The sequence below is a fragment of the Chromohalobacter canadensis genome (genome assembly GCF_029544075.1).
GTDB classification, from domain to species: domain Bacteria; phylum Pseudomonadota; class Gammaproteobacteria; order Pseudomonadales; family Halomonadaceae; genus Chromohalobacter; species Chromohalobacter canadensis_A.
The window spans coordinates 1-56,977 of the sequence record NZ_JAJQJH010000011.1; the positions used below are offsets into that span (position 1 = coordinate 1).

The following is a 56,977-nucleotide window of genomic DNA, read 5'->3' on the forward strand; positions in this document are numbered from 1 at the left end:
CTGGCCGTCATGGCCTCATGAGCCGCTGAAAAGTACTGAACAAAAACTGCACGAAGGTCACGACGCCCCGCCATCATGCGGGGCGTCGTCGTGTGGGGGGGCAACTTGTGTGAAGAGATCAACACTTGCGCGCAGCGTCGACGAGGCCTCGAATCAGGCGCTGCTGGGGGCGATTGAAAACGAGAAATTCGGGGTGCCACTGCACGCCGACCAGATACGGACATTCGGGCGCCTCGATAGCCTGAATCAGGCCGTTGCGGTCGCGCGCCACCACGTGAAGGGTATCGCCGAGTCGATCCACCGCTTGGTGATGCAAGCTATTGACACGACAGCGTGAGACGCCGAGCAGGGTATGCAAGCGGCTTCCGGTAGCGATGTCGACCTGCTTGCGGGGCAGTACGGTGCGCTGGCGGCGCACATGATCGTAGGTGGTATAGATATCGCCGATCAGGGTGCCGCCGCAGTGCACGTTGATGATCTGCGCGCCTCGGCAGATGCCCAGCACGGGCAACTGCTGGGGCAGAAAGCGCTCGAGTAGAGCGAGTTCAAGGCGGTCCCGCGCGGGGTCGACGCGCACGTCCAGCCGTACTTCCCCGCCATACAACTGGGCGCCGATGTCATCGCCACCGCCGATCATCAATCCCGCCAGTCCTTCGGGAATCTCGCGCGAGGGTGATAGCCGCACCGGTTGTCCGCCGGCACGCCAAACGGCGAGCCGGTCGCATGCCCACGCCAGAAAGCTCTTGTGGTCCGACGTGGTGATGCCGATCAGCGGTCGTGAGTTCATTTCTCGACCCAGCGTTTCAGTTTGTCTCGCCATTGCCCCATCGTCGATTGCGTATGATGGGCGCGATAGGCCTGCATCTGCGTGCGCAGACTTTGCGGGTCGGCGGCCAGGCGTTCGACCGTGACCCAGCGGTTCCATTCAGTGACGCTGCCCCAGTCGAGCGTGTCGAGCTGGGCGTTGGGTAGGCGAAAGTGAAAGGTAGGGCGCGGTTTGACCAGGCTTTCCTGGAGCAAGGGATGTGCGGCCTCGGGCGCGAGGTAGGCGAACAAGGGGCACATATCGAGTTCACGGTTGCGAGTCGGATTGTCGCGCAGGTAATCGCTGATCAACTGCGCTTGCGTCGGCTGGTAATCGGGGTCGAGAACCTTCAAGGCATAGGCCTTGGGGAAGGGGTTGGTATGCGGGAGTATCTCGCGCGTAATGTCGACCCGGATCTGATCGCGCAACCAGGCGGCGAGGATGATATAGGCCTGCAGATGCGCTAGGACGCTCGACGTATCGGTCGCAGGGACTTCGGGGTTGAGATGCAACCCGAAACCATAGAAGACGCTGGCATCGGTGCCTTCGGCGCCATGTCGGCGCAAGGCTTCGAAGAGCCGGTCGAACTCGCCGAGTTCCGACCATGGGATCGGCGGCGAGACGATTTCGGTAGGCACCAGGCCGGCGACCATTTCGCCGAGCCACTCGCGCGAACGTTGATGAAACTCCACGCGCCATTCGCGTCCCGCCGATGGTGCCTGGCCGGGCGCCATCCCGTTAGCTTTCATGACCGCATCGTCGGGATGGACGTACTTGCTGTCCAGCTCGATGGTGAACTTGCCCCAGGGCGTGCCCTCGACACTCAGGCGGTGGGGGCTCTTGCGCACAATGTCGCCACCGAAGCAGTCGGCGACCAGCCGTGCGGCGGTGTCGGGCATGAGGCCAGCGAATTCGATTTCCACGCCGACTCGCCGTGGGCGTCCCACAGCGGTATTCGGGTAGGGAGGCGGCAATGGCTGCACGGATGACTCCTCGCGGAATTCGCGGTGCCGGTGAATGAAAGGGCACATGAGCCCGATAGGTTAACATCGCCGCCGGGCGAAAACGTAACCCGGCGTCTCGCCGGGGCATGCGGATATTGGGACGGACAACGGCCTCATGCGCTTATGAGGCAGTTTTGCGCTCGAAAAACCAACGTTTCATGGCACCGGTGATGCGTCGTAACTCGTCCCCTGAGGTGATGTAGGCCGGCATGGTGTACAGCCAGCGACCGAAGGGACGCAGCCACACCCCCCGGGATCGGGCGAAATCGGCCACGCCCTCGAGGGCGGCGGCATCGTGGACCTCGATCACCGCGGTGGCGCCTAGCACCCGCACGTCGGACACGTCCGGATGGGCGCGCAGCGCCGCGTCGTCCATAAGTTCCTCGCGCAGCACGGTGTTGAGCGCCTGAATGCGGCCCAGGTAGTCGTCCTCCTCGAACACTGCCAGGCTCTCCAGCGCGACGCGGCAGGCCAGCGGATTGCCCATGAAGGTCGGGCCATGCATGAAGGCGTGAAGCTCGCTATCGCCGATGAAGGCATCGTGCACCCGGTCGGTGGCCAGCGTCGCGGCGTGGCCCAGGTAGCCGCCGGTGAGGCCCTTGGAGAGCACCATGATGTCCGGCGTCACGTCGGCGTGGTCGGCGGCGAACATCCGGCCGGTGCGGCCGAAGCCGGTAGCCACCTCGTCGAAAACCAGCAGCACGTCGAACTCGTCGCACAGCTTGCGTGCGCCACGCAGGTAGTGGGGCGAGGTCATGTTGAGCCCGCCGGCCGCCTGCAGCAGCGGTTCCATCAGCAGCGCGCCGATCTCGTCATGATGGGCCTTGAGCACGGCGCGCAGGGCATCGAGGTCGGCCTGGACCTCATCCTTGCCGGCCTCGAAACCGGCGGTGGGCGCCGGAGCGAAGTGATGCTGCGGCAGGAAGCCCGCGAACAGCGAGTGCATGCCTTCTTCAGGGTCGCACACCGCCATGCAGCCGGCAGTGTCGCCGTGGTAGGCCTTCATCAGCGTCAGCATGCGGTGCTTGGCCGGCTTGCCGCGCAGGTAGTGGTACTGCACGGCCATCTTCATGGCCACTTCCATGCCCACCGAGCCGCTGTCCGAGAAGAACACATGGTTCAGGTCGGTGGGCGTGACGCGCACCAGTTCGCGGGCCAGGCAGTCAGCCGGCTCGTGGGTCAGTCCGCCGAGCATCACATGGCAGAGTTCATCGGCCTGTTGCTGTATGGCGCGTACCAGGCGGGGATGGCGATAGCCGTGAATCATGCACCACCAGGAACAGGTGGCGTCGAGCAGCGACTCGCCGGTGTCCAGGGTGAAACGCGGACCGTCGCCGCCGACCACCTTGGGGGCGGGGGCTTGGGTCTTGAGATGCGCGTAAGGATGCCAGACGTGAGTCATCGAAGTTCCTCGCATGTGGGCAGCGTCAGGTAGTCGGCGGCGGCAAGTGCGCGTGCGTCCGGCGTGTCGACGGCCAGACGCGGCACGATGCCAAGGCAGGGCGCTTCCATAGTGCGCTCGAGGGCCGCCAGGTTGTCGCGATAGCAGGCTTCGTCGGCGACCTCGTCGAAGGACAGGCCCGGGTTGATCAGGTTACCCACCCAGCCGGCCAAGCGCAGTCCGTCGGCGCGGATCGCCTCGGCGCTGAGCCGGGCATGGTTCAGGCAGCCGAGCTCAAGCCCGACGACCAGGATCACCGGCAGTTCGAGGCGAACCGCCAGGCCGGCGAGGTCCTCGTCGTCGTTGAGGGGCACGCGCCAGCCGCCGGCACCTTCGATCAGCGTCAGGTCTCGTTTCTCGGACAGCGGTCCGGCGACGTGCGCGGCCAGGGCGTCGAGAGTCGGTTGCTCGCCGGCCCGACGGGCGGCCAGATGAGGCGCGATGGCCGGTTCATAGGTATAGGGATTGAGGGTGGCGTAGGCCGTGGTCGGCATGCTCTGGGCCTGGAGGGTCAGGGCGTCGATGTTGCGTAGCCCCTCGGCGGTGGGCTCACAGCCGGAAGCCACGGGCTTGAGCCCCAGGGTGGTCAGGCCGTGGCGGCGGGCCAGCGCCAGCAGGCCGCTGGCCACGAGAGTCTTGCCGGCGTCGGTGTCGGTGCCGGTCACGAAATAGGCGGTCATGTCAGCGTTCCAGATCGAGCGTCAGGAGGTGATAGGAGACGGGCAGGCCGTCCTCGGTGCGAAGCGTCTCGAAGCGTCGGGTGGCGCAGGCCACGTCGGCGCGCGAGAGCCGCGCCCCGTTGCGGGCTACCTGGGCGCCAACACCCTTGATGGAGGCCATCACCGCGGCGAGGTCGGGATAATGGAAGCGCTCGAGACGCGCCGTGATCTCGACCCGGCGGAAGCCGGCTGCGTGGGCGGCACGGCGGTGGCGGGCCGCGTCGCGAAACTCGAGCAGCGCGGCGGGGCGTGCCCAGGCCTGGCCGACCTCGGAAAGCGTGCCCGGCGCCAGGGTGTTGATCAGCACGCGGCCGCCCGGCCTCGACACGCGGCGGATCTCGGCGAGCACGGCGTCCAGATCCGGGCACCACTGGATGGCCAGGTTGGAGACCACCAGGTCGAGGCTGCCGCTGGGCAGCGGCAGGTCGGCGGCGTCGGCGCACAGCCAGTGGATGGCCTCGCCGTGATGGCGGCGGGCTTCGGTGAGCATGCCCGGGGCCAGGTCGAGGCCGTGGATCGTGGCGCCATCGTCATTGCCAGCACCGAAGCGTCCGGCCAGCTCGGCGGTCAGGTCGCCGGGGCCGCAACCCAGGTCCAGCACGGCGCCGGCGCGTTCGGGCAGCCGCTCGAGCAGGCGCTCGGCCATGACCTGCTGGGCCCGGGCACGCTGCCGGTAGTGCGGCGCGGCACGGGAAAAGGCATGTGCGACCCGGGCGCGCCAGTCGGCTGCCCTGTCATTACTGGGCAGTGTGGGGACAGAAGTGGCGGCATTCATGGCGTTTTACCCGAATGGGCGTCGCAGCCATAGCCGGCGAGCAGTCCCAGACGGTTGTCGTACGCGGCAGTCATGCACGGTCCTCCCGCTGGCAGGCGGCCAACCCGTCGAGCAGGGCGTCCAGGGCATCATCGTCGTGGGCGGCGGAGAGGGTGATGCGCAGCCGCGCCTCGCCCTTGGGGACCGTGGGCGCGCGAATGGCGCCGACACGCAATCCCGCCCGGGCCAAGCGCTCGGCCCAGCGCATGACGCGGGCGTTGTCACCCAGCACGATGGGTTGAATGGGTGTCCGAGAGTCGGCCAGCGGCAAGCCGAGCCTTGCGGCTTCGCGACGGAAATCGGCGATGCGCTCATGGAGCCGGGCGCGGCGCTCGGGTTCGGCCTCGAGGATATCCAGGGCGGCCAGGGTGGCCGCCGCTACGCCGGGCGGCTGGGCGGTGGTGTAGACGTAGGGACGGGCGAACTGGATCAAGTGGTCGATCAGCGCCTCGTCGCCGGCCACGAAGGCCCCGGCACTGCCCAGTGCCTTGCCGAGCGTGCCGACCAGAATGGGCACCTGATGGTGGTCATGGGCGCGACCCACGCAACCGTCGCCATGATCGCCGAGCACGCCGAGGCCATGGGCGTCGTCGAGCATCAGCCAGGCGCCGTGGCGACGGGCGGTCGCGGCGAGCCCACCCACGTCGGCCACGTCGCCGTCCATGCTGAACACGCCGTCGCTGACCACCAGCGTCGGCGTATCGCCCGGGGCGCGGGCCAGCAGCCGCTCGAGATCCTCGAGGTCGCGATGGTGGAAGCGCCGCGAGGGCGCGCCGGCAAGCCTTGCGCCATCGATCAACGAGGCATGGTTCAAACGATCCTGGAAGATCGGGGTGTGACGGTCGCACAGCGCCTGCAGGACACCGAGATTGGCCATGTAGCCGGTGGAGAACAGCAGCGCCCGGGGGCGTCCGGTCAGCTCGGCCAGGCGTCGCTCAAGGCGTTCGTGGATCTCAAGGTGTCCGGATACCAGGTGCGATGCTTTGGCGCCGGCACCCAGGCGTCTCGCGGCCGCTGCCTGGGCCTCTGCCAGGCGCGGGTCGTCGGCCAGGCCCAAGTAATCGTTGCCGGCGAAATCGATGAAAGGCGCGACATCGCTCAGGGTGGGGCGTTGCCGCCAACCATCGTCGGCGCGGCGCTGTTCCGCGACCCTCGCCAGCCGCGTCGACCAGAGGTCCGTACGCGAGTGCATGGCTCAGCCCCGGGCGGCGTCGTAGAAAAGGGAGTCGTCGCGCTGGCGCTGAATCGCATGGGTCAGCGCGATTTCGGCTTGTTCGTCGTCGCTGCGGGCGTCGCGCGTATTCGGATCGATAGGCTCAGGATGCAGGCCGAGCTTGTCGAACAGTGCCCGGTCGCGTTCCACCTGGGGGTTGCCGGTGGTCAGCAGGGTGTCGCCGTAGAAGATCGAGTTGGCGCCGGCCAGGAAGGCCAGGGCTTGGGTTGATTCGTCCATCTGCTCGCGGCCGGCAGACAGACGCACATGGCTTTTAGGCATCAGGATGCGGGCCACGGCGATGGCGCGGATGAATTCGAGTGGGTCCATGTCCTCGACGTTTTCCATCGGGGTGCCCGGCACTTTGACCAGCATGTTGATCGGCACCGACTCGGGATGCGGATCCAGGCGCACCAGTTGCTGGAGCAGGGCGGCGCGATCGCGGGGCGCTTCACCCATGCCCAGGATGCCGCCCGAACAGACCTTCATGCCTGCCTCGCGCACGTTGGCCAGGGTATCCAGGCGGTCGGCATAGGAGCGGGTCGTGATGATCTCGCCGTAGTATTCCGGCGAGGTATCCAGGTTGTGGTTGTAATAGTCGAGCCCGGCCTCGGCGAGTCGCTTGGCCTGGTCGACATCGACCATGCCCAGAGTCATGCAGGTCTCCAGCCCCAGTGCCTTGACCCGGCCGACCATCTCCATTACCACCCGCAGGTCCTTCTCCTGCGGGCTGCGCCAGGCGGCGCCCATGCAGAAGCGGCTGGCGCCGGCTTCCTTGGCGGCCTTGGCCTGCTCTACCACCTTCTCGATCTCGAGCAGCTTTTCCTTGCCGAGCCCGGTGTTGTAGTGCCCGGATTGCGGGCAATACTTGCAGTCTTCGGGGCAGGCGCCGGTCTTGATCGACAGCAGGGTTGAGACTTGCACGGCGTTGGGATCGAAATGTGCTCTGTGCACCTGCTGGGCACGGAACAGCAGGTCGTTGAAGGGTAGCGCGAATAGCGCTTCTATCTCCTCCAGGGACCAGTCGTGGCGCGTTGGTCGAGAGGCCGGCGACGAATCGGCCCAAGCATGGTCGCGGGACGGGGCAGACATGATGTTCTCGCTGTTAGTTAACTTATGGGATTTAAAAAGTTGACAAAGAGGGTACGAGGCTGCGCCGACATGTCAACCTTCAACTTATTTTAAGTTGACTGACTGAGGGCTCGTGGTGTCTAAAGTGCTGACCACCAGGCGCGTCGTTTGTCTGCCGTCTACCCCGGGCTCGGGGCTGCTCTCGCGATGGTGTAAGATGCCGCTGGATGCCACCTCGACCGCCGGGAGCCTGCATGTTCAGCGTCATACACGCCAATCACCTCGAGGACCTGGGGACGCTCGCGCTCGATGTCATTCGGCGCCACCGTCAACCGCCGCTGGTGCCGGAAACCTTTCTCGTCCAATCCAACGGCATGGCGCAGTGGTTGCGCTTGACCTTAGCCGAGGCCGATGGCATCGCCGCCTCGGTGGATTTTCCGCTGCCTTCAAGCTTCGTGTGGCGCGCCTATCGCGCGGTGCTGGGTGACGACATCCCCGAGCAGTCCCCGTTCGACAAGACACCCCTGGCCTGGCGGCTGATGGAATTACTGGAGCGTTGTCTCGATCCCGAGGCGTCTCCCTACGACCCGGCGTGTTACGCGCCGCTGCGTGACTATCTCCAAGGCGAGGCGCTCGAGGCGAGCCCGTTGCCGGGCGCTGCACATGAGGCGCGCGAGCGTCGCCGTTGGCATCTGGCGGTGCGACTCGCCGATCTCTTCGATCAGTACCTGATCTATCGTCCCGAATGGATCGAAGCCTGGGAGCGGGGAGAAAATGCGCCCACGGACCTGCCCGACGACCAGCGCTGGCAGCCGGCGCTGTGGCGGGCGCTGATAGAAGATGCCCCGGCGCAGGCGCGTGAGCACCATCGCGCGCGTCTACACCGGCGTTTTCTCGACGCCGCCCGGCAGCTTCGCGAGCGCCCCCGCGATATACCGCCGCGACTGTTCGTGTTCGGGATCTCGGCATTGCCGGCGCAGACCCTCGAGGCCCTGCACGCGCTTTCCGGCGTGGTCGACGTGTTCCTGATGATCGCCAATCCCTGTCGCCATTACTGGGGCGATATCGTCTCCGACCGTGATGCCATCAAGCGTGCCGGGCGGTTATCGGCCCGGGCACGCCACGAGCAGGAGTCGCGTCACCCTGAAGCGCCGTGGTTGGCCGAACTCGACGAGGAAGCGCTGCATCTGCACGCCAATCCGCTGCTGGCGGGGTGGGGCACTCAGGGGCGAGATTTCATCGTCGGCCTTTATGAGTTCGAGAGCGCGCGCGGCTTCGACCTGGAAACCGATGTCTTTCGTGATATGGCCCCCATGCAGTCACCGACGCTGCTTCAGCAGTTGCAGCAGGACGTACTCGAGCTGGCGCACCCTGGCGAGCGTGCCCGACAGGAAGGTGGCCCCAGAACGATCGCCGAGGACGACGACTCTCTGGCCCTTGTCAGCGCTCACTCACCGCTGCGTGAGGTGGAGATTCTCCACGACCGCTTGCTGGCGGCCTTCGAGGACGCCGAGGCGGCGGGCGAACCACTGCGGCCTCGCGACATCGTGGTCATGGTGCCGGAGATCGATCGCTACGCGCCCTGCATCGAGGCGGTCTTCGGCCAGTTGCCACCGTCGCATCCCCGGCACATCCCCTTCACCATCGCCGACCAGGTAGCCAGCGAGGCGGACCCGCTCATGGTGCTGGCCTTGCTGTTGCTCGACTTGCCCGAGCGTCGGCTGACGGTCAGCGAGGTGCTCGATGCCCTGGAAGTGCCCGCCTTTCGTGCGCGCTTTGCCATCGACGAGGCCGAGCTCGAGCGGCTACGCCAATGGCTGGCAGGCAGCGGCGTGCGCTGGGGGCTGAGTGCCGAGCACCGTCAGTCACTCGGGTTTCCGGCGCTGGGCGAGAACAGCTGGCGCTTCGGGCTGTCGCGCATGCTGCTCGGTTACGCCGTGGGTGAGCCGCCATCAGCCGCGTCTCGTGACGAAAGTGATGACTCACTGGGGCGCCCGCCGAGTTGGGACTTTCAGGGCATCGTGCCCTATGCCGAGGTGGGCGGCCTGGAGGCCGACCTCGCCGGACGTGTGGCGGCGCTGCTCGACACCCTGGAAACACAGTGTGCGGCCTTGAGCGAGCGGTTGCCCCCCGAGGCGTGGCTGGGACGTCTGCAAGCCTTGTTTTCCGCCTGTTTGAGCCCTACCACGGCGGAAGAGCATGATGTCGTAGCGCGCCTCGATGCGGCGCTGGGACGCTGGTCGCAGCAATGTCGACAGGCCGGTTTCGAGGCTGAGGTGGGGCTCGGCGTGGTGCGCGATGCGTTGCGTGCCGAACTGGACGAAGGTGGTCTCGCGCAGCGCTTTCTGGCCGGCAAGGTCAACTTCGCGACTTTGATGCCGATGCGCGCGATTCCCTTCCGTCATGTCTATCTGCTGGGCATGAATGACGGCGATTACCCCCGCGTGCGACAGCCCCAGGATTTTGATCTGATGGCGACGCGCCCGCGTCCCGGTGATCGTTCGCGGCGGGACGACGACCGTTACCTGATGCTCGAAGCCATGCTGTCGGCGCGCGAATGCTTGACGCTTTCTTGGGTGGGGCGTGACGTGCGCGACAATACCCCGCGCCCGCCGTCGGTGTTGCTCGGCGAGTTGCTCGATACTATCGAACAGGGCTGGGATGTGCCCGAGAGGGATGTCGCCGACCGCGCCACCCGCCTGGCGCAGCGCCTGATCGAGACACATCCGTTGCAGCCGTTCTCGCGACGCTACTTCGAACGCGACGACCCGCACTTTACCTATGAGTCGAGCTGGGAGGCGCTGTATATGCCCCCCGAGCGTGACGAAGCTGCACCGTGCAATGCCGCCACGGCGGTCGAGTTGCCCAGTGAACCGCTTGGGGTGGGTGATCTACAACGCGTGCTGCGACGCCCATGGACGGTTTATCTGGGGCGCCTGGGCGTGCATTTCGCCGACGCCCATGTGCCCGACGAGGACAACGAACCATTCGCTCCGGACGGCCTGGAAGATCACGGTCTCAAGCGCGAGCTGCTCGAGGGTGCCCGCGAGGGTGTGCCGTTGACCGCCGTCGCCGAGCGGCTGCGCATGGCCGGGCGCTTGCCGACGGCCGGTTTCGGCGAGGCCCTGATCGAACCGCGCCTGGCGCGCCTGTCGCGTCAGGTGGAAAGCTGGCGCCGTGAGGTGGCCGAATGCGTCACGTCGTCGCCACCGCTGGTGCGTTATGTCGATGGCCATGACAAGGCACTGACGCTCGAAGCGCGTCTCGACGGGCTTTTCGCCGCGCCTGAAGAAGCCACGGCGCCCTGGCGGCTGGTGACGCTGGAGCCGGGACACTACGGGCATCTCAAGGTCGAAGGCGAGGGTCCTTATCGCCATGTCGGCAAGTTGCATCGACTTTATACCGGCTATCTGCGCTGGTTGCTCGCCAATGCCACGCTGGAGGCGCCGTGTGCCTGGACGGCGATCTTCGAGGATCGCTGTCTGCTCCTCCCGGGCCTGGACAAGGCCAGCGCCGCAGGCGAGCTCGATGGCCTGCTGGTGGCTTGGGCGTGTGCCTATCGAGCGCCGAGGCCGGCCATCGATGAGGTCGCCAAGGAGGTCTGGAAACGTTTGCCGCGTGCCGAATGGGTGCCGTTGGCGGCAGGCGAGGCGCCAGATGCTGGCCTGCGCGAGGCGCTCATCGCGCGCTATGAGACCGATGCCTTCTCCGGGCCGGCGGCGCTGCGTGCCAGTGACGGCGCCCTGGGTCAGCTGTGGCCCGATTTCGCTACCTTCGAGGCAGCGGGCGGCATTGCCGCCTCGCTTACCCAGTATGCGCCGCTACTGGACATGCTGGCGCGAATTACCCAGCGGGTACACGGAGGTCGTTCATGACGTCGCCCAGCCATGCAACGGCGCCGACCGTTCAGCCCTTGGTGCTCAAGACCCTGCCGCTGACCGGCCATCACCTGATCGAGGCGAGTGCGGGTACCGGCAAGACCTTTACCTTGGCGGCACTCTATGTGCGTTTGGTGCTCGGCCCGTTACCCGGGCGCGAAGATCACGATTTCCCGCGCCCGCTGTTGCCGCCGGAAATTCTCGTGGTGACCTTTACCGAAGCCGCTACCGCCGAGCTGCGCGGACGCATTCGAGCGCGTCTCAAGGAGGCCCGCGATTGGTTGCTGGCGACGAACGAAGCGCGTGACGACAAGGTCCTCGCGGCGCTGCTGGCGCCCTTGGTCGAGGCCGGTGACGAGGCCTTGGCCGGTGCCGCCAAGCGCCTGGATCAGGCCGCGCGGCTGATGGACGAGGCGGCGATTTTCACCATCCATGGCTTTTGCCAGCGCATGCTGACCCGCCATGCCTTCGATGCCGGCGCCCGCTTCGGTGCCGAGCTACTGCAGGATGGCTCGGCCTTGCTGACGCGCGTCGTGGAGGATTACTGGCGCTGCCATTTCTATCCACTCGCCGCGCACTGGCAGCGCGAGATTCGTCGACGTTGGGAGGGGCCGGAGGCGCTGAGCCGTGCCTTGACGCCGCTACTCAAGGAAGGCCGGGCACAGCCACTGTGGTGGGATGGCGAGCATATCCAGGCGCCCGCGTCGCTGCACGCGTTGTTGGAGAGCGCGGAGCGCTCGTTGGCCGCCCGCAGTGAACTGGAAGCCCGGCTGCGACAGGCGTGGGATCGTGACGCCATCGCGACCTGCCTGCAAGAAGCCTTCGAGCGCGGCTCCCTCAACAAGCGCAGTTACAAGCCGGAAGAGCTCGGGACACGCCTGGCGGCATTCGAGCAGTGGCTGACGACGCTCGAAGCGGGCGGCGATGACGACACGACCGACAGTCAGGGCCGCTTCTGGCTGAGCCAGGCCAAGCTCGAGGGGGCCACCAAGAAGGGCCATGACATCCCCGCGCATCCCTTCTTCGCGGTGCTTGACGAACTGGTCGAAACCGCCACGCCCTTCGACCAGTTGGCGCCGCAAGTGCTGGCTCACGCCCGCGATACGGTGACGGCGATGTTCGCCGCCGAGAAGCATCGCCAAGGATTATGGGAATTCGGCGACCTGCTCTGTGACCTGGACGCCGCGCTCGACCCCGACGCGGCCCCCGAAGCTGCCTTGCGCCTCGCCGGGCGCATTCGCCGGGCGCTGCCAGTGGCGCTGATCGACGAGTTTCAGGACACCGACCCGCTGCAGTACCGCATCTTCTCGCGGATTTACCGGGCACCTGAGTCGGAGACCGCGACCACCTTGTTGATGATCGGCGATCCCAAGCAGGCGATCTATGCCTTTCGCGGCGCCGATATCGATACCTATCTGGCGGCGCGGCGCGAAACCCCGAGTCGCTTCACCCTGGCGCGCAATTTTCGCTCCAGCCAGGCCATGGTCAAGGCGGTCAATACGCTGTTCACGCGCCATCCCGAACCCTTCGGCAGCGACGAGATCCCCTTTGTCGAGGTCGAGGCCCAAGGCAAGTCGACGCGTCTGGTGAATGCCGATGGCCACGATATGGCAGCGCTCGGCGCCTGGTGGCCGAACGAGGAGCGTCACACCAAGGCGGATTACCAGACGCGCATGGCAAGCGCTGCGCGTGCCGAGACGCAGCGCCTGCTCGAGGGGGGCGCGTACTTTGTCGATGGCAGCGGTGCGCGTTGTGCGGTACGCCCCGCTGACATCGCGATTCTGGTGCGCAAGGGCGCCGAGGCGCTGGCGGTGCGTCGCGCGCTGGCCGAGGGCGGCATTCGCAGCGTCTATCTCAGCGAGCGCTCCAGCGTCTTCGATACCCCGCTGGCCTTCGAGCTGCTGCAGTTGTTCGAGGCGGTGGCGCAGCCGCGCCAGGACGCTCGCCTCAAGGCGGCGCTGGCGACGCGCCTTCTGTGCGATACACCGGCGACGTTGGAAGCGCTGCTCGCCGATGAGCTGGCGTGGGAGCGCGAAGTCGAGCGTTTCGCCGACTATCATCGCCAGTGGCAGCGGCGTGGCGTGCTGCCCATGCTGCGCGCGGTAATGCGCGACTTCCGGGTCGCCGAACGCCTGGGGCAGCGCGACGATGGCGAGCGTGCGCTGACCGACCTTCTGCACCTGGGAGAGCTGGCGCAGACGGTGTCGGCCCGGCTCGACGGCGAGCATGCGCTGTTGCGCTGGTGGCATCGTGCGCTTCTCGAAGGCGCGGCCGAACTCGATGCCGAGGCCGTCAGTCAGCGCCTGGAAAGTGATGAGGATCTGGTCAAGGTCATCACCATCCACAAGGCCAAGGGCCTCGAATATCCCATCGTGCTGTTGCCGTTCGTCTGCGATTACCGACCGGCGGCACCGGATCGCAGTACCGGCCTGCTCGAATGGCGCGATCCGCAACAAGGGCGTGTCTGGGTGCACGGTGCCGACGACACGCAACTGGCGGCCGCCGAGCAGGCGCGGCTAGACGAGGACGTTCGGCTGCTCTATGTCGCACTCACGCGGGCCGCACATGCCTGTCGCCTGGGCGTCGCGCCACTGGGGCGCGGGCGCGGCGCGTCGACCTGCCTACACGAAACGGCGTTGGGCCGACTGCTGGGCTGCCAGGCCGACGACGACGGGCATGCGCTGCGCGAACGCTTGGCGGCGGCGCTGAACATCGAGGCGTGCCCCGCGCCGCCCGCGCATCGCCTGCGGCTTGGCGACACTGCTCCGGAAATGGCCCCGGCGCGACGTTTTACGGGGGGCATCGACGACGATTGGTGGATCGCCTCGTATTCGGCGTTGATCGTCGACGCACGTCTCGAGGCCGGCACGGGTGCACAGGCGCTGCCCTGGGATGCCCCGGCGACGCTGGATGTCGAGGTCAGCCGCGAGCGCGACCCGGTGCCGCGTCCCGCCGCACGCACGCTGCGCGATTTTCCGCGCGGCCCGCGCCCGGGGACTTTCCTGCATAGCCTGCTGGAAGCGGTGGACTTCGACCGCCTGAGTGAACCGGCGTATCGCGACGAATTGCAGCGTCTGGTCAGCACGCGCTTGCACCTCGGCGGCTTCGACGCCGAGTGGGCGCCGGTGTTGCTCGATTGGTTATGTCAGGCACTGCCGACGCCGTTTGTCGGCCATCAGGACGCTGCGATTCGTCTCGATGGCTTGGCCGCCTGGCGCGCCGAGCTGGAGTTCTGGTTGCCCGCCGAGGATGCCTGGAGTACGCCGCTCGATGCGCTGGTCTGCGCGCTGGAACCCTTGCCGACACCGCGCCCTCGGCTGGCGCCGCGCAAACTCAACGGCATGCTCAAGGGCTTCGTCGACCTGGTGTTCGAGGCCGAGGATGGCCGCTGGTACGTCCTCGACTGGAAGTCGAATCATCTGGGCGACGCGCTGGCTGACTATCACCACGAGGCGCTGGCCGAGGCCATGGTCGCGCATCGCTACGACCTGCAGTACGTGTTGTACGTGCTGGCGCTGCATCGCCTGCTGAAGGCGCGTCTCGAGGATTACGATTACGATATCCACATGGGCGGGGCCTGTTACATGTTTCTGCGCGGCTTCGATGGCACACCGGGCCATGGTGTCTTTCAGCGGCGTCCCGAGCGGCGCTTGATAGAGGCCTTGGATGCCTGGCTCGCCGGCGACGTGGCGCCCGTCGAGGCGCTGCGTCGTGAATACGGCGTCGCCGTGCCTGAGACTGCCCCGGGAGAGAATGCATGAGCGATGCACAATATTCCTTGATCCTGGAGGCGACGCCGCCTTCACGCACGAGATTGTTCGAGAGCCTGGCGTGGTGGGAGGCGCTGGGCTGGCTGCGTGCCTTGGATGCTCACTTCGTGCGCTTTCTCGCCGAACTCGACTCCGAGGCGCCGGCCGAAGTGCTGCTGGCGGCGGCGTTGACCAGCCATCAATTGGGTCGTGGCCATGTCTGTCTGGCGCTTTCGCGTGCCTTGGCGGCGCCGCGCGACGTACTCTCGTTGCCGCCGTTGGAAGAAGGCGCGCCACAGGCCGAGGTGCCGCTTCCCGAAGACTTCCTGCAGGGGCTGGATAGTGCCACCTGGGCCGCGCGATTGGCCGTTTCGCCGCTGGTGGCGCCGCCTGGGCCGGGCACTACGCCGCTGGTGCTGGAGGGCGAGCGGTTGTATCTACGCCGCTACTGGTCTGCCGAGCGAGCGGTGGCGGCGCATCTCGGCGAGCGTCTGGGGCGCCCCTTACCGGTCGAAGCGTCACTGGCCGAGCCTCTGGCGCGGCTGTTTGCCGCGAACGCCACGCACGACGATATGCCGGATTGGCAAAAGGTGGCGTGCACGCTGGCGCTGCGTAACCGGATGACGATCATCTCTGGCGGCCCCGGTACCGGCAAGACCACGACCGTGACGCGGCTGTTGGCATTGCTTCAGACACAGGCGTTGTCGTCGGTGGCATCGAGCCACGGCTTGCGTATCCAACTGGCCGCGCCCACCGGCAAGGCGGCGGCACGATTGTCCGAGTCTATCGCTGGCGCGGTGAAGGATCTCGACGTCGACGATGACGTCAAGGCGGCCTTGCCACGTGAGGCGTTGACGCTTCATCGCCTGCTTGGCGCGCGTCCGGATACGCGTCGCTTTCGCCATCACGCCGGGCATCCGCTGAGTCTCGACCTGCTGGTGGTGGACGAAGCCTCTATGGTGGATCTGGAGTTGATGGCCGCGCTGCTCGAGGCCATGCCGGCCGAGGCGCGCCTGATCCTGCTCGGCGACAAGGATCAGCTCGCCTCGGTGGAGGCTGGCTCGGTGCTTGGCGATCTTTGCGCCAATGCCCTGGACCAGGGCTATTCGCCGCATGCCTGTGAGGTGCTCGAGCGGCTGGCGGGGATCTCGATGACACCCGATGCGGCGTGCTCGCCGCTGGCCGATCACGTGGTCATGCTGCGCAAGAGCTACCGCTTCGATGTGCATAGCGGCATCGGCGCCCTGGCGGCGGCGACCAATGCTGGCGATGTCGCGGCGTTTCGCCGTGCATGGGACGCGGGGTACGCGGATATCAATTGGCTAACGGCGGCGCGCGACCAGATGGCCGTCGAGCGGGCCGCGCTGGCCGGCTATCGCGCTCTCTATCGGCGTATCGCGGCAGGCGCCACGGCGACGGAGGCGCTGGAACGGCTAGGGGACTTCCAGGTGCTGTGTGCGCTCAAACGTGGCCCCAGGGGCGTCGAGGGGCTCAACGCGCGTATCGCCACACGCCTATGGCGGGAAGGCTTCATCGACGATCATCAGGGCTGGTACGCCGGGCGTCCGGTGATGGTGACGCGCAATGACCCGCAACTGGCGCTCTATAACGGCGACATCGGTATCGTCTTGCCCGACCCCGAGGCGCAGCAGCGTCTGCGGGTGTTCTTCGCGACCGCCGATGGCGCACGGGCGGTGTTGCCGTCGCGACTCGAGGCCTGCGAGACGGTATTCGCGATGACTGTGCATAAATCGCAGGGCTCCGAGTTCGCCCATGTGCTGTTCGTCTTACCCGAGCACGCTAACCCTATTCTGACCCGCGAGCTGGTGTATACCGGCATTACCCGCGCCAAGCGCCAGTTGACGCTGGCCGGCGGCGATGCGCGGGTCATGGACAGCGCTCTGCACCGACGCGTAGTGCGTGACAGCGGCTTCGCCGACTGGGTGGCGGTGCTGGATGAGGAGGAGACATCATGAATGCTTCATCGCCTGAAAATGCCGCGATCGGTGGCAGCGACTGGGCGTCGTTGAGCAGTCCCGAGCTGGCTCGGCGCGTAGGCCCAGAGAGCGTGGCGTTGTTGCCGTTAGGGGCCATCGAACAGCATGGCGCACATCTGCCGCTTTCCACCGACGTGGATATCGCCGACGGCCTGGTCGCGGCGATGCGTGAACGTGTCGCAGCATCGCGGGATTTGCTGATACTGCCTACGTTGGCGGTGGGGTCGAGCCTCGAGCATGGTAACTTCGCGGGCACTTTGAGCCTGACGCCGGAGACGGCCATCGCGCATCTGGTGGATATCGGTGACAGCGTGGCGCGTGCGGGGATCCGTCGCCTGGTGCTGTTCAATAGCCATGGCGGCAATAAGGCGGTGGTCGATCTGGCGGCACTCAAGTTACGCGAGCGCTATGGCTTGCTGGTAGTCAAGGCGAATTACTTTCGCTTCGCGCCGCCCGAAGATGCGCTGCCCGCCGAGGAGTTGCGCCACGGGCTGCATGGCGGTGCGCTGGAAACCGCAATGATGATGCACCTGGTGCCGCACAAGGTACGCCAGACCGAACTCAGCGAGGCCGTCTCGCTAGGGGCTCACCAGGAACGCGCCGGACGCACGCTACTCCCTGAGGGCGATGCCGGCTTCGCCTGGATGGCGCAGGATCTGCATCCCAGCGGTGTGGTGGGCAACGCAACCCTGGCCACGCCGGCCCTGGGGGAGCGGCTGGTCGCTCATTTCGCCGCGCGCTTGGCGAGCGTGGTCGAGGAAGCCCACTGCTTCGATCTGGCCCAACTGCGCGAACGCTCGCCGCAGTGAGCGGTACGTCACGTCATTCGAGCGAGCCCGACGTATCACGGTGCGGGGCGCGCCTGTCGGTGACGTCCGGGGGCTCCAGCACGTCGTCCAACCAGTGCCCCGCGCGTTCTGCCTTGGCGCTCAGGTAACGTCGGTTGTGTTCGTTGAGCTTGCCATAGCAAGCTTGGCGGCCGACTACCTCGACGCCACCTCGGCTCATGGCGTCGATCTTGCCGGGGTTGTTGGTCAGTAGTGCGATGCGCGTGATGGAGAGTGCTTCGAGCATTTGCAGCGCCACATGATAACGGCGCTCATCGTCGCCGAAACCCAGCACTTGGTCGGCGTCGACGGTATCCAGGCCGTCATCCTGCAGGTGGTAGGCCCGCAGTTTGTTGGCCAGCCCGATGCCGCGTCCCTCCTGGGCGAGGTACAGGAGGATGCCGCCGCCGCGCTCGGCGATGGCGGCCACGCTGCCACGTAATTGCTCACCGCAGTCGCAGCGCAGGCTACCGAACAAATCGCCCGTCAGGCAGGCCGAGTGCAGGCGCGTCGGTACGGCGTCTGCCCACCGGGTAGGATCGCCGACCAGTACTGCGAGGTGCTCACGCAGGCCGTCGCTCTCACGGAACAGCACAAATCGCGTGCGCTCGGCCTCGGCCAGTGGGATCTCCGCTTCGCTGATGCGCTTGAGCGAGGTCATGTCGCCTTCGTCGTAGCGTTGTACGTCTTCGAGTGACACGGCCAATAAGGTGCCGTCGGCGATGAGGGCATCTACCGCCTCGCGGCGCGCCGGGGCCACCGTGGCACTCAAAGCGGCGGGCACCAAAAGTCCACGTCGCATCAAGCCCAGCGCCGCGGTCTCCGCCGGCGTGGCGGGTTGCGACGCCTTTGGTGTGTCGGCCTCGGCCGCCATGGCCCAAGCGATGACATCGCCAGCACGATGGTCCACGCTTAGCGGCAGATGTACGGCGTGGGATGCGCTGGGCATCGACGCGCCGAGGCGGGCATGCCGATGCTCGGTAATCACCAGACCGGGCGCGTGGCCGGCCAGGGTGGCGAGCGATGTTAGGGTGTCGTCGTCGATGCCTTCCAGTGGCTGGACCAAGACGTCGTCTTGTGGAGTGCGCAGCACGACCGGCAAGCCGCGGCGCAAGTCGAAGATCGTACGTTCTACCTGTCTCATGAGCCTCTCCTTGGTTTTTGCGCGTCGTAATGCTTCGATGACGTGTCATGACACTTTCGTTGGCACACGGCACGGGAGACCGTATGAGCCTTGCGATACTCGATGTGGCGCTGGCCTGGCAAGGGATTTGTGAGGCTCGACGCCAGGATTGGGATGCCCACGCGGCGTTGACGCTGGCGAGCGGCCGGCTGCGAATCTGGCGCGGCGGCGCCTGGCAGGCCGAGGACCCGGTCACGGCGGAGGCGACGGCGCTGCTCGATAGCCTGTTGCCGAGCAGTGCCACGTCCGGGCGTTTCGTCATCGCGCAACTCGGGCAGAGCCTCGATGGACGTATCGCCACGGTCAGCGGTGCTTCGCACTACGTCACTGGCGAGGCGAGCCGCGTGCATTTGCATCGCCTGCGCGCACTGGTCGATGCCGTGGTGATCGGAGCGGGGACGGCCTGTGCCGACGATCCGCAGCTCACCGTGCGACATGAGACGGGGGATAACCCGGTACGCGTGATTCTCGATCCCAATGGCCGCGTGCCCGCGACCAGTGGTGTACTCCAGCGCGGCGATGCCCCGACGTTGCATATCACCCGGCATCCGTTGCCGCGCGAAACCCTGGGCGCCCATGTCGAATCGCTGGTACCCGATGGCGCGGCGGACCTGACGCCGTCGGCGCTGCTCGATACCCTGGCGGCACGCGGGCTTCGTCGCGTGCTCATCGAAGGCGGTGGACAGACCGTGTCGCGCTTCTTGGCGGATGGCCAGCTCGATCGCCTGCATGTCGTGGTGGCGCCGTTGCTGATTGGTTCGGGGCGCCCGGCGGTGAGCCTGGCCGAGATCGAGACCCTCGACGCTGCGCTGCGTCCGCCATGTCGTACGTTTGCGATGGGCGACGACACCTTGTTCGATCTGGCACTGCGTAAGTGACGCGATGCGATGCATGGTGACCTCCTCAGGGCTTGCCCGGCAGCGAGTCCGTGGCGGCCGAGGCGTGGTGAGGCGGGCGTCGCACGCCCAGCAGCCAGGCCCCCGGTAGGCTCGAGACCAGCACGATGACGCCGTAGACCATCGAGATGGCCACGCCCTGCGCGGGATCGAGCCCGGCGCCCATCCACACCAATGCGGCGGCGCTTTCGCGTAGTCCCCAACCGGCCACCGAGAGCGGGATCGCCATGACCATGAGGACTGGTGGGATCAAGGGCAGAAGGGTGCCCAAGGCGATATCGGCGCCGATGGCCCGGGCAGCGATGGCATAAATCGCGATGTAGCTAGCTACTACGCCCAACGAACTGATGCATTGCCAAAGCCACATGCGCGAGGCGACTAGGGCGGCGCCGAGATCGTCCAGCGTATCGCGCAGCCAGGCCGGCGGACGACGATATCCCCAGATCCCCAGGGCGCCCAGTATGGCTATTCCCGCTAACAGGACTCCGGGCGCATTAGCCAGCCGGGCAAAGCCACCGAGCACGCTGCCGCGTAAGGCCGGCGAGGCCAGCAGCGCCGCGATGGCGATCAATGCCAGCATCAGTTGTCCCGAGAGACGTTCGATGATGACGGCGCGCCAGGCCCGTGGGCGGTCGCTGCTCGTCCGGGCATGTCGCCAGGCCCGAGAGGCATCGCCTACGATGCCGCCGGGAAGGATCTGATTGAGGAACGTGGCCGCGTAGTATTCCGCTACGGCGCGCCGTAACGGCAGTGTCAGCCCCATGCGACGGGCGGTCAGTCGCCAGCGCCAGGCGGAGAGCACGACCTGGGGCACGCTGAGGGCCAGTGCCAACAACAGCCAGCCTGGGGCGGGAGCAACGAAGGCGTCACGCAGTGCCTGGGCATCGAGTTGCCAGGCAAGCACTCCGATCAGCACCAGGCTGACGCCCAGGCGTGCAAGGGTTGCGTTAGCGGGACGCATGGGCTGGCTCCGGGGCGGCGAACAGGTCGCGGTGCCCGACGTAGAGGTCGAGATGACCCCGGTCGAGGGCCTCCCGGCGGCGTTGCCACCAGCGCTCGATGCGCTGGCGATCATGGGGAGCTTGCTCACGGGCGGCGGCGGCCCAGCCGTCGATGAGGCTCAGCGCCAGGGGGCGCTGAGCTGGCGTCAGGTGCCAGGGACTTTCAGCGTCGGCGATGTGAAAGCCTCTGGTGGTAAAGGCTTGGATCAATGCTTGGGGTGCCGTGGTGCCAAGCGCAGGGCCGAGGCCCTTGTCGCGGCGTTGATGCGCGGCGAGTGTCTCGAAGAGCCAGGCATCTTCAGCATCATTGACCACTACATCATCGGCCTGGAAACGAATGTTGCCGTCCACGCTTAGCGTGATCAGTATCGCGGTGCGATGAACCGCGCAGGCGTCGGCGAGGGCCTCGACCCAGGTGGCGCTGACCAGATCGCACAGCGCCGAGGCGGTAATGAGGTCGATACCGGCAAGCCATGATGCTTTGAGCGCATGCAGGTCGCGCTGGTGTGTGGTCGCGTGAATGGGCGCTCCCGCTTGGTCGCGCAAGGGATGACAGCGCCCCACGGCTTGGCTGAGCAAAGCATCGTCATGATCGACCAGGTGCCAGTGCTGGGGGCCGGGCAAGCGAGGCGCGAGATAGCGCACATTGGCACCACTGCCACTGCCGAGATCGAGTAATTGCCAGGGTGCATGACCCCTACGTGCGGCAAGCCAGTCGGTGGCCGCCTGCAAGGGGACCGCAGCGCGAGCGTCGTGATCGGCCTGCTCGCGTCGCGCCAGCCAAGACTCGCTGAACGTACCGGCGGCGTTCATGCGGCGCCTCGTTGCAAGGCGGCGGCGAAGGCCGCACCGACCTGCGACCAGTCGCGCAGTGAGGTCCGTGCGCGTTCGGCGCCTTTGCGCCATGTCTGGCGCTTGTAAGGGGCGTCGAGCATCTCGTGCAGGGCATTGGCGAGGGCATCGACATCGCCGGGCGATACCTTGATGCCGGCGTCGTCGGGCAGGGTATGTGCTAACGCCCCTCCGGTAGTGGTGATCACTGGCAAGGCATGTGCCAGGGCCTCGCTGACGACCATGCCGTAGCCTTCGTAATGCGAGGGCAACACGAAGATATCGCTGCCGTGGTAGGCCTCGTCCAAGGCATCGGCGGGTCGCTCGCCGAGTAAGTGGATGCGTTCTTCAAGGCCGTGGGCGGCGATACGTGACTGGACATGCTCGACATGCGCCGGCGCGCGATCCAGACCGCCGATGCAGTCGCATGTCCAGGGCAGGTCGGTGAGCGCTGCCAGTGCCTCGACGAGCACATCATGCCCTTTGCGCGGAGTGACCGTGGCCACGCACAAAAGGCGAGGCACCTCAGCATTGCCACGTGCCGGCGCGGCGCGCATCACGCCGGGTTCGACCACGTGCAAGCGCTCTGGCCCCACCTGGAAATCCGCTAAACGCCGCGCGGTGAAAGGGCTGGTAACGATGACATTGTGCACCGCTGACAGCGCGCGCGTTTCGCTGATTAAGAAGCGTTCGCGTTCGGCGGCGCCAAGACCGGTTTCGTCGGCGAGCGGATGGTGAACCAGGGCGGTGAGCCTCAAGCGCTGGGCATGGGCCTCGAGTACGTCGGGCAACCCGCCCATCGCGAGTCCATCGATGATTACATGGGCGCCCTCGGGCCGGGCTGCCAGCGCGTCGTCCAGGGCCTGGCGTGCGGTGCCGTCGGGCTCGGGGAAGCGACCCTCGAGGTCGACGACCCGCACCTGCCAATCACGCTGGCGCAGTGCCTCGACGATGCGGGCATCGTAGACGTAGCCTCCGGTCAACTGATCGGGATCGCCGGCCACGATCAATGTCAGCACTTCGCTCATAGGGCGCCCTCGTAACTGGCCCAGGCGACGTGCGATTCATGCAGTGTGACACCGAGGGCCGTCAGGCCATTTCCGGTCGCGCCGAGTTCGCCCTGGCGGATGGCGTGGGCGAGGCGCTCGAAAACCACCTTGGCCATGAATTCGGTGGTGGTGTTGCGCCCTTGGAATTCGGGTACATCGTCGAGATTGTTGAAATTGAGCTCACTCAGTACTCGGGAAAGCGTCTGGCTGGCCAGGCCGATATCGACGACGAGATCGTCGCGGTCGAGTTCAGGGCGCTTGAAGGCGACATCGACCACATAGGTGGCACCGTGCAAGCGTTGCGCGGGGCCGAAGGTCTCGCCGTTGAAGCTATGCGCGATCATGAAATGGTCTCTAACCGTCAGGCTGAACATCCGTGTGACTCCTTGTGTGTATCACCGGTTATACGTATTACCGGATATGCGTATTACTTGGCTTACCGCCGTATGGCGGCAGCGTCATGAATAGCGTATGCGATGACATAGTGCCGGGCGATCCGCGTCGCTCAGTCTTGCCAGGGTGGTGGGCAGATCGAGGAAATCGCTTTCGCCGTCGATCAGGGCATCGAGACGGGCGTCGCGCAGTAGCGTCAAGGCCAGTTGTAGGCGTTGGGCATGACTGCGTCGTGCGCGTCGTGCCGGGGAAACACCGCCGACCTGGCTGGCACGCAGCGTCAATCGCCGAGAGTGGAAAGCCTCGCCGAGGGGCAATGTGACCTCGTCGCGTCCGAACCAGCTTAGTTCGATGACCTCTGCTTCGTATCCCGCCAATGCTAGGGCGCTGCGCAGACCGTGAGGGTTGCCGCTGGCATTGATCACGATGTCTTGTTCACCCTCGGCATCGTGCGGGTGGCGAAAGGGCAGGCCTAGCGCGGCGGCCAATTCGGCCTTGCCGGCATCGATGTCGAGCAGCTGCACGCGCGCGCCGGCCGTTTGTTGGCACAGCCAAGCGACTAGGCTGCCGACCACGCCGGCACCGACGATGCTGATCCGGTCACCAACGCGTGGACCGGCATCCCACAGGGCGTTGACGGCGGTTTCCATGTTGGCCGCGAGGACCGCGCGTGCGGCGGGAAGATCCTCGGGTAGGGGCACGACGGCCTCGACGGGAATGACGTAGCGTGTCTGGTGAGGATAGAGACAGAAGACCTCGCGACCGCACCACGCATCCGGCCCTTCCTCGACCACACCGACGTTGGCATAGCCATATTTGACTGGCCCTGGAAAGTCTCCTTCCTGAAAAGGTGCGCGCATGCGGGTGTATTCACTCTCGGGGATCTTGCCTTGAAACACCAAGCTTTCGGTGCCGCGGCTGACGGCGCTGTAGCGTGTTCTGACCAACAGTTCATGCGCCTGGCGATTGGGCAAGGCATGCTGTCTGACCTCGCCGTGCCCCGGTGCCTGTATCCAAAAAGCCTGGGCGTTCGCTGCGTGCATGGCAAACCTCCTTCTTTGCCTTGAGTATCGTCCATGACACCATCCATGTACAGGCATTGTACATCAGGGTGTTTGTGTACCATTTTATTTTAAGTATCGAGTGCTATCAGCGTAGTGAAAACCGCGCTGTTTATTGGGCCCTCTGCCATAGTTAAACGCAGACGTTGGGGAGAAAAGGTCATGCGTGATACATCACGCCACGCCACCGGTCGCAGAGCATCGTGGGTACATGGAATGCCGGCGGTTCTGGAGCTGCTGCTGGGCTTGTGCCTGGTGGGGTTGCTGGTGGAAACCTTGCAGTGGCACCTGGCGGCACCGCGAGGGCTCGGCTGGTCGGTGGGAGGCGTCTATCTTGGCATGGCATTGATCATCCTTTGGGCATGGCCGGCGGCGCGGCGCTGGCTGGGATGGGCTAACCGCGTCACCCTGCTGCGTGCCGTGTTGATCGCCTTGCTTGCCGGCAGCATGGCGTTCCCGGAATTCATGGAGCGACACGTTTTCGAGATGACATGGGTAGCATTATTGGCGCTGTGCCTGGACGGCATCGATGGTTGGGTGGCGCGTCACACGCATTCCGCCAGCGACTTCGGTGCGCGTTTCGACATGGAGCTGGACGCATTTTTCATCATGGTGCTGTGCTGCGCGCTCATCGTGCTCGACAAGCTCGGCGGATGGGTGCTGGTGGTGGGCGCCATGCGTTATACCTTCGTGGCGGCGGGGCATGCATGGACATGGCTGCGGCGACCGTTACCCCCGAGCCTGCGCCGTAAGGCGGTCTGCGTCTGGCAGGTGATCAGCCTGCTGGCGGCGTTACTGCCTTGGGTATCGACCTTCTGGGCCATGTTGAGTGTAGGCCTGGCGCTGGTATTGCTGTTGTACTCGTTCATGAGTGATGTCGCGTGGCTATATCGCCGCCGACGCATGTGTGTCTGACATTGAGCTCACGCTCTCGGAGAGGTTAGGGGGCTTCAGCGACGGCTAAATGTCATTATTCAGCTTATATGCTTGATTGGCTGATCTAGTGATGTTCTTCAAGATGATTCAAATGGTTGATGAATTGCGTGAAGATTTCGGCCTGGGTGGAGGTATTCAGTCGTGCATGGATATTCTTGCGGTGCACCTTTACGGTGCCGACGCTGATTTTTAGGTGGTCGGCAATCGCTTGGGAAGAAAAACCCCGCAGGATGAGGTCGGTAATTTCCCGTTCACGCTGAGTCAGCACGCCACTGGCGAAAGTGCGCAGCGCGCGCTTCATGGGGCCGTCGGAACGGCCGTATTGCAGGAACTCGTTGGACTGGGTCTGCCAGAACTGGCGCATGAGCGCACTGATGACCGGGTAAAACTCTTGCAGGGCATTCAACTCGGTGCGCGAAATGCTTTCCAGCGAGGCTTTGCGCCCGAGCGTGATGGCGCAGGTCACTTCGTCATCGAGACGGATCAATAGATTGATCTCATCCACCAGCCCGAAGTTCTGGTAGCAGGTTTGATAGTACTCAGTGCTCTTGAATGAGTCCGGCATGATGTCGGCCAGTCGCACGATGCCGGGGGAGGCAGTGTCCTTGATGGCGTGGAACAGCGGGTCGAGGACATAGGCATGATTGATGTACTGGCGCAGGGTATCGCTCTGCTCCGCTGGATCGGAAGGGTGGACGAGAATCGGTCGCAGAGATTTCTTGTAGGTCAGTAGCAGAATCGTGTCGAAGAAACACAGGGTCGACAGGAAGGCCTCCAGCATCGCCGGAAAACTGCGCAGTCGCTGATGCTCGATGAGTACGGCCAGATTTTTCTGCCAGCTTTCATTGGTCTGTATCTGATTGACGCGATCTCTCATCGCTTGTCCTTGCTTCTTGTATGCGGCCGACAGGCGCTGTCAGGAATGCCCCAAGGCTAAGCTAGATGGTGAGCCGGTACCAGCCCGGCTCGCCTTCGGGTCATGCGGCAGGCAGAGCAGGCAGACATAAATGACGTCTTCCACCGACCGGATACCCCTGGGGTGATAGATACACCTCTATCTGGATGGGATATCTTGATGCTCTGATTTTCGAAAAGCATTCAAGAGTCATGTGTATGACGACGAATAACAAACAGGACAAGACCCGCGACCTGGACCTCTTCATCACGGATTTGAACGGGAATTTACGCGGCAAGCGCCTACCTGCCAGCGGTTTGAAAAAGCTCCACAAGGAAGGGATCAAACTGCCGCGTTCGGTGGTGGGCTTTGATTTCTGGGGCGCTGATGTTCTGGACAATGGCCTGGTATTCGAGACCGGTGACAGTGATGGCGTCTGCATGCCTGTCAGCCAAGAGCCAAGTCCTGTGCCCTGGTCGGAAGCGCCGCGTGACCAGATGCTGGCGATGATGTTCAATCCCGATGGAACGCCCTTCGGAGCCGATCCTCGGCAGGTGCTAAAGCGCATGGTGGATCGCTTCGCCGAAAAGGGGCTGACACCGGTGATGGCCACCGAACTCGAGTTCTATCTGATGGATGCCGAGTCGGAAAACATTCAGCGTCCGATACCGCCGGCACTGGCCGATGGCAAAGGACGCCGTCTCGCCAATGCGGAAGGTTATTCCGTGGAGGAAATGGACGGCTTCGAGGCCTTCTTCGCGGATATCCGTGAGGCCTGCCAGGGGCAGGGGATCGGCGCCGACACCATCATTGCCGAGATGGGCCCGGGGCAGTTCGAGGTGAACCTCAACCACGTGGCCGATCCGCTGAATGCGGGCGATCAGGCGATTCTCTTCAAGCGGCTCGTGCGTGGTGTTTCCCGCCGCCACGGCTATTCGGCGACCTTCATGGCCAAGCCTTACGTCGAGGAAAGCGGCAACGGCTTTCACACGCATTTCAGCCTGCTCGACCGCGACGGTCACAATGTGTTCGATGACGGCACCGAGCAGGGCAGTGATCTACTGCGCCACGCCATCGCTGGGCTGATGCAGTTGATGCCAGAGAGCATGCTGGTGTTCGCGCCGCATCTGAATTCCTATCGTCGCTTCATGTCGGGCGCTCATGCACCGACGCATGCTAGCTGGGGCTACGAGAACAGGACGGTGGCCTTGCGTGTGCCGGAAAGCCCCAACCTTGCACGTCGTATCGAGCACCGAGTGGCGGGGGCCGATGCCAATCCATATCTGGTGCTGGCGTCGGTTCTCGCCGGTGCATTGTATGGTATGGAAAACGCACTCGAGCCGGACGCCCCGGTGGAAGGTGATGCCTACGCCGACGAGAGTCCTCAATATCCGTTGCCTTGCGAGTGGCAGGATGCAATCACTCGCTTCGAGCAGAGCGAGAAATTGAGGGAATACCTGGGAGAAGAGTTCGTGCGTGTATACGCGCACGCCAAACGCCAGGAGCGCCGCCGTCTGAACGAGCGTATCTCCGATGTTGAATACGAGGCTTATCTGGGATTGCTCTGATCCTGGCCAGGCCCTGAATACATGCACGGCGCGGCCGTGAGCGAGGAATCAGCCATGACGCTTAAAATCGGCATACTGGCCACCGGCACGACGCCGGATAACCTGATCGAAACGTATGGTTCCTACGCCGACATGTTCGTTAATTTGTTCGGTCAAGCCGGTTATGACTTTACCTTCACGACCTTCGATGTCCGGGACGATGTTTTTCCCGAATCAGCCGATGCCTGTGATGCCTGGATCATCACCGGCTCGAAGTTCAGTGTCTGCGACAAGACGCCCTGGATGGCACGGTTGAAAGAACTGATTCTGGAAATCTACGACACCGGCCGTCCGATCGTTGGAATTTGCTTCGGCCACCAGATCGTGGCGGAAGCCTTCGGTGCCGACGTCGATCGATATCCGCAAGGCTGGGGCGTGGGACTGCACACCTATCAACTGGAAAAGAGTGTCAGGGAACTGAGCGCTCTGGATGGACGATTCACGCTGAATGCAGTGCATCAGGATCAGGTGCTTAGCAAGCCGAAGCAGGCTGAGGTCATTGCTTCTTCGTCGTTCTGCCCGTTTGCGGCCCTCCAGTACGACGACCGCATCCTGACCCTTCAGGCGCACCCAGAGTTCAACGTGGCATTCGAAACGCGGTTGCTTCAGTCACGTCGTGACGCTCCGATTCCGTCGACCGCGACCGACCCAGCGCTGGTCGAACTCAATGAAGCGTCTGCGCAGACGGATTCAATGCAGGTCGCCCACTGGATGGCCGAGTTTCTGCTGCAGGGTCGCCGTCGTTAGGCGTGTCTACGCGTTGTCTGAAAAAATGCCGGTGCTTACCCATACAGCGCCTGATGTAGCCATTCGGGATCAATCGGGCCATATCGCGATAATAGCCCGATGATCCCGAAAGCCCCATGCAACGCTCAGACACGCGGCTGCTGCTGGGTGATGCAGTGGATGTTGCCGCCGCCGAGCAGGATCTCGCGGGCATCGACGGCGACCACCCGGCGGTCTGGAAACAAGTTCTCGAGAATGGCGCGTGCCTCGTCGTCGTAGGCCGGGTCGAGTCTGGGTATCACCACCACCGAATTGCCAATGTAGAAATTGACGTAGGAGGCGGCCATGCGGTCGCCCGGTTGCCGTGGGCGCGAACTGCTCAGCCGGTCGACGCCGCTGGCTTCGGTCTCGGCGATGGTCAACGGACCGGGCATCGGTAGCTTGTGCACGGTAAGCCGCCGTCCCCTGGCATCGGTGGCCACCTCGAGAATTCCCAGGGCCTCGCGGGAGATGGCATGTTGCGGGTCGCTATCGTCATCGGTCCAGGTCAGCGCCACTTCGCCGGGGGCGACGAAGCAGCACAGGTTGTCGACGTGGCCGTCGGTCTCGTCCTGGAAACAGCCCCGCGGCAGCCAGATGATCTTTTCGACACCCAGGTAGGCGCACAACAGCCGTTCGATCTCGGGCTTGTCGAGATCGGGGTTGCGATTAGGGTTGAGCAGGCACTCCTCGGTGGTGATCAGGGTCCCCTCGCCATCGACGTGGATGGCGCCCCCTTCGACCACCAGTGGGGTGATGAAGCGTTCTATACCGAGTACCTCGGCGATCTTCTGGCGGATGCGACGATCCTTGTCCCAGGGAAAGTAGAGTCCACCGTTGAGTCCGCCCCAGGCGTTGAATTCCCAGTCGACCATGGCCAGGCGACCATCCGGATGGGTCAGGAAGGTCGGCCCGACATCACGCATCCAGGCATCGTTGCTGGAAAGCTCGATCACTCGGATGTGGCTCGGCAACTGGTTGCGGGCGTTCTCGTACTGGTCGTCGTTGACGCCGACGAATACCGTCTCGCTCTCGGCGATCGCGCGGGCCACGGCGACGAACGCCGCCTGGGCCGGCTTGGCGCCATAGCGCCAGTTGTCGGGACGCTGCGGCCAGAGCATCCAGCAGGCGTCGTGCGGGGCGAACTCGGCAGGCATGGAAAAACCGCGTTCTGCCGGGGTGGCGGTGCGACGCTCCGTCGCGATGTCCGTGTCGTTCATGATGAACCTCAAAGATAACCTGCCGCCAGAAATACCAGCGTGGCCAGGAAGGCGGCAATAAGCGCATAGGGAAGCTGGGTCAGGGCATGGGCCATGGGCGTGCAGCCGCTACCCTGGGCCGACAGCACAGTGGAGTCGCCATAGAAACAGGCGTGGCTGCCGAAGGCGCTGGCCGAGATCAATGCGCCGATCACCAGCGGCATCTCGGCGTCAACGCTGCTCGCCAATGGCAGAACGATCGGCATGGCCACGGCGAACAGCCCCCAGAACGAGCCGGTGGCAAAGGCCAGGAACGCCATCGTGACGAAGCTCACTGCCGGCAACAACTGAGCCGTCATCAGCGGTTGCAGCGTCTGGATTACGTATTCGGTGAGTCCCAGTCCGTCGTTGACTTCCTTGAGCGTGAAGCCGGCGACCAGCGTGCCCAATGGCATGAGCATCGACTTGAAGCCATCGAGTGCGGTATCGAAGGTGGCGTGAAAGCTCATCAGGCGCTGGCTGAAGATCAGTACCAGGGTCACGGCCAGGGCCACGATCACGCCGCGCAGTATGTCGATATCGAAATACCAGGTGAAGAAGATCAGGCTGGCGATGGGCAGCAGGAAGTTGAGCAGATGCGGACGGCGCTGGCCTTTGTCTTCGGTCTCCAGGGCGTTTTCCTCGGCGCCGTCGGGCATTACCTGGCCGCCGCTGGCGCGCAGTTCGGCCGTCTTCATGGGCCCGATGGCGGGGATCCAACCCATCGCGACCAGCGGGACCACCGCGGCGGCAATCCAGGCGTAGAACATAAAGGGGATCGCCTCGATGTAAAGTCCCATGCCGCTGCCGGTCACATTGTTTTCCTCGAGCAGTCCGGCGAAGAACACGGCCCAGGTCGAGAAGGGGACCAGGATGCAGATCGGTGCGGCGGTGGAGTCGACGATGTAGGCGAGCATCTCACGCGAGACCTTGAAGCGGTCGGTGATCTTCTTCATCGAGGCGCTGATCGCCAGGGCATTGAGATAGTCGTCGACGAAGATGGCCAGACCGAGGAGCCAGGTGGTCAGCAGTCCCTGCCGCCGGCCGTGGATGCGACGAGTCATGACGTCGCCGAAGGTCAGCACGCCACCGGTACGAACCAGTAGCGCGATCAGGCTGCCGAACAGCCCGCAGACCAGGATGATCCAGGTCACGGTGTCGTTGCCGAGCACCGTGAGCAACGTGTCGGAAGCCTGGGTCACCACGCTTGTCGGATCGATCATCAACATGCCGACCAAGGCGCCGGTCATCAGCGATTCGATGGTGCGGCGGGTGACGATGGCCATGATCAGCACAATCAGGGTGGGAAACAGGCTCCAGAGTCCGTAAGTGTCCATGTGATCCTCTTTTGTGATTGTTGGTTCAACGCATGAGGGGGAGGTTTGAAGGGCCGTGGTAGCGGCCCTTCATCGGTCACAGGTAGCCATCAGCGCGGAGTGTTGCGGTGGTCTTCGTCAGCGCCGCATCGAGGATATCCACCACGCGGTCGACGGTTTCCCGCGTCCAGATCAGCGGTGGCGACACGATGTTGAGGTGTCCGACCGGGCGAATGATCAGACCGCGCTGCTGTGCCTCGAAGGCGACTCGGTCGCCCACCCGTGCCTCCACCGGGAAGAGCGCCTTGGTCTGCTTGTCGGCGACGTTCTCGAGACACATCATGAAGTGGCTGCCACGCACGTCGCCCACCGTGGCGTGATGCGACAACGATGCCAGGCGTTCCTCGAGATAGGGGCCTACCGCGCGGACGTTTTCGCAGATCCCCTCGCGCTCGATGATCTCGATGTTCTTGAGTGCCGCCGCGCAGCTCACCGGATGTCCGGAATAGGTGAAGCCGGTGCTCAGCACGCCGCCCGGCCCCTGCGGCGTGGACAGCACGTCGTAGAGTTCGTCGGAGATCAGCGTCGCGCCCAGCGGTGCATAGCCGGAAGACAGCCCCTTGGCGCAGTTGATGATATCGGGCTGGGTCTCGTACACCGCCTCGGAGGCGAAGAAATGCCCCAGGCGACCGAAACCGGTCACGACCTCGTCGGCGATGTAAAGGATGTCGTTGGCGCGACACACCGCCTGCATGCGCTTGTGGTAGCCCTTCGGTGCCACCAGCACGCCGCCGGCGCCCATGATCGGTTCGGCGATGAAGGCGGCGATGTTGTCGGCGCCGATTTCGGCGACGGTTTCCTCGAATTCTCGGACCAGATGCTCGCAGTATTCAGCCTCGCTCATCCCCTCGGGACGGCGGTAACAGTTGGCCTCGCTCAGATGGGTGACCAGATGGTCGAGGGTGTCGAAGTCCCAGTTGTTGCTGGCGATGCCGGTCAGGGTGGAGGCGAGGTAGGTGGTGCCGTGGTAGGCGTTGTTGCGTGAAATGATGCGCTTCTTGGCCGGCTTGCCGAGGCGGTTGAAGTAGTAATGCACCAGGCGGATGGTGGCGTCGTTGGCCGTCGAGCCGCCGCAGCTGTAGAAGACGTGGTTGAGGTGCGCGGGGGCGAGCTCGGCCAGCCTGGCGGAAAGCTCGGCCGCCGGGGCGTTGGACAGGTTGTTGAAGGTCGAGAAGTAGGCCATGCGCGTGGCCTGCTCGGCCATGGCCTGGCCGATCTCGGCGCGGCCGTGCCCGACGTTGACGCACCACAGCCCGGCGATGCCGTCGATGAAACGGTTGCCCTTGGCATCCTGCACGTAGATGCCGTCGCTGTCGGTGATCAGGTCGCAGCCCTCCTCGTGAAAGGTGCTGAAGTCGGTGAACGGGTGGATGAAGTGATCCTTGTCTTTCTGCCACAGCGCTTGGGCATCGTGGGCACGGGTCTCGATGGTCATGGTGTTGTCTCGCACGTTGAAAGCGGTCAGTGCCGGGATGGGTGGCCGCGATGAGTCGTCGTGATGCGTCGTTGTGATACGTCGTTGCGTTCGCAAAGAGACTAGCGAGGAAGGGTAGGGCGGGAATATATCCTGATAGGGGTATATCGCAACGACCCGGGAGCCGCCTAATGTGTTCCATGACCCAAACACCTGACAAGCACAAAGGGGAGACTTCATGGCGGTTTCCATTGACGGCCAACGGCTATGGGACAGTCTGATGGCGATGGCCGAGATCGGCCCGACCGAAAACGGCGGCAGTTGTCGCCTGGCCTTGACGCTGGAAGATGCCGCTGGACGACGCCTGCTGCTCGACTGGTGCGAGGCGCTCGGTTGTACCTGGCAGGTCGATCGCGTCGGCAACCTCTTCATCCGCCGCGCCGGCAAGCGCGACGATCTCGCGCCGGTGGCCATGGGAAGTCATCTCGATACCCAGCCCAAGGGCGGTCGCTTCGACGGCATTCTCGGCGTTCTGGCCGGGCTCGAAGTGCTGCGCGCACTCGCGGACCGCGACATCGTCACCGAGCGGCCGCTGGTACTGGTGGTCTGGACCAACGAGGAAGGCAGCCGTTTCGCGCCGGCCATGGTCGCTTCCGGTACCTATGCCGGTGCGTTCAGCGTCGAGTCGACCCTGGCCCGTGAGGACCGCGACGGCGTGACGTTCGGCGAGGCGCTCGAGGCCTGCGGTTATGCCGGCGAATCGCCGGTCGGCGAGCCGCGTCTGGACAGCTTCTTCGAGCTGCACATCGAACAGGGCCCGGTGCTCGAGGAAGAAGGCGAGACCATCGGCGTGGTGACCGGTGTCCAGGGCATGCGCTGGTTCGACGTGGCGCTTGCGGGGCAGTCGGCCCATGCCGGTCCCACCCCCATGCGTTATCGGCGCGATGCCCTGGCCGCGGCGGCGCGTCTGATCGACCGGCTGCAGGCCCATGCGCTGGCCGACGAAAGCGGCGACACCAAGGTGACCTGCGGCTGCCTGGAGATCGTATCCGCCTCTCGCAATGTGGTGCCAGGCGACGTCAAGCTCACCATCGACCTGCGCCATGTGGTAGAGAACGAACTCGACGCATTGCAGGCGTATTTCGAGGGACTGCTCAGCGAAGTGGGCGAGACCTGCGGCGTCACGGTGACCCAGGAGCGGATCTGGGCCTCGCCGGTGGTCGAGTTCGCCCCCGAGTGCGTCGCTGCGGTGGAACGCGGCGCCCGTGAGCAGGAGCTGAAATACCGTCGCATGATGAGCGGTGCCGGTCATGATGCCGTCTATGTGTCGCGGGTCGCGCCGACGGCCATGATCTTCGTGCCCTGCCGCGACGGCATCAGCCACAACGAGGCCGAATACGCCACGCCGGAAGACTGTGCCGCAGGCACGCAAGTGCTCTGCGATGCGATTCTTGAACGCGCCAACCGTGCGTCCTGATACTGGGAGAACAACATGACTCACTCCACCCCTTCAAACCCCGTCACTCACGCCGATTGGCAGGCCCTGGCCGAGCACCTGACTGTCGAAGCAGGCCTCGAGGCGCGTGCCTATATCGATGACACCTTCGTCGATGCCGTCGATGGCGCGACCTTCACCACGCTCAATCCGGCCACCGGCGAGACGCTCGCCGAAGTGGCCAGTTGCGATGCGGCCGACGCCGAGACGGCGGTGTCGGTGGCGCGGCGTGCCTTCGAGAGCGGCGCGTGGTCGCGTTCGTCACCGGGCGAACGCAAGGCCGTGCTGCTGCGTCTGGCCGACCTGATGGAGGCGCACCAGCACGAGCTGGCGCTGCTCGACAGCCTGGACATGGGGAAGCCGGTATCGAGTGCCATGGGCGACATGGCCGGTGCCATCGGTTGCATTCGTCACCATGCCGAGTCCATCGACAAGCTCTATGGTGAAATCGCGCCCACCGGCGAGGAAAGCCTGGGGCTGGTTCTGCGCGAGCCGCTGGGTGTGGTGGCGTCGATCGTGCCCTGGAACTTCCCGTTGATGATGACGGCCTGGAAGATCGGCCCGGCGCTGGCGGCTGGCAACAGTGTCATCCTCAAGCCGTCGGAAAAATCACCGCTTTCGGCGTTGCGCCTCGCCCAGCTGACGCGCGAAGCCGGCTTGCCGCGCGGCATTTTTCAGGTTCTGCCCGGCTTCGGTCATACCGTGGGCAAGGCCTTGGCATTGTCCAGGGGGGTCGACTGTCTGGCCTTTACTGGCTCCACTGGGGTCGGCAAACAGTTGATGCAGTACGCCGGTCAATCGAATCTCAAGAAGGTCTTTCTGGAGTGTGGCGGCAAGAGTCCAAATCTCGTCTTCGCCGACTGCAAGGATCTAGATCTGGTGGCAGAGCATGCCGCGGGGGCGATCTTCCACAACCAGGGCGAGGTGTGCATCGCCGGCTCGCGGCTTCTGGTCGAGAACACGATCCGTGAGGTCTTCGTCGACAAGGTGCTGGCAGCCGCCGAACGCATGCAGCCCGGCGATCCGTTGGATCCGGCGAGCTTCATGGGCGCAATGGTCGATCAGACCCAGTATCAACGTGTACTCGATTATATTCGCCAGGGTGTCGAAGAGGGCGCTACGCTACGTGCCGGCGGCCAGGCCCTGAATGTCAAAGGGATCAATGGCCAGGGTCTCTTCATCGGGCCGACGGTGTTCGATGGCGTCACCGAATCCATGGCCATCGGCCGGGAGGAAATCTTCGGCCCGGTATTGGCGGTGTTCGGCTTCGATACCGAGGAAGAGGCCGTACGGCTGGCCAACGACAGCGACTACGGCCTGGCGGCGGGCCTATGGAGTCAGGACATCGATCGCATCATGCGCGTCACCCGTCGGCTGCGCTCGGGCCAGGTCTTCGTCAACAACTGGGCCGATATGGATCAGACGGTGCCCTTCGGCGGGGTCAAGCAGTCCGGAAACGGTCGTGACAAGTCCCACCATTCGCTGGAGGAATACTCCGATCTCAAGACCGTCTGGATGACGCTGACGCCTTCGACTTGAACGTCGCCACGAGGTCAGTGATGTTCCACGACTAAAGGGAGCGCCGAGGTTTACTGCTCCACCTGGCGTCGCGAGACCAGCGCCACGTGATCGAGGAAAAGCCGAAAGAGCTGTGACTGGCTGGAAACCTCTAGGCGTTGATAGAGGTGCTTGCGGTGGACCTTGACGGTGCCGTCGCTGATGCCCAGCTCGCGGGCCGCCGATTTGGTGGAATGGCCCGCCAGCAGCAGGCGCACGATCTCTCGTTCGCGTGCCGTCAGGCGCTCCCGCCCGAAGCTATCGAAGGCTTCTTCCACTGGCTCTCGTTCGGCTAGGCATTGATGGAAGCGATGTTCCTGCCACTTCCAGTATTCTCCGAGCAGCACTTCCAGCACTGGCGAGATGTGTCGTAACGCCTGCAGATCCCGGCGAGTGATCCGTGGGGCATCGTCGCGAAATCCCAGTGACACCACCATGATAACGTCCGTGTCGACCCTGGCGAACAAGCCGATCTCGTCGGTGAGTCCCAGGGCTCGATAATAGTGATGATAGTAATCGCTGTTTTCGAAACGATCCGGGGCCAGCTCGCGCAGCCGGTGCGCGCCACTCTCCAGCCCGTCATAGACGGCCTTGAAGAAAGGATCCAGCAGAAAGGCCTGGTTCAAATAGCGTTCGATGCCTTGTTGGCGCTGCGCTGGAGGGTAATTGTCGTGAATCAGCAGCGGCCGTCGTTGTCCTTTATAGGTGTTGATCAGGATGGTGTCGAAACCGACCAGCTCGCGCAGCGTCTGCTCCAGCAGGAGTGGAAAGCCGCTGCCGGCGACGCCTTGGAACAGGCGAGCCAGATGATGGTGCCAGGCTAGGCTGGCTGAATTGGCGAGGTGGTCGGTCGGTGTCACGAAAAAATAGCCTAGACCCTGAGCAGAAGATGTTCGCGCTCCCAGGAGCTGATCACCTGAAAATACTCGCGGTGCTCGGCGCGCTTGACCGCGAGGTAGCTGTTGGTGAAACGCTCGCCGAGTATCTCGGCCAGTGGCTGACACTCGCTCAGCATATCCAGCGCCGGGCGAATATCGTCTGGCAGCTTATGGCCGCCGGACCAAGCCGATCCGATCATCGGCGGACGCGGCTCGAGTTGGCCTAGCATGCCGAGATAGCCACAGGCCAGTGAGGCTGCCATAACCAGATAGGGATTGGCATCGGCCCCCGCCAGGCGATTCTCGACCCGGGTCGCCTCGGGCGTCGAGACTGGCACGCGCAGGCCCACGGTGCGGTTGTCGGTGCCCCACTCGACATTGGTCGGTGCCGAGCCGCTGGTCTCGGTACGCATCAGCCGGCGGTAGGAGTTGACATTGGGTGCCAGTAGCGGCATGGCCGAGGGCAGGTATTGTTGCAGTCCGCCGATGAACTGTTGGAACAGTCGACTAGATTTGCCATTTTCGCCAGCGAACAGATTATCACCGGATTCGGCGTCCAACAGGCTTTGATGGAGGTGCATCGAACTGCCCGGCTCATTGGCCATCGGTTTGGCCATGAAAGTGGCATACATGCCGTGACGTAGCGCCGTTTCGCGCAGGGCGCGCTTGAACATTACTACCTGATCAGCCAGCCGCAGGGGGTCGCCGTGCTGGAAGTTGACCTCCATCTGCCCGGCGCCTTCTTCGTGAATCAGAGTATCCAGGTCGAGGTCCATAGCATCGCAGTAGTCGTACATTTCCTCGAACAACGGGTCGAACTCGTTGACCGCATCGATGGAGAACGATTGACGACTGCTTTCCTGGCGGCCGTTGCGGCCGATCGGTGGTTCCAGGGGGTAGTCGGAGTCGGTGTTAGTCTTGACTAGGAAGAACTCGACCTCGGGCGCGACGACCGGCTTCCAGCCGCGCGCTTCGTAGAAAGATATTACCCGCTTGAGCACATGGCGGGGGGAAAGTTCCACCGGCTCTCCAGTCAGGTAGTGGCAATCGTGGATGATCTGAGCGGTGGCGTCATCGGCCCAGGGAACGAGGAAGATGGCATTGGGATCGGGTACCAGCTCCATGTCCCGCTCTGCAGGGTTCCAGAAGTGGATGTCGTCATCGTCAGGATAGCCGCCAGTGACGGTCTGGATGAAGATCGAGTCCGGCAGTCGCGGACGACCGCCACCCAGATACTTGCCTGCGGGCATGATCTTGCCCTTGAGAATGCCGGTGAGGTCGGTGACCAGACACTCGACCTCGGTAATGCCGTGAGTCTGGAACCAGTCGTTGAAGTGGGGGTGTTCCTGGCGGTTACTCATGGGGTTTCCTTGCTCTGCAAATGAGACCCCGACCGACTGGCCGGGGCCCGTTGTCTCAGCGTGCCTGAACCTCTGACCACAACTGCTGGAAGACCTGCAGTTGCTCGCCCTCGAGACTGGGCGTGAAATGCAGCCGTTTCATGTCTTCTTCCGATGGCTGAATCGGGGGTTGGGTCAGTATTTCGTCGAGGTAGGGCTGAGCCGCCGCATTGGGGCTGGCGTAGTAGTTGTAGTTGGATAGCTGAGCGCCGATCTTGGCGTCGAGGATGAAGTTAATGAACTTGTGGGCCAACTCGGGATGGGGAGCCTTGGAGGGGATCAGCATGGTGTCGACCCACATCTCGGTGCCTTCGTCGGGAATCATGAACTTGATGTTCTCGAAAGAGTCCGGGTTATCCTGGCTGTAGAAGAGATAGTCACCGTTGTAGCTCAAGGCGACGTGTGTCACGCCACGCGCCAGTTGTTGCAGGCTCGGTGTGCCGTCGACGAAACCGCTGAAGTTGTCGCGATTCTTGGTCTCGATCAGCAGCCTTGCGGCCTCCTTCCAGGCCTCGGTATCGGTGCAGTCATAGCCGTGGCCCAGATAGGCGCAGGCACCACCCATGCTTACCTGTCCATCGCCCATCAGCGCGAAAGGGTGCCCCGGATTGACCTCGGGGTCGAACATCAGCGACCAACTCTTGGGCGCATCGGGGAACGTCTCGGCATTGTACACCAGGCCGGTCACCCCCCACTGGTAAGGCGCCGAATAGGTGCTCTGCGGATCGTAGCTGGGGCTCTCGAACTGCTCCATGACGTTGTCCAAGTTGGGAATCTTGGACTTGTCGAGCTTCTGTACCATGCCGGTCTCGATGAGCCGCGGCACATAGTAGTTGGACGGTACGATGATGTCGTACTGCGACACTCCACCTGCATTGAGTTTGGCAAACATCTCGGGTAGCGAGTTGTAGTAGTTCTGCACCACCTCTGCGTCGTATTTCTCCTCGAAGGCCTTGATGATCGCCGGGTCCATGTACTGGGTCCAGTTGAACAGATACAGCTTGTTGTCTTCCTGAGCCTGGACGCCGCTGGCCAGCAGCAGACCTCCGAGTGTAGCGGCGATTCTTGTGGTCATTGTTTTCATCGTTTCGCTCTCCTTCGGTGCTACGTTTTGTTGGTGCTACATCGTTTTGACAGGAAGCGCCTAGCGGCGTCCCTGCCGATTGAACAGCATGCTGAATATCGCGGCCATGGCCACCGCACCGATCATCAGGGTGGCAATCGCGTTGATTTCGGGCGTCACTCCCTTCTTGATGGCGCTCCAGATATAGATCGGTAATGTGGCGCTTTCCGGCCCTGCCGTGAAGAAACTGATCACGAAGTCGTCGATCGACAGCGTAAACGACAGGAAGAAGGCAGAAATCAGTGCCGGCTTGATGGTCGGCACCATGAAGTGCACCACGCGCTTGATCGGTGACGCATAGAGGTCCTTGGCGGCCTCGAACAGCGTCGGGTCCAGGCCTACGAAGCGCGAGTAGACGATCAGCGCCACGAAGGGAATCTGGAACGTCACATGCGCGATGATCATGGTGCCGAGCCCGGGTTCCAGCAGCCCGGTCCATGCGTGGATCTGCACGAAGAAAGCCATCTCTGAGATGCCGAAGACGATATCGGGTAGCACGATCGGCAGGTAGATCAGAGCGATCAGCCAGCCCAGCTTGCGGTGGCGATGACGATACATGCCGTAGCCAATCAAGCATCCAATCACCAGCGCTATGATCGAGGAGCTCACCGCCAGCACTAGGCTATTACCGAAGGCGTTGATGATCTGCTCGTTGTCGAACAACCTGCGATACCAGGCCAGCGAGAAGTTCTCGAAAACGGCTGTGCTGTTGGCCGAATTGAATGAGAACAGCACGATCACGAACAAGGGGACGTAGAGGAAGAAGAGCGTCCCCCACCAAATGCCGGCGAGGCCGCGCGCAAGCGTTCGCTTTCTCATATCACCACCTCCTCACCGCCGCCCAGACGCTTGCCGATACGCCGCATGGCGAACAGCCCGATGAATGTCGCTATCAACATCAAAATCGCCCCTGCAGCTCCCAGCGGCCAATTGGAACTTCCAGAGAACTGGTTGGCGACCAGGTTGCCGAGCATCATGCCCTTGCCGCCGCCGAGAAGCTCGGGAATTACGTACATGCCGAAGGCGGGAATCGCTACCAGTACCGTGCCGGCCAGTAGTCCTGGGAGCGTCTGCGGAAAAACAGCGTGCCAAAAAGCTCGCACCGGGCTGGCATAGAGATCTTGTGCGGCCTGTACCTGCGCCGTATCGAGCTTCTCGAAGGCGGCATACAGCGGGAGCACCATGAATGGCAAGAAGTTGTAGACCAGCCCCAGGGTGACCGCGAAGTTGGAGGGGTAAAGCCCCATGTTGGGTGCCACCAGCCCGAGGCTCTCGGCCAGGCTGGAAAGCGGTGTGCCGGGGGCCAGCAGGTTCATCCAGCCGAAGGCGCGAATCACCTGATTGGTCCATGACGGCACGACGACCAGCAGCAACAGGATCGGCCGCCACTTCTCACGGCAGGTCGTGATGTAATAGGCCACCGGGTAGGCGATGATCACGACCAGCACCGTCGATACCAGGGTCTGCCACAGCGAACGCAGCAGCGTGTAGAGGTTGCCTGGACTCCAGCCTAGAAAGCCGACGCCGGCCAGGCGCTCGAAAGAGTCCAGCGACAGCGGCATCTGCGGCAGGCCATAGGGCCCGTTGGTCATGAAGGCCACACCCATCAGGTACGCGCTGGGCAACACCAAGAAGATGAATATCCAGAATGCCCCTGGGGTCACCGTGAACAGCAGATGGCGAGTCTCGCTGACTACCGCCCGGCGTCGCGACGCCATTGGGGATGTTCGCACCATTTCGCTTCTCCTTAGGCTGCGACGCGAACCAGGTCTTCCGGGCAGACGCTGATCGTCACCCGGTCGCCGATGTTGTGCATGCGTTGGCCGAGGTTGCTGGCCACCGCCATTAGCGACCGGCCGTTGACGGTCAGGCGGTATTCGATGCGGCTGCCGCGGTAGAGCCGCTCCGCGACCGTCCCCTCGAGCCGGTTGTAGCCCTCAGGTATCTCGCCGTCCAGTTCCAGGGTCTCCGGCCGGATCAGCAGCCAACCGTCCTGAGAGTCGCGTTGCTCGTCGGGATCGAGCCGCAGCCGGCCGAGCTCGGTGTCCACCCAGTCGTCTTCGGCGGCGCTGATGGCAAATAGGTTGTCATGGCCCATGAAGTGAGCCACGAAGGCGTTGATGGGATGCTCGTAGACCTCACTGGGGGCCCCGACCTGCTGAATGGTGCCGCCATTGAGAACGGCGATGCGGTCGGACATGACCATCGCCTCCTGCTGGTCGTGGGTCACGAACACGAAGGTCATGCCGAGCCGCTTCTGCACCCGCAGCAGTTCCACCTGTAACTGGCTACGCAGGCCGGCATCCAGGGCCGAAAGTGGCTCGTCGAGCAGCAGGACGTCAGGCTCGCAAATCAGTGCCCGAGCCAGCGCGATGCGCTGGCGCTGGCCACCGGAGAGCTGATCGACGTGGCGATCGACCAGATCACCGAGCTTTATGAAGTCGGCGATCTCGTCGACCTTGCTGTGGCGCTCAGCCGCTGGCATGCCGCGCATCTTTAGCCCGAAAGCCAGGTTCTCGCGCACCGAAAGATGCGGGAAGAGCGCATAGGACTGGAAGACGGTATTGACGCTGCGTTGATGGGGAGGTGTTTCGGTGATGTCCTTGCCGCCTACCACCAGCGAACCGGCATCCGGCTCTTCGAGTCCGGCGAGGATGCGTAGAAGAGTGGTTTTGCCGCAGCCGGACGGCCCCAGCAGGGTGAAGAACTCGCCGGCCTGGATGTTCAGGTCGACGCCGTCCAAGGCGACGGTATCTCGCCCGAAGCGTTTTTGCAGGCCCTGCATCTCGATCGAAGATGCCTTGTGGTTCGCCCGGTCGCGTTCATTGGCGGCCGGACGAGCGTCCGGATGGTCGGCAATCTCCGCCGTCATGGTCTCGCTCATGGAAGTACCCTCTTCGCTTGTCGTTGGCCTTATTTAGAGACGGTCGCGCAGTTTGTAGAAATTGGTCGCCAGCACCAGCAGCGGCTTGCGCAGAGCATGACCGCCTGGGAAGTGTCGATGTGGCATGGCGGAAAAGACATCGAAACGTTCGCTCTGGCCGGCGATGGCCTCGGCCATCAGCTTGCCGGCCAGTCCGGCCATGGCCATGCCATGGCCGGAGTAGCCTTGGGCATAGTAGAGATTATCGCCCAGACGACCGAAATCGGGCGCTCGATTGAGGGTGATCGCGACATCGCCGCCCCAGCGGTACTCGATGGGTACCCCCTCGAGTACCGGGAACAGCCGGGCAATCTTGGCGTCCATGCGCGCCTGAAGGCGCGGGGGCTCCCGGCCGTCGTAACTGACCTCGCCGCCGTAAATCAGACGTCGATCGGCGCTGAGTCGGTAATAGTCGAGCACGAAGTTGGCATCGGCCAGGGCGTCGTTTTTCGGTAGCACCTTTGCCGCTTGTGCCTCGCTCAGTGGCGCGGTGGCGATCATGTAGTTGGCTGCCCGCATGACGCGACCGGAGAGCTCCGGAACCAGGTCGCCGTGATAGGCATTAGTCGCCAGCACTACGAAATCGGCGGTCACGCTACCATGCTCGGTGGTGACCGTGGCCGGCTGGCCGCGGCGGATCGTGCGTGCGGCGCTATGAGAATGCACGCGTACCCCGGCGCGCTGTGCCGCTCGGGCCAGGCCCAGCGTGTAGTTGAGGGGATGAAGGTGGCCGCCTTCCCGGTTGTATAGGGCCGCCGGATAGGCATCGGTAACTACGTGCTCGCGTAGGGCATCGCCCTCCAGCCACTCGAGAGCTGCATAACCGTAGTCACGGGCCATCTGCTCACGGAAGGTTGTGAGCTCCTTGATATGCCGCGGCTTGACCGCTGCGTGAAGGTAGCCCCAGGTCAAATCGCAGGGAATGGCATGGCGCTCGATCAACTCGGCCGTGAGACGCACCGCCTCACGGCTCATCTCCCATATCTCGCGGGCGCGAGTCAGCCCCAGAGCTTGCTGGACGGTGGTGATGTCGGTGCCCAGACCCGGCAGGATTTGTCCGCCGCTGCGCCCGGAGGCGCCATGGCCGATATCGCCGGCCTCGAGCAATGTCACCGAGTAGCCACGCTCGGCCAGGTGCAGCGCCGTTGAGCAGCCTGTCACCCCGCCACCGATCACGCACACATCGCTCCTTGTTTCGCCTTCAAGGGGCATGGTGGGTTCGAGCTCGACGGCTATGGAGGCCCGGTACCAAGAAACTGGGGTATCGGAGACGGTACTGCACATAGATTCCATCCTGTTATTGTTTTTGAATAATTTATGAGAATACGACAAAAGTCTCACGTCACGGAGGGAAAGTCCCTCGGAGAAGCTAACACGTCGGTTACTTTTCACTTATTCAGCTTATAGCCCAGTTCATCGCTTAGATGTCAGCCCGATTTTTGATGTTCATTTCGGTAGTTGTTGATTTTTAAAAAATCAAATCCCGAGCTTGTCACGCAAGTTGTAGTACCAGGCGCCCATGGCGGTCAGCGGAATCTGCATGGCCCGTCCGCCAGGGAACGAGTGCTGGGGTAGGCCGGCGAAAATATCGAAGCGTTCTGACTGCCCCTGAATGGCGTCACTGATCACTTTGCCCGCCAAGTGGGTGCAGGTGAGGCCATGGCCGCTATACCCTTGTGCGTAGTAGATGTTGTTGCCGATGCGGCCGAATTGGGGCAAGCGGCTTAGTGTTAGCAGGAAGTTGCCGGTCCAGGCAAAATCCACCTTGGTGTCTTTCAATTCAGGGAACGTTTTGAGCATTTTCGGCATGATCAGGGCTTCGACTTGTGCCGGCTCGCGGGCACCATAGGTAACGCCGCCGCCGTAGATCAGCCGGCCATCGCCGGACAGGCGGAAATAGTCAAGGAGATAGTTGCAGTCCTCGACGCAATTGTCTTTCGGTAGTAAACGCTGCCGCACGCTTTCCGGTAGTGGTTCGGTGGCGATGACCTGGGTGCCGCAGGGGATGGCCTTGGATTCCAGCTTTGGCAGCAGGCCATTTAGATAGGCATTACCGGCGACTAGCACGTAGTCTGCTTCAACGTCGCCTTCCTCGGTATGGACGATCGGTTTGTCGCCTTCATGAATTCGCAGTGCCGCGGAGTTCTCGTAGATGGTTCCTCCCTGAGACTCCACGGCGCCGGCTTCGCCGAGTACCAGATTCAAGGGATGGAAATGCCCCCCACTGTGATCGATTAGGCCGCCAACGTAGCGCTCGGTACCCACGTATTGCGGGATGGTATTCTCGTCGAGCAGTTCCAATTGTTCGTGGCCGTGGGCTTCCCAGAGCTTCTTTTTCTCGACCAGCTCCTCGAACTGCTTGCGGTTGCATGCGGCGAAAATACCGCCTTCCTTCAAGTCACACTGGATGTCGTAGTCCTTGACGATACGACGCAGGATGCGGCCGCCCTCGAAGGCCATCTTCCCCATCTCTGCACCGATCTTCTGGCCGTAATGGTGCTCGATGAAGTCGATATCGCGGCTGTAGCTGTTGACGATTTGTCCACCGTTACGGCCGGAAGCACCGAATCCGATGCGGTTGCCTTCCAGGACAACCACTTTGTAGCCATTTTCGGCCATGTGGAGGGCTGTAGACATGCCGGTAAAGCCGGCGCCGACGATGCAGATGTCTGCCTTCACGTGACCCTGTAGGGTCGGACGCACGCGCTTGTCATTGGCGGACGCCGCGTAATAGGACTGAGGATGAGACGTTGCCAGCACGGTTTGCTCCCGAACCATCGTTGTATCTTGGCCAGCCTTGGTTAAATGTTGGCCTTTTGAATTTGCGCTTTGGGATAACGTTACGAAGGGGTGGCAACCCTGTGATATACCCCCTTGGGTATATTTTAAGAGCAAGCCGTCCCAGGAGGCCCCCACGCATCTCTCAGGAGATGCGCACACTCCTTTTTGCGCGTCATGGCAGTGCTTGAAAGCTCGCGCTGGTGACGTTCGTCGCTTTCTTCGTTGACGGCTAAACAAAGAATCGCTTGCATGAATGGGTGTCATGAGGCGCCATGGCGGGTATAAAGAATTCGCTATCTTCGGTATAGGAACACTCATGGCTCGCGCTCCCTTCGAACTCGCCGGTACACGTATTCCGCCCGGCAGCCGGGCACAGATCGATGTACCGGTGGCCAAGCTTTACACCCATGCACCGCTGCATATTCCCGTCGAGGTCGTTCATGGCCGTCAGCCGGGCCCGGTCTTGCTGGTATGTGGTGCCATTCATGGTGATGAGATCAATGGTGTCGAGATCGTGCGCCGGATGCTAAGACTAGCGTCGCTATCGCGCTTGAGGGGCACGCTGATAGCGGTGCCCATCGTCAATGTCTTCGGATTCGTGCAGCAGACGCGTTACCTGCCCGACCGGCGTGACTTGAATCGTTGCTTTCCGGGCAGCGATGTCGGCTCCTTGGGCTCCCGCGTCGCGTCGCTGTTTCGCGAGCAGATCGTCGATCTTGCAACGCATATCGTCGATCTGCATACCGGGGCGATCCATCGCACCAACCTTCCCCAGGTGCGGGCACAAATGAAGGGTAGGCCCGCGACACAGGCCATGGCCGAGGCGTTTGGGGTGCCGGTGATTCTCAATGCCGAATTGCGCGAGGGGAGCCTACGGGAATATGCGCAGTCGCGTGACGTGCCGGTGCTCACCTATGAGGCTGGCGAGGCGCTACGCTTCGACGAGTGGGCGATCGCGCCGGGGGTAAGAGGTGTGCAGCGCGTGATGCGCTTGCTGGGCATGCTACCCACCGACCGGCGGCGGCATGCGCCTGCCGTTGCGGAGGTTGCCAATGGCTCGAGTTGGGCTCGCTCGCCCATCGACGGCATTCTACGCCCCCGGGCGCGGTTGGGTGCGCGCGTCGCACGGGGCGATGTCCTGGGACGCGTTGCCGATCCGTTCGGTAATGCCGAGCAGGAAGTGCTCGCCAACGCGGATGGCATCGTCATCGGTATGAGTAACCTGCCGCTGGCGAACGAGGGCGAAGCACTGTTTCATGTAGCCCGCTTCGATGAAATCGAAGAGGCGGAGAACGCCGTCGAGACGTTTCACTCGGATTTCGAGACGCGCCAAGAGCTATAGCGTCTACTCAGGCGACGGCGCTTTCAGTGTCGAGCTCGCGCACCTTGGCCAGTGCTTCGTCGAACACCTCAAGCCCGGCGCCGTCACGGTGGGCGTTTTCCGACAAGTGACGTCGAAATTGACGCCCGCCGGGGCAGCCTTGGAATAGACCCATCAGGTGTCGGGTGACGTGATTGAGCTTGGCACCGTCGGTCAGGCGTTTGTCGATATAGGACCGCATGGCGCGCGCGGCGTCATGCCGGCTGTCGACGGGAGAAGGCATACCATAGAGTGCAGCATCCACGCCGGCTAGAAGCCAGGGGTTCTGATACGCCTCGCGCCCGATCATCACGCTATCGACCAGATCGAGCTGTGTCTGGCAATCTTCCAGCGTCTTGATACCCCCGTTGATGCCGATATGCAGGTCGGGATGCTGCGTCTTGAGGCGCTGTACGCGAGGGTAATTGAGCGGGGGAACATCACGATTTTCCTTGGGCGAGAGCCCCTCGAGCCAAGCCTTGCGGGCGTGCACGATGAAGACTTCGCAGCCGGCGTCCGCCACCGTGCCGATGAAACGTGCCAGATCGGCGTCCTCGTCCTGTTCGTCAATGCCGATGCGGCACTTGACCGTGACCGGGATCGAGACCGCCGCCTGCATAGCGCGCACCGCCGCCGCGACCTTGTCGGGATGTTCCATGAGGCAGGCACCGATCAGGTTGTTCTGTACCCGATCGCTAGGGCACCCCACGTTCAGGTTAACCTCATCGTAGCCCCATGCCTCGGCGATGGCTGCACATTCCGCCAGCGCAGCCGGATCGCTACCGCCTAGCTGTAGCGCCACGGCATGCTCCACGTCGCTATACCCTAAAAAGCGCTCACGGGGCGAGCCATGCAGGATCGCTCCAGTCGTGACCATCTCGGTGTACAGCAGCGCTTCACGCGTCAGCGTACGGGCAAACGCGCGGTAGTCTCGGGTCGTCCAATCCATCATCGGGGCGATGGAGAAGGTTCTATCTAGTGTGTTGCGCTTTTTCCTAGTGTTCATGGGCTTTCCTGGGCACTAGGCCTTTCCAGATATGCCGATTTATACATACTTTTTGCTACGTTTTGCAGCGTGGTTTGCTACGAATCTGCTACGATACTTCCAGTAAATTTGCTACACGGAAGCGATCTCGATGGCCACTATTAGTAAGCGTAAACGAAAGGATGGGAGTGTCGCATACACTGCCCAGATTCGCATTATGCGGAAGGGCCAAAAGTCTCACTCCGAGGGGAGGACCTTTCCCAAGAAAGCCATGGCGGAAGAGTGGGCTAAGCGCCGCGAGCTTGAGCTGATGAGCCCCGGTGGCCTTCTCACCGCGAAGTGGCGAGGAGTGAAGCTGGAGGATGCCATTGAGCGCTACCTACACGAGTTTGCCCGAGACGCTGGCCGCTCTAAGCGAGCCACCATACAGCAGTTGCAGCGCTTTCCCCTTGCGCGAGCTCAAGTTACCGACCTGACGAGTGAGCAGATCGTGGAGCATGCCGTCATGCGCCGTAATAGCGGCATCAGGCCCTCGACGATCAACCAGGACATTACGTGGCTGGGCATAATCCTCAAGACGGCAGCAGCATGGAAGATGCCGGTGGAGCTCAATGAGTTCGAGTCGGCAAAGGTGCTACTACGTAGCAAAGGGCTGATTTCTCGCTCTGGATCTCGTGATCGGCGGCCTACTGCTGAGGAAGTCGAGCTGATCCGAACCTACTTCCGTCGCTCGCAGTTGATTCGGCCGAGCGCGATCATCCCCATGGAAGACATCATGGACTTCGCCATCGCCTCCTCGAGGCGTCAGGAGGAGATCACCCGCCTCACCTGGGAGGATCTCGATGAACAGGCGATGACCTGCTGGGTACGTGATGCCAAGCATCCTCGGCAGAAATGGGGCAACCACAAGCGCTTCAAGCTGACTCGGGAAGCGATGGCCATCATCAAAAGGCAGCCTCGGATCGCAGGTGAGGAGCGGATTTTCCCCTTCAATGGAAAATCTATAGGGACTCGGTGGAGAGCGGCAACGGCTGCCTGTGGCATCGAAGATCTACGCTTCCATGACCTTCGGCATGAGGCAACGTCGCGCCTGTTCGAGGCAGGCTATGAAATCGTCGAGGTTCAGCAATTCACGCTTCACGAAAGCTGGGATGTGTTGAAGCGCTACACACACCTTCGCCCCGAAAACCTTCAGTTGAAGGGTGAGGGTGCCGACATGGTACCGGCGGCAGAAAGCAAGGCATAGAGAGTCCGTAAATTGCACGCGTTTCCGCCTTCTTGATCGCCCTGGCTATGTTTTTTGCTCTCGAACTCACATGAATGGGCTCTAGATCGCCATCGCGCACGCCAGCCTGCTCGAGATTCTTCCCTGAGTACCGAAAAAGTGCATAAATCCGCATAAATCCTTGCAGCCTTAAAACCCATGTCGAGCCCAGCAACGGCGCGGCCTGGCGCCATAGTGCATGAGTGCATAAAAATCGACACGTTTAGCGCGCAGGCGGGGCGGGGTGTCGACGGCGCGCGGCGGGGCGCGGCGAGGGTGGAGGGGTGGGGTGGTCAGGGGCAGTCACGAAAAAAACCCCGCGAAGTCGCGGGGCGAAGCATCGATCTCGCTTGGTGCTGTCGGCTATGGCTCAGTCGATATCGTGGAATGCCGAGCGCTGACGCGCGGCGGCATGGCGGCTGGCATCTGCCAGGGCGCGCTCGACCTCGGCGCGGACGTACCGGGCGAGGGCCTGTTCGTCCATGCCGGGGCTGGTATTGACCTCGATATTGATGCCTCCTTGAATGTTGACGCCGCCCCCACCGCCGGGCGATTGAAGTGGGGCGCGTGTGTCGATGGGGACATCGTTGGCGATGGGCATCGCGGCGGCAGCAGGTATCGCGGCGGCATCGGGCATCGCGGCGGCAACGGGCAGTGTGGCCGCGCCCAGGGCCATGCCGGCGCCGGCGCGGGTGACGCTCTTGGCAATCTGCGCGATGCGCCGGGCGGGCTCGTTGCGCTGGGCATCCAGACCCTGGTTGAGTCCGTCGATGGTGTAGCCGCCGAACTGGGCGAATACGCGACTGGGTGAATGCATATCGAGCACGCCAGCGAACCAACCTTTTACGCTGCTGGCGATTCCTGTGACTTTGTCTTTCAGCGCGGCGAGCTTGCTGGTGAGCCCGCCGATCAGGCCATCGACGATGAACCCGCCTAGAGATTTGAATTTGTCGGGAATGTCTACCCCTAGCTTTTCGAGTGCGGCTGTGATGCCTCGGTAGAGCAGGCCAATGGGCGACCAGTCGGCCAGTAGTCGCATGACGCTGCCGATGCCGCCGGAGAACGCAGCTTTGATGTCGGCCCAGCGTTGGGCAAACCAGCCGCTGATGGAGCCCCAGTTCTTGTAGATCAGGTAGGCAGCGCCGGCGAGGGCGGCCACGGCGGCGACGATGCCGAGGATGATCCACGTCATTGGGTTTGCTAGAAGAGCGACCCCGGCCCGGCCGATGGCGCTGGCCAACGTGACGAATCCCTTACCCAGGCTCACCAGTGCATTGCCGAGCATCGGCAGCGCCCGCGTCGCTAACGCGTGAGCATGAATACTAACGGTGCGGAAAGCGCTTCCCATCCAGTTCGCGGCTTGCCCAATCGCGCGAAAACCTCCTTTGGCAAGTTTTTTCAGCGCACCGGCCATGCTTTGCGTCATACCTTTCCCTACGGCCCACAGGATATCCCCGAAGGCGCGTAGTCCAAGCGTTACCCCGCTGACCGTCTTCCAGACGCCTTTAAGCGCACTAATTAGTGGCCCTTTTGCTTGACGACCGGTCCACTTCATCGACTTGCCTAACCCTTCCATCGCTTTTCCGCCGCCGGCTAGGCCGCCGATGGCAGTGACTAGTGACAGGACCGAGCCGATAGTCTTGCTGGCGAAGAGGGCGGACATGATGATCGCCAGGTTATCGAACCCGCCGACCATTTCTGCCACGCGTTGAACGATGATCGCTGACGTGCGCGCGAATTCGGCGAGGCCCTTGGCACTCTCGACGATTAATGGCAGTACATCGCGTAGGCCTGAGCGGAAATCTTTCGCGAACTGCTGGACCTGGTCGCGATTGGTTTTCACCCAGCGACTGAATTGTTTGAACAGGTCAGCGAGCTCTGGAGCCAGCTCGCGGCCCAGGATGTTACGCACGCCTTTCAAGGCGCCAGTGGCCCCGCGCCAGGCACGCATGTATTCCTGAGCAGCTTTGGTGTCTTGGGCACCGAGCGTCACGCCCAGCTCATCGGCTTCGTTGACAAGGCGCCGTATTTCATCGGCACCCGCCCCGGCGAATTCGGCTAGTTGCTCGCCGCCTTGTCCGCCGAATAGTTCATCAACGATACGTTGGCGCGCGGCGACGTTTTCCACCTCGCGGAGCTGACCCAGCACCATGTTGAATAGCTCCCCAGTGTCGTTGGAGGCGGCTTCAAGTTGTTCGGGGCTTAGTCCTAAGCGTGTGAAGGCTTCCGCGCCGGGGCCTTTTCCAGTCGAAGTAAACTCATCCGTCCTGAGAGACAGCTCCTTTAGAGCATCGATCATAGCGTCGTTCTGTACGCCGAACTGACTCCCTGCATATTGCAGTCGCGACAGCTGTTCAGTGGCTATCCCAAGTCGGGCAGACCATTGGCGCACTTCTTCGCCACTTGATGCGAAGTTGTGACCGAGGCCGCCGACTGCGGCGGTAGCTACGCCGCCGGCGATTCCGGCGCCGGCGGCTAGGCTGCGCCCGTTATTCAACACGGCGCCCCCACGGGAACGGATGCCGGATAGCCGCTCACGCACGTCCTTGATGCGCTCAAGGCGTTTTTTCTGGCGCTCCAAGGTCTCGTTGAGGCGTTCTTCCTGAGTGCGAAGATCTCGCGCCGCGCGGGTCATGTCCTCGGTACTGACACCAGCTTCGTCGAGGCTGCGTTTTATACCTGAGAGCCGGTCTTGGTGCCCCTGCTGGGCACGGTTCAGATTTTTAACCTGGTCCTCGGCATGACGCGAGCGATCACGATATGTCTTGATTGCGCGGCTGGATTTGTCAAAGGCTTGCTGTTGCGACGTTAGGGCGATACGTGCCTTTTCTAACTCTCCACTGAGCTGCTTATTTGGCTCGGTAGCTTGGGCAACTTGCTTAGCGAGCTTGTCATATTGCCTTCGCGTAGATGTCAGGCTGGCTTTGATATTGACATGGCGCTCACGTTGCCCTTCCAGGGCTTTGGAATACTCCTTTTGCTTCTCAGTCATCTCATCGATGGTGCGCTGGTTGCCGCGCATGGCCCAACGGGTCTGACGATAAGCGCTGACATCCTTCTGTTGCTTGTTGAGATCGCGCAGTTGGTCTTTGCTGGCCCTTATAGCCTCGGCGGTTTTGCCGCTGCCCTTAGTGATCTTCTTGAGGGGGCTGGTGATCTTGTCGATCGCTTGAAGCCTAACTTGAAGGCTCAGATCCTTCGCCATATCAGCCGCCTCCTTGGGCGACCAGCGCCTCGGCATCTGTATCGGTCATAGCTTCCAGGTCGCGTCGCAGGCGCTGCCGATCCTCGGCGGCGAGGGTGTGGAAGCCGTGACCTTCGCTTTTTTTCGGCGGCGGTAGCGAGATGCTGTTCGCCATACATTGCTGACGGGCTTCCCAGGCATCCAACTGAAGCAGTTCCATCAGCGTTGAGGATTTCTCGCGCAAGCCGATGAGCTTCTCGCGGGCTTCTTCCTGGTCGGTCTCGCCAGCGTGGTCCAGTGCAACTAGGGAGCGCTCAATTTTGAGCTGTGCCTTGCGCAGCCGCTTGCAACGACGGCGGCACTGCATGTAATTCTTCCGGCTCATGGCATCATGCTCTCTTTTCGTGGTGTGGCGATGCTGGGACCGTGCGGCCCCAGCAGTTCCGTCAGGTGGCCTGTTTCTTCAGAATGCGTTCCAGCTCGGCTTTGCGGCGGCCGATTCTGATGCCGTTGCCCATCTCAGATACCGGAGCCTCGCAGGGAAGTGGGTCGATCTTCTCCGGGGCGTCGCCAGCCGAGATGCCCTCGCCTTGAATCTGCTGGAGGTGTTTCATAGCTATTTCGCCAACGGCGATAGCCTGGCGACGGTGGATTTCTTTATCGACGGCGGGCCGTGAAGTTTCGGTTAAGTGTCCCCGGATGGCTTTTCCGGGGAAGGAAGACACGTCGAGGCCGTGAGTGGCCATGAACCCCACATCGTTATAAACATCCTTCTCCAGGCGCTCGAAGATGGTTGGTAACGCGCCTAGCAGCTCCTTGCCTTGTCCGGAGGCAAATACCGCTTCAGCGGCTTTGGTAAGCTGTTCGTGCGCTGTGGCGTAGTGGAGTTCCTCGGCAGCTCGGTGATAGGCGGTTCGGGCGCCGTGGGTCAGGATTTGATGGTATTCCACCAACGGTGCCTGTTCCTCGATCATGTCACGCTGGTATCTAGTCTGCTCAGCCAGGGAGCGCTCCTGTTCCTGAAACTCGCGAACCTCTTTGGTGGGCTCGCCCTTGGCGGCGCGCATGGCGTCCCGCCATCCGGCGGCAGCGGACTTGGCTTCCGCCTGAGATGCCTGTTCCAGCTTGCTCAACCGGTCGAGCGTCTTGGCGGCGTCTTGAAGCTCTTCGCGTTGCTTCAGGTACTCAGCACGAGCCGTCTCAAGTCGGATTCCGGCCGTGGCTGCGGTGCGATATGGGGCGGGGACGATACTCATGGTCTCTTCTCCAGTGATGGTAGTGGTGGTCATGCATGCTGCGTGGAAAAAGGTGTAGTAGGGGCCGGGGCCTCCCACAGCCCCGCTGCGATCAATCGCGCCTCCTCGGCGCTCATCTGGCCGCCCCGCGGGCTACGCGTACGCTTGCGGTTGATACCGAGCATTAGGCTTGACCAATTTGAGCGTTCCTGACGTTCGGCGGGGGGCTCGAAGAACATCGCGGCCAGGCGAAGGGCAGTCTCGTCGTCGATGCCGAGTCTGCGGCGCTGCTCAGCCTCGGCGCTCGAGATCAGCAGGTGCCACAGGGCCTGCGACTCGGCGGTGACGGGATTTTGAGGTGCCGGCCCCTGGTCTTCGACCGGCCCAGTGGCTTCCTCGAAGCTTTCCAACTCCGGAGGAAAGTACTCAGGTGCGCCCCATTCTGGCTGCGGAGCGAACTTCTGGTGGAGGGCGACTCGGAGCTGGTGTTCATACTCCTCGAGGCCTTCCATCTCAGCCCTGACTTCGGTGCTGGCCCGCCATGCTTTGTATCGCTTTTCTTGGTCATGGGCCTCCTGCGGGTCTGGCTGTCGGGGCTCGATATCAGGCCCCGTACAGTTATTCACACGAGTCCAAGGCTCCGCGACTGCGTCGCTCCGCTGTCCTGCAGCCTCCGTTGGCTTGATTTCCCAGCGATAGACACGGGTCATAAAAGATGCCTCTCCGGTATCGCTAGTGACAGTGATGCCAATGGTTGCCTCGACGGGCTCGCCGTAAATTCCGAGCTTCTCCAGATCGACACGAATCTCGCCGCTATTTGGGTCGACGTGCTCACCCTTCGGGTCGAGGCGAGTCATTCGCCACGGGCGAGCTGGACGCTCGGTCATGGGAACGCAAGGCCCGCCACACAGCTCCAGGAAATTGTCCCAGCGGCTGCCGTTCGCGGCGCGTCGTAGGTCGTGGAGGATGGCCAGCGCCTCTGGGTCGGGCTTGGTAGCCGCGATCCAGTCTTCGAAACAGGAGGCGGCGAAGGAATCGTCATCGGGATCGCGCAGGCGGCGCAGCTCGCGCCACACCGTCACGCTCGGCAAGCCAAAGAACTGAAACTGACGGATGCCGTGGACCGATGCCCAGGCGGCGATCCGCGGCGCTGCGACATCCATTGGGCGACCATACTGGTCGACCTCGTCGCTACGCTGGGTGCAATTGATGTTCTTGGCGACATACTTGATGACGTAGCCGGCGGCGCTACCCTTGGTGGGGTCGATGTGCTCGAACCTGATACGAACATGCTCCTTGCCGGCGACCTCCTCGGGGTCGATCGACATGGCATAGCGGCGAAGGGAAGCCTCCAGTGGCTTGATCTGGTCCTCGGCGACCCACAACAGCATGTGCCAGTGCGGGCATCCGTCGTGATGGGGTTCGACGGTACGAATGCCGTAATAGGCGATACCGTCGCGCTTCAACTTGGCCCGGGCCCGAGTCCATAGCTTTTGCAGCTGGGCGTGAGCATCACGCGGGGTCGAACCGTTGTATTTAGGGTTGGACTGCCCGCTTTCCTGAAGTACTGCATGCCAAGCACTAGGTAAGGTCCAAGTGACGAACACTGCACGATGCCCATGGCGATGGGCGAAGGCCTCGGTCTCGCGGATCCGCATCATCGTTTCCTTGAAACGGATGTCGCGGTTGCCCACGCTCTTTGCGGACAGCTCGGCTAGGGTGTATTTCTGTTCGAACTGGTTGATCGCCGTGGTGCCCTCGAGCATCTCCAGGTTCTCGTTCTGCCGGCGCTGCCAGCGCTTGAACACCATGTCGCTGACATAGATCCCGGCACGCTTGTGCACTCGGCGTACCATTCGCATGAACTGATCGAGGCGTCGGTTCGCCAGCGTGCGCAGCTTACGCCGCCACCATGGTGCCGATCCCAACTTGCTTAGTATGACGCGCCGCTGGGAACCGCTCAGGCGCTTGAGCTCGACCACAGGGGCTACGTCCAGGCTGTGCTTGTGGGCGATCTCTAGTCCTTCGCGAAGGCTCTCGATCTCGGCATCCCGGCTGGTTGGCCATACATGGCGGCGGAAGGTTAATCCGGCGAGCCTGGTGTCTGCCGGCAGTGCGGGTCGCCAGAAATGTCCGCGACGAGCCTCCGCATAGCCGGCTCGAACTGTTCGGTAATGGCGTTCTTGGGTCGCGACGATAGCGTCTGCCTTGGCACGCGCGTAGTCCTCTAGAGCCTCATCCTCGTGGGTCACGTTGAAGGGGCCGAGCATAAGTTGCTTCTGCATAATGCGAAGCCAAATATTCGCTTCGGCGTTACCGCGATTGCCCGGTTTGCTGTAACCGTGGGTGGTGGCCACTGCCACAGCACCGCAGATAAGATCGTCTGCGACGGCCTCGAAACGTTCGAAGATCTGCCGGCGGAACTTCCGGCATTGAGGTGTCCCCATGGCCCGTTCGACCTCACGGGCGGCGCTGACCATCAACGGCCACTTCATGGTAGTCATGGGCGACCCTCCCAAGGCGTATCGAGGCGGGTCGAGCGTTGCGAAAGGTTGCGCAACCTTGGGGCTATGCTAATCTTGGGAACGGAATCAAATGCGGTGTGGGCCCCCATGGGATTGTGGCGATCCCCGGGGCCTTTTGCGTTTCTGGCCACTGCTAAACCTCCTTCCCCTTGGCCAACCGGCTTTTGTCGGCCACGCTGAAACCCTTTGCCGCCGGCGTGCTATGCTCGCCTTTGGTGCGCTGCCAATATCCTTCAGTTTTGATGGCCGTGTTGACCGCCTTCTGTATCGCTGGCCAGTCGCTGGCGTAGAAGGTTATTCGCTCGTTGAGAATGCTCAGGGTGATGACGCGCTTCGCCATGCTGGCTCCTCGCCTTCCGGCATCGTTAGCTTTCAACTGGGTTTATATTCTGGTCGTAGTGCCCCTCCATCGGACGGGCAACCGCGCGGCGATCGAGCCGAGCGATCAACGCCCGACCACCGCCCAACGGTGACGCCTCTCGTTGCTCGCCCAAGGGAAGATCCTCCAGGGACACGGTAGGATCGGCATTTAGTTGCAGGGCGCTGGTCACCGCCTGGCTGAGCGCCGCCCACTCGTTGGGATGGATCTCGAGACTGCCGCCGCCCGGGCGGCTCAGAGTCAGCGTCTTATGGGTCGTGGTGGTCATTACTATCTCCTCAGCAATCGGTGAGATGAGTCATTGCAATGGCCACGCCCAACGGATGTCGGTGGAAGACCTGGCTGCCATTCGGGCGTGGGATCGTCGACAGCTTCTCGGTTTTCACACCGGCATCTTCCAGTCCTTCCTTGAGAGAAAGGAACATCTCGACGGCTTCGTTCTCGTCGCATTCGTGGTCGACGCCGGCGACGTCTACATGGATAGTTCGCATAGTGGCTCCTAGTCAGATGGGGGTGGCACTTTGCTGCGCGGAGGTGCCATGACGCTTCCAGGTTCCAGCGCCCTGGTAGTGGACGCGGCGCGCTTTTAACTCCTGAAACCACGCCGCTACTTCTGTGCTCAGAAAGGCCGTAATATGTGCTGACACCTGGACCGGTTCAGGAAACCGGCCGTTGGCCGCCATGTTGGCCAACGTGCTGCGTGACAAGCCGGTAATCTCCTCGACCTCCGGCCAGCGCATCAGGCGCACCGTTGCTTGCTCCTCAACTCGCTCGTTCTCGCTCATTACCTCAACACCTCTGGTCGCTCACCGATTTCGCTATTTCCCGCCCCATGCTTCTGCATCGTCCTAACCGGCTGCGTGGCCAGGATTTACCACTTGCTTGTAGGCCCTTGGTCGCCTTGGGACGCCCTGGTGACAAGGGTCGCCGCAAGAGGCCACTAGTGCGATCAGGGCGATTTGTGCGAACGTCACCGCACAAGTAAGCGATGCCTTGGTGGCCTTTTGCTCGGCTTTCCCTGCTTTTAGGCACCTTGGCGATAGGTTCACCACTGTGGGGCCCGATGGCGAGCTGTCGCTGTTGTAAATGGCGTTTTTACAACGCAGCTTTACCGGCTCCGTCTCTCGCATCCGAATCTATATGATGGAATGCGGATCCAGGCCTTCACTCGGTGAGGGAACGCCTTGGACCAGGCCGCCGGCCTTGTTGATGAGGGCTACCGTCGTCCATGGCCCAGACTTACCGTAAAAGACGTGCACTCCCTGCTGCCGAAGGCAACGCTCGACATCGCCGGGTCGTTGATATCCCGTAATTGCTTTCAGGTCGTCGCAGTTGAGTACGTCATGTCGGCACATCGCTTCTGTCCCTAGTCGAGAATTGGCAATTGGATGCTTATTTGGGACGGAATCTCCCGTGATGGGATGCGCGGTAGAGGTCCGATGCATCGGCCGCCAGAATCTGGGCGGCTTGAGCGACGTTGGCCAGGTCGTGACGATGTAGATGCGTGGCGACCTCAAGGCTGGCGATCGTCTCCAACATGCCGCGAGCCGCCTCCAGTCGTGCCTCGGCGTTGTCGTACAGGGTTTCGGCACTGCATGTTTCATCGACTACAAGCGCGGGCTCGTGGCCGAGTTGGTAGGTCAGGGGGGTTAGCTGGGTCATGCAGCTACCTCCCGGCGCACGGCTTCGGCATTCTCGGCAACATACCGGTGCATGCCGACCGCC

At 62.9% G+C, this 56,977-nt stretch carries 48 protein-coding genes (1 of these 48 cut by a window edge); 12 read left to right on the forward strand and 36 right to left on the reverse strand.

Translation table 11 applies throughout. The features are described from left to right. Nucleotides 1–118: 118 nt before the first annotated feature. The 7 genes from LUN51_RS12865 to bioB form a co-directional block, all read right to left on the reverse strand. Entirely contained in the window at nucleotides 119–787 is a 669-nt protein-coding gene (locus tag LUN51_RS12865; protein ID WP_277811583.1) for a gamma-glutamyl-gamma-aminobutyrate hydrolase family protein, read from the reverse strand. Beyond that, nucleotides 784–1,788 carry an amidoligase family protein gene (locus LUN51_RS12870; RefSeq protein WP_277811584.1) on the reverse strand — a complete coding sequence of 335 codons (1,005 nt, stop codon included), beginning with the start codon at nucleotides 1,786–1,788 and terminating at the stop codon, nucleotides 784–786. The genes LUN51_RS12865 and LUN51_RS12870 overlap by 4 nt, the downstream gene beginning before the upstream one ends. 142 nt (nucleotides 1,789–1,930) lie before the next feature. Then, nucleotides 1,931–3,211, reverse strand: a complete 1,281-nt coding sequence (bioA, locus tag LUN51_RS12875) for an adenosylmethionine--8-amino-7-oxononanoate transaminase (RefSeq protein WP_277811585.1) — start codon at nucleotides 3,209–3,211, stop codon at nucleotides 1,931–1,933. After that, entirely contained in the window at nucleotides 3,208–3,930 is a 723-nt protein-coding gene (gene bioD / locus LUN51_RS12880; protein ID WP_277811586.1) for a dethiobiotin synthase, read from the reverse strand. The genes bioA and bioD overlap by 4 nt, the downstream gene beginning before the upstream one ends. 1 nt (nucleotide 3,931) lies before the next feature. Then, nucleotides 3,932–4,744, reverse strand: coding sequence for a methyltransferase domain-containing protein (locus LUN51_RS12885; protein ID WP_277811587.1), 813 nt, complete (start codon nucleotides 4,742–4,744; stop codon nucleotides 3,932–3,934). A 70-nt stretch (nucleotides 4,745–4,814) separates the two neighbouring features. Beyond that, nucleotides 4,815–5,975 carry an 8-amino-7-oxononanoate synthase gene (gene bioF / locus LUN51_RS12890; protein WP_277811588.1) on the reverse strand — a complete coding sequence of 387 codons (1,161 nt, stop codon included), beginning with the start codon at nucleotides 5,973–5,975 and terminating at the stop codon, nucleotides 4,815–4,817. A 3-nt stretch (nucleotides 5,976–5,978) separates the two neighbouring features. Beyond that, the gene (gene bioB / locus LUN51_RS12895) at nucleotides 5,979–7,088 is read right to left on the reverse strand and encodes a biotin synthase BioB (protein WP_277811589.1); all 1,110 of its coding nucleotides are present in this window, start codon (nucleotides 7,086–7,088) and stop codon (nucleotides 5,979–5,981) included. A gap of 233 nt (nucleotides 7,089–7,321) precedes the next feature. Between bioB and recC the strand changes: the two genes are divergently transcribed. From recC to LUN51_RS12915, 4 genes are read left to right on the forward strand one after another with little or no spacing between them, the layout of a single operon-like run. Further along, nucleotides 7,322–10,942: an exodeoxyribonuclease V subunit gamma gene (recC, locus tag LUN51_RS12900; RefSeq protein WP_277811590.1), complete on the forward strand. Its 3,621-nt coding sequence runs from the start codon at nucleotides 7,322–7,324 to the stop codon at nucleotides 10,940–10,942. After that, nucleotides 10,939–14,706 carry an exodeoxyribonuclease V subunit beta gene (gene recB / locus LUN51_RS12905; RefSeq protein ID WP_277811591.1) on the forward strand — a complete coding sequence of 1,256 codons (3,768 nt, stop codon included), beginning with the start codon at nucleotides 10,939–10,941 and terminating at the stop codon, nucleotides 14,704–14,706. Before recC ends, recB begins: the two co-directional genes overlap by 4 nt. After that, complete coding sequence (gene recD / locus LUN51_RS12910) at nucleotides 14,703–16,670, forward strand: exodeoxyribonuclease V subunit alpha (RefSeq protein ID WP_277811592.1); 1,968 nt, start codon at nucleotides 14,703–14,705, stop codon at nucleotides 16,668–16,670. The genes recB and recD overlap by 4 nt, the downstream gene beginning before the upstream one ends. Beyond that, nucleotides 16,667–17,500 carry a creatininase family protein gene (locus tag LUN51_RS12915; protein WP_246893830.1) on the forward strand — a complete coding sequence of 278 codons (834 nt, stop codon included), beginning with the start codon at nucleotides 16,667–16,669 and terminating at the stop codon, nucleotides 17,498–17,500. The genes recD and LUN51_RS12915 overlap by 4 nt, the downstream gene beginning before the upstream one ends. A 13-nt stretch (nucleotides 17,501–17,513) precedes the next feature. Here the strand turns inward: LUN51_RS12915 and LUN51_RS12920 are convergent, their stop codons facing one another. After that, the gene (locus LUN51_RS12920; RefSeq protein ID WP_246893829.1) at nucleotides 17,514–18,662 is read right to left on the reverse strand and encodes a GTP cyclohydrolase II; all 1,149 of its coding nucleotides are present in this window, start codon (nucleotides 18,660–18,662) and stop codon (nucleotides 17,514–17,516) included. 83 nt (nucleotides 18,663–18,745) lie between these two features. Between LUN51_RS12920 and LUN51_RS12925 the strand changes: the two genes are divergently transcribed. Then, nucleotides 18,746–19,579: a RibD family protein gene (locus tag LUN51_RS12925; protein WP_246893828.1), complete on the forward strand. Its 834-nt coding sequence runs from the start codon at nucleotides 18,746–18,748 to the stop codon at nucleotides 19,577–19,579. A gap of 25 nt (nucleotides 19,580–19,604) precedes the next feature. Here the strand turns inward: LUN51_RS12925 and LUN51_RS12930 are convergent, their stop codons facing one another. The 5 genes from LUN51_RS12930 to LUN51_RS12950 all read right to left on the reverse strand — a co-directional run bounded on the left by LUN51_RS12930 (nucleotide 19,605) and on the right by LUN51_RS12950 (nucleotide 23,914). Next, on the reverse strand, nucleotides 19,605–20,558 hold the full coding sequence (locus tag LUN51_RS12930) for a lysylphosphatidylglycerol synthase transmembrane domain-containing protein (protein WP_246893827.1): 954 nt from the start codon (nucleotides 20,556–20,558) through the stop codon (nucleotides 19,605–19,607). Further along, nucleotides 20,545–21,411: a class I SAM-dependent methyltransferase gene (locus LUN51_RS12935; RefSeq protein ID WP_277811593.1), complete on the reverse strand. Its 867-nt coding sequence runs from the start codon at nucleotides 21,409–21,411 to the stop codon at nucleotides 20,545–20,547. Before LUN51_RS12935 ends, LUN51_RS12930 begins: the two co-directional genes overlap by 14 nt. Then, nucleotides 21,408–22,457 carry a glycosyltransferase family 4 protein gene (locus LUN51_RS12940; RefSeq protein WP_277811594.1) on the reverse strand — a complete coding sequence of 350 codons (1,050 nt, stop codon included), beginning with the start codon at nucleotides 22,455–22,457 and terminating at the stop codon, nucleotides 21,408–21,410. The genes LUN51_RS12935 and LUN51_RS12940 overlap by 4 nt, the downstream gene beginning before the upstream one ends. Further along, entirely contained in the window at nucleotides 22,454–22,852 is a 399-nt protein-coding gene (locus tag LUN51_RS12945) for a 6-pyruvoyl trahydropterin synthase family protein (RefSeq protein ID WP_277811595.1), read from the reverse strand. Before LUN51_RS12945 ends, LUN51_RS12940 begins: the two co-directional genes overlap by 4 nt. Nucleotides 22,853–22,936: 84 nt before the next feature. After that, the gene (locus tag LUN51_RS12950; protein ID WP_277811596.1) at nucleotides 22,937–23,914 is read right to left on the reverse strand and encodes a zinc-dependent alcohol dehydrogenase; all 978 of its coding nucleotides are present in this window, start codon (nucleotides 23,912–23,914) and stop codon (nucleotides 22,937–22,939) included. A gap of 180 nt (nucleotides 23,915–24,094) precedes the next feature. On the opposite strand from LUN51_RS12950, the gene LUN51_RS12955 reads away from it, so the two are divergent. After that, nucleotides 24,095–24,847 (forward strand): CDP-alcohol phosphatidyltransferase family protein, encoded by a 753-nt coding sequence (locus tag LUN51_RS12955; protein WP_277811597.1) that lies wholly within the window; start codon nucleotides 24,095–24,097, stop codon nucleotides 24,845–24,847. 85 nt (nucleotides 24,848–24,932) lie between these two features. Here the strand turns inward: LUN51_RS12955 and LUN51_RS12960 are convergent, their stop codons facing one another. Beyond that, nucleotides 24,933–25,745, reverse strand: a complete 813-nt coding sequence (locus LUN51_RS12960) for a response regulator transcription factor (RefSeq protein ID WP_277811598.1) — start codon at nucleotides 25,743–25,745, stop codon at nucleotides 24,933–24,935. 230 nt (nucleotides 25,746–25,975) lie between these two features. Between LUN51_RS12960 and LUN51_RS12965 the strand changes: the two genes are divergently transcribed. Both LUN51_RS12965 and LUN51_RS12970 read left to right on the forward strand, forming a co-directional pair. Beyond that, a complete protein-coding gene (locus tag LUN51_RS12965; RefSeq protein WP_277811599.1) occupies nucleotides 25,976–27,331 on the forward strand; it encodes a glutamine synthetase family protein in 1,356 nt (451 codons plus the stop codon). Nucleotides 27,332–27,352: 21 nt separating this feature from the next. Then, nucleotides 27,353–28,117 carry a glutamine amidotransferase-related protein gene (locus tag LUN51_RS12970; protein WP_277811600.1) on the forward strand — a complete coding sequence of 255 codons (765 nt, stop codon included), beginning with the start codon at nucleotides 27,353–27,355 and terminating at the stop codon, nucleotides 28,115–28,117. Between the two features lie 125 nt (nucleotides 28,118–28,242). On the opposite strand, the gene aguA is transcribed toward LUN51_RS12970, so the two are convergent. The 3 genes from aguA to LUN51_RS12985 all read right to left on the reverse strand — a co-directional run bounded on the left by aguA (nucleotide 28,243) and on the right by LUN51_RS12985 (nucleotide 32,184). Continuing rightward, complete coding sequence (gene aguA / locus LUN51_RS12975) at nucleotides 28,243–29,355, reverse strand: agmatine deiminase (RefSeq protein WP_277811601.1); 1,113 nt, start codon at nucleotides 29,353–29,355, stop codon at nucleotides 28,243–28,245. 8 nt (nucleotides 29,356–29,363) lie between these two features. Next, nucleotides 29,364–30,710, reverse strand: coding sequence for a Na+/H+ antiporter NhaC family protein (locus LUN51_RS12980; protein ID WP_277811602.1), 1,347 nt, complete (start codon nucleotides 30,708–30,710; stop codon nucleotides 29,364–29,366). Nucleotides 30,711–30,786: 76 nt separating this feature from the next. Continuing rightward, nucleotides 30,787–32,184 (reverse strand): aminotransferase, encoded by a 1,398-nt coding sequence (locus tag LUN51_RS12985; RefSeq protein WP_277811603.1) that lies wholly within the window; start codon nucleotides 32,182–32,184, stop codon nucleotides 30,787–30,789. A 217-nt stretch (nucleotides 32,185–32,401) separates the two neighbouring features. On the opposite strand from LUN51_RS12985, the gene LUN51_RS12990 reads away from it, so the two are divergent. After that, nucleotides 32,402–33,640 carry a Zn-dependent hydrolase gene (locus LUN51_RS12990; protein WP_277811604.1) on the forward strand — a complete coding sequence of 413 codons (1,239 nt, stop codon included), beginning with the start codon at nucleotides 32,402–32,404 and terminating at the stop codon, nucleotides 33,638–33,640. Nucleotides 33,641–33,655: 15 nt separating this feature from the next. Continuing rightward, nucleotides 33,656–35,197 carry an aldehyde dehydrogenase gene (locus LUN51_RS12995; RefSeq protein WP_277811606.1) on the forward strand — a complete coding sequence of 514 codons (1,542 nt, stop codon included), beginning with the start codon at nucleotides 33,656–33,658 and terminating at the stop codon, nucleotides 35,195–35,197. A gap of 50 nt (nucleotides 35,198–35,247) precedes the next feature. Here LUN51_RS12995 and LUN51_RS13000 read toward each other — a convergent pair whose 3' ends face one another. From LUN51_RS13000 to LUN51_RS13035, 8 genes are all read right to left on the reverse strand, one after another. Then, nucleotides 35,248–36,075, reverse strand: coding sequence for a LuxR family transcriptional regulator (locus LUN51_RS13000; protein ID WP_277811607.1), 828 nt, complete (start codon nucleotides 36,073–36,075; stop codon nucleotides 35,248–35,250). A gap of 11 nt (nucleotides 36,076–36,086) precedes the next feature. Beyond that, entirely contained in the window at nucleotides 36,087–37,454 is a 1,368-nt protein-coding gene (locus LUN51_RS13005) for a glutamine synthetase family protein (protein WP_277811608.1), read from the reverse strand. A gap of 55 nt (nucleotides 37,455–37,509) precedes the next feature. Continuing rightward, on the reverse strand, nucleotides 37,510–38,577 hold the full coding sequence (locus LUN51_RS13010) for an ABC transporter substrate-binding protein (RefSeq protein WP_277811609.1): 1,068 nt from the start codon (nucleotides 38,575–38,577) through the stop codon (nucleotides 37,510–37,512). 60 nt (nucleotides 38,578–38,637) lie between these two features. Beyond that, nucleotides 38,638–39,435 (reverse strand): ABC transporter permease, encoded by a 798-nt coding sequence (locus LUN51_RS13015; RefSeq protein ID WP_277811610.1) that lies wholly within the window; start codon nucleotides 39,433–39,435, stop codon nucleotides 38,638–38,640. Further along, nucleotides 39,432–40,352: an ABC transporter permease gene (locus tag LUN51_RS13020; RefSeq protein ID WP_277811611.1), complete on the reverse strand. Its 921-nt coding sequence runs from the start codon at nucleotides 40,350–40,352 to the stop codon at nucleotides 39,432–39,434. The genes LUN51_RS13015 and LUN51_RS13020 overlap by 4 nt, the downstream gene beginning before the upstream one ends. Nucleotides 40,353–40,363: 11 nt before the next feature. Next, nucleotides 40,364–41,500, reverse strand: coding sequence for an ABC transporter ATP-binding protein (locus tag LUN51_RS13025; RefSeq protein WP_277811612.1), 1,137 nt, complete (start codon nucleotides 41,498–41,500; stop codon nucleotides 40,364–40,366). 33 nt (nucleotides 41,501–41,533) lie between these two features. Further along, entirely contained in the window at nucleotides 41,534–42,823 is a 1,290-nt protein-coding gene (locus LUN51_RS13030; protein ID WP_277811613.1) for an NAD(P)/FAD-dependent oxidoreductase, read from the reverse strand. A 192-nt stretch (nucleotides 42,824–43,015) separates the two neighbouring features. Further along, nucleotides 43,016–44,299 carry an NAD(P)/FAD-dependent oxidoreductase gene (locus tag LUN51_RS13035; protein WP_431355578.1) on the reverse strand — a complete coding sequence of 428 codons (1,284 nt, stop codon included), beginning with the start codon at nucleotides 44,297–44,299 and terminating at the stop codon, nucleotides 43,016–43,018. 337 nt (nucleotides 44,300–44,636) lie between these two features. On the opposite strand from LUN51_RS13035, the gene LUN51_RS13040 reads away from it, so the two are divergent. Then, nucleotides 44,637–45,662 (forward strand): succinylglutamate desuccinylase/aspartoacylase family protein, encoded by a 1,026-nt coding sequence (locus LUN51_RS13040; RefSeq protein WP_277811615.1) that lies wholly within the window; start codon nucleotides 44,637–44,639, stop codon nucleotides 45,660–45,662. A 7-nt stretch (nucleotides 45,663–45,669) separates the two neighbouring features. Here LUN51_RS13040 and dusA read toward each other — a convergent pair whose 3' ends face one another. Then, on the reverse strand, nucleotides 45,670–46,686 hold the full coding sequence (dusA, locus tag LUN51_RS13045) for a tRNA dihydrouridine(20/20a) synthase DusA (protein WP_277811616.1): 1,017 nt from the start codon (nucleotides 46,684–46,686) through the stop codon (nucleotides 45,670–45,672). A 130-nt stretch (nucleotides 46,687–46,816) separates the two neighbouring features. On the opposite strand from dusA, the gene LUN51_RS13050 reads away from it, so the two are divergent. After that, on the forward strand, nucleotides 46,817–47,911 hold the full coding sequence (locus LUN51_RS13050) for a tyrosine-type recombinase/integrase (protein WP_277811617.1): 1,095 nt from the start codon (nucleotides 46,817–46,819) through the stop codon (nucleotides 47,909–47,911). A gap of 388 nt (nucleotides 47,912–48,299) precedes the next feature. On the opposite strand, the gene LUN51_RS13055 is transcribed toward LUN51_RS13050, so the two are convergent. The 10 genes from LUN51_RS13055 to LUN51_RS13100 all read right to left on the reverse strand — a co-directional run. After that, nucleotides 48,300–51,134, reverse strand: a complete 2,835-nt coding sequence (locus tag LUN51_RS13055) for a hypothetical protein (protein WP_277811618.1) — start codon at nucleotides 51,132–51,134, stop codon at nucleotides 48,300–48,302. Between the two features lies 1 nt (nucleotide 51,135). Beyond that, nucleotides 51,136–51,498: a hypothetical protein gene (locus tag LUN51_RS13060; RefSeq protein ID WP_246920737.1), complete on the reverse strand. Its 363-nt coding sequence runs from the start codon at nucleotides 51,496–51,498 to the stop codon at nucleotides 51,136–51,138. Between the two features lie 61 nt (nucleotides 51,499–51,559). Next, nucleotides 51,560–52,369, reverse strand: a complete 810-nt coding sequence (locus LUN51_RS13065; protein WP_277811619.1) for a hypothetical protein — start codon at nucleotides 52,367–52,369, stop codon at nucleotides 51,560–51,562. Between the two features lie 29 nt (nucleotides 52,370–52,398). Next, entirely contained in the window at nucleotides 52,399–54,852 is a 2,454-nt protein-coding gene (locus tag LUN51_RS13070; RefSeq protein WP_277811620.1) for a replication endonuclease, read from the reverse strand. Between the two features lie 154 nt (nucleotides 54,853–55,006). After that, a complete protein-coding gene (locus LUN51_RS13075; RefSeq protein ID WP_246920743.1) occupies nucleotides 55,007–55,213 on the reverse strand; it encodes a hypothetical protein in 207 nt (68 codons plus the stop codon). A 25-nt stretch (nucleotides 55,214–55,238) separates the two neighbouring features. Then, nucleotides 55,239–55,520, reverse strand: coding sequence for a hypothetical protein (locus LUN51_RS13080; RefSeq protein WP_246920745.1), 282 nt, complete (start codon nucleotides 55,518–55,520; stop codon nucleotides 55,239–55,241). 10 nt (nucleotides 55,521–55,530) lie between these two features. Next, nucleotides 55,531–55,743, reverse strand: a complete 213-nt coding sequence (locus LUN51_RS13085) for a hypothetical protein (RefSeq protein ID WP_246920747.1) — start codon at nucleotides 55,741–55,743, stop codon at nucleotides 55,531–55,533. A 12-nt stretch (nucleotides 55,744–55,755) separates the two neighbouring features. Next, complete coding sequence (locus LUN51_RS13090; RefSeq protein WP_277811621.1) at nucleotides 55,756–56,037, reverse strand: helix-turn-helix transcriptional regulator; 282 nt, start codon at nucleotides 56,035–56,037, stop codon at nucleotides 55,756–55,758. Nucleotides 56,038–56,644: 607 nt separating this feature from the next. After that, complete coding sequence (locus tag LUN51_RS13095) at nucleotides 56,645–56,914, reverse strand: hypothetical protein (RefSeq protein ID WP_277811622.1); 270 nt, start codon at nucleotides 56,912–56,914, stop codon at nucleotides 56,645–56,647. Beyond that, nucleotides 56,911–56,977: the final stretch of a hypothetical protein gene (locus LUN51_RS13100; protein ID WP_277811623.1), read on the reverse strand. It continues 221 nt past the right edge of the window; the window shows 67 of its 288 coding nt (coding positions 222–288); its start codon lies off the right edge, out of view; its stop codon occupies nucleotides 56,911–56,913. The genes LUN51_RS13095 and LUN51_RS13100 overlap by 4 nt, the downstream gene beginning before the upstream one ends.

Bases quoted from the DNA above. Each gene is read 5' to 3' on its own strand.
- LUN51_RS13040 (WP_277811615.1), top strand. From the start codon at position 44,637: ATGGCTCGCGCTCCCTTCGAACTCGCCGGTACACGTATTCCGCCCGGC.
- LUN51_RS13015 (WP_277811610.1), bottom strand. From the start codon at position 39,435: ATGAGAAAGCGAACGCTTGCGCGCGGCCTCGCCGGCATTTGGTGGGGG.
- LUN51_RS13060 (WP_246920737.1), bottom strand. From the start codon at position 51,498: ATGAGCCGGAAGAATTACATGCAGTGCCGCCGTCGTTGCAAGCGGCTG.
- bioD (WP_277811586.1), bottom strand. From the start codon at position 3,930: ATGACCGCCTATTTCGTGACCGGCACCGACACCGACGCCGGCAAGACT.
- LUN51_RS12930 (WP_246893827.1), bottom strand. From the start codon at position 20,558: ATGCGTCCCGCTAACGCAACCCTTGCACGCCTGGGCGTCAGCCTGGTG.
- LUN51_RS13055 (WP_277811618.1), bottom strand. From the start codon at position 51,134: ATGGCGAAGGATCTGAGCCTTCAAGTTAGGCTTCAAGCGATCGACAAG.
- LUN51_RS13025 (WP_277811612.1), bottom strand. From the start codon at position 41,500: ATGAGCGAGACCATGACGGCGGAGATTGCCGACCATCCGGACGCTCGT.
- LUN51_RS13095 (WP_277811622.1), bottom strand. From the start codon at position 56,914: ATGACCCAGCTAACCCCCCTGACCTACCAACTCGGCCACGAGCCCGCG.
- bioF (WP_277811588.1), bottom strand. From the start codon at position 5,975: ATGCACTCGCGTACGGACCTCTGGTCGACGCGGCTGGCGAGGGTCGCG.
- LUN51_RS13075 (WP_246920743.1), bottom strand. From the start codon at position 55,213: ATGGCGAAGCGCGTCATCACCCTGAGCATTCTCAACGAGCGAATAACC.
- LUN51_RS12985 (WP_277811603.1), bottom strand. From the start codon at position 32,184: ATGACCATCGAGACCCGTGCCCACGATGCCCAAGCGCTGTGGCAGAAA.
- bioB (WP_277811589.1), bottom strand. From the start codon at position 7,088: ATGTCTGCCCCGTCCCGCGACCATGCTTGGGCCGATTCGTCGCCGGCC.
- LUN51_RS12980 (WP_277811602.1), bottom strand. From the start codon at position 30,710: ATGGACACTTACGGACTCTGGAGCCTGTTTCCCACCCTGATTGTGCTG.
- LUN51_RS13065 (WP_277811619.1), bottom strand. From the start codon at position 52,369: ATGAGTATCGTCCCCGCCCCATATCGCACCGCAGCCACGGCCGGAATC.
- dusA (WP_277811616.1), bottom strand. From the start codon at position 46,686: ATGAACACTAGGAAAAAGCGCAACACACTAGATAGAACCTTCTCCATC.
- LUN51_RS13005 (WP_277811608.1), bottom strand. From the start codon at position 37,454: ATGAGTAACCGCCAGGAACACCCCCACTTCAACGACTGGTTCCAGACT.
- LUN51_RS12885 (WP_277811587.1), bottom strand. From the start codon at position 4,744: ATGAATGCCGCCACTTCTGTCCCCACACTGCCCAGTAATGACAGGGCA.
- LUN51_RS12950 (WP_277811596.1), bottom strand. From the start codon at position 23,914: ATGCACGCAGCGAACGCCCAGGCTTTTTGGATACAGGCACCGGGGCAC.
- LUN51_RS12945 (WP_277811595.1), bottom strand. From the start codon at position 22,852: ATGTTCAGCCTGACGGTTAGAGACCATTTCATGATCGCGCATAGCTTC.
- LUN51_RS12960 (WP_277811598.1), bottom strand. From the start codon at position 25,745: ATGAGAGATCGCGTCAATCAGATACAGACCAATGAAAGCTGGCAGAAA.
- LUN51_RS12955 (WP_277811597.1), top strand. From the start codon at position 24,095: ATGCGTGATACATCACGCCACGCCACCGGTCGCAGAGCATCGTGGGTA.
- LUN51_RS12995 (WP_277811606.1), top strand. From the start codon at position 33,656: ATGACTCACTCCACCCCTTCAAACCCCGTCACTCACGCCGATTGGCAG.
- LUN51_RS12915 (WP_246893830.1), top strand. From the start codon at position 16,667: ATGAATGCTTCATCGCCTGAAAATGCCGCGATCGGTGGCAGCGACTGG.
- aguA (WP_277811601.1), bottom strand. From the start codon at position 29,355: ATGAACGACACGGACATCGCGACGGAGCGTCGCACCGCCACCCCGGCA.
- LUN51_RS13070 (WP_277811620.1), bottom strand. From the start codon at position 54,852: ATGACTACCATGAAGTGGCCGTTGATGGTCAGCGCCGCCCGTGAGGTC.
- LUN51_RS13030 (WP_277811613.1), bottom strand. From the start codon at position 42,823: ATGTGCAGTACCGTCTCCGATACCCCAGTTTCTTGGTACCGGGCCTCC.
- LUN51_RS13020 (WP_277811611.1), bottom strand. From the start codon at position 40,352: ATGGTGCGAACATCCCCAATGGCGTCGCGACGCCGGGCGGTAGTCAGC.
- LUN51_RS13085 (WP_246920747.1), bottom strand. From the start codon at position 55,743: ATGCGAACTATCCATGTAGACGTCGCCGGCGTCGACCACGAATGCGAC.
- LUN51_RS12925 (WP_246893828.1), top strand. From the start codon at position 18,746: ATGAGCCTTGCGATACTCGATGTGGCGCTGGCCTGGCAAGGGATTTGT.
- LUN51_RS13080 (WP_246920745.1), bottom strand. From the start codon at position 55,520: ATGACCACCACGACCCATAAGACGCTGACTCTGAGCCGCCCGGGCGGC.
- recB (WP_277811591.1), top strand. From the start codon at position 10,939: ATGACGTCGCCCAGCCATGCAACGGCGCCGACCGTTCAGCCCTTGGTG.
- recC (WP_277811590.1), top strand. From the start codon at position 7,322: ATGTTCAGCGTCATACACGCCAATCACCTCGAGGACCTGGGGACGCTC.
- LUN51_RS12990 (WP_277811604.1), top strand. From the start codon at position 32,402: ATGGCGGTTTCCATTGACGGCCAACGGCTATGGGACAGTCTGATGGCG.
- LUN51_RS13050 (WP_277811617.1), top strand. From the start codon at position 46,817: ATGGCCACTATTAGTAAGCGTAAACGAAAGGATGGGAGTGTCGCATAC.
- LUN51_RS12970 (WP_277811600.1), top strand. From the start codon at position 27,353: ATGCACGGCGCGGCCGTGAGCGAGGAATCAGCCATGACGCTTAAAATC.
- recD (WP_277811592.1), top strand. From the start codon at position 14,703: ATGAGCGATGCACAATATTCCTTGATCCTGGAGGCGACGCCGCCTTCA.
- LUN51_RS12935 (WP_277811593.1), bottom strand. From the start codon at position 21,411: ATGAACGCCGCCGGTACGTTCAGCGAGTCTTGGCTGGCGCGACGCGAG.
- LUN51_RS13090 (WP_277811621.1), bottom strand. From the start codon at position 56,037: ATGAGCGAGAACGAGCGAGTTGAGGAGCAAGCAACGGTGCGCCTGATG.
- LUN51_RS12940 (WP_277811594.1), bottom strand. From the start codon at position 22,457: ATGAGCGAAGTGCTGACATTGATCGTGGCCGGCGATCCCGATCAGTTG.
- LUN51_RS12965 (WP_277811599.1), top strand. From the start codon at position 25,976: ATGTGTATGACGACGAATAACAAACAGGACAAGACCCGCGACCTGGAC.
- LUN51_RS12920 (WP_246893829.1), bottom strand. From the start codon at position 18,662: ATGAGACAGGTAGAACGTACGATCTTCGACTTGCGCCGCGGCTTGCCG.
- bioA (WP_277811585.1), bottom strand. From the start codon at position 3,211: ATGACTCACGTCTGGCATCCTTACGCGCATCTCAAGACCCAAGCCCCC.
- LUN51_RS12865 (WP_277811583.1), bottom strand. From the start codon at position 787: ATGAACTCACGACCGCTGATCGGCATCACCACGTCGGACCACAAGAGC.
- LUN51_RS13010 (WP_277811609.1), bottom strand. From the start codon at position 38,577: ATGAAAACAATGACCACAAGAATCGCCGCTACACTCGGAGGTCTGCTG.